This is a genomic window from Paracoccus aeridis, from assembly GCF_004923205.2.
Taxonomy (GTDB): Bacteria; Pseudomonadota; Alphaproteobacteria; order Rhodobacterales; family Rhodobacteraceae; genus Paracoccus; species Paracoccus aeridis.
Genome location: NZ_SELD02000007.1, coordinates 54,416 through 111,279, shown reverse-complemented (window position 1 = coordinate 111,279; position 56,864 = coordinate 54,416). Strand labels below are relative to the sequence as shown.

The following is a 56,864-nucleotide window of genomic DNA, read 5'->3' as shown; positions in this document are numbered from 1 at the left end:
CTCGATGGTCAGGTCGAACATCTCGCTCACCCCTTCCATCGTCAGGTTCTCGGGCCGGTCGAAGCGGATCACGGAAAGCCGCATGTCGCGCCGCTTACCGCGGAAGTCGAACCCGACCTGCCAGGCCATGCCCGCGCCGGGCTCGCGGGACGGGTCCAGCCTGCGGACCTGCGCGCCCTTGCTGACCAGCATCCGTTCGGCCAGGGGAAAGTCGCTGATGGCGGCGAACAGGTCTTCGGCGGGCAACTCACTGTCCTGACGGGTTGCAAACTTCATCGGCCAGAACCTCTGCGGCAAAACAAGTCACGTCAGGCCATAACGGCGATCGCAGGACGACTTCAACCTGCGATTGCGGCCCCGTGCGTGACCGGCGATGCAGGGCAGACTGCCCTGCCGCGCCGCCGGGTTCCAGCCCTGCGCCGGAACAATCCGACCCCGTTCCGAATAGCCCGGCAAGACCGGGCGCGTCGCGCCGTTCATCGCGCCGCAACGGCAATGCGTCGGCCCCGCCCGCCGCGAGACGCTGTTCCCGCGCGAAAACATTGACGCAGCGGTGCTTTTGCGTTAGCAGCCCCAATGCCCGCATCCGGCGGGCGGCCGAGGGGCGCGTGGAGATCGAAGCGTCCCGGAGACAGGCGGACAGGCAGGGCCTGGCCGCATCCACGGACGACGACACTTCCATCACGAAAGCCCCTGAATGACCCAGTTTTCCGACCTAAAGCTCGACCCCAAGGTGCTCAAGGCCATCGACGAGGCCGGCTACACGACGCCCACCCCGATCCAGGAAGGCGCGATTCCGCCCGCGCTGGAAGGCCGCGACGTCCTCGGCATCGCCCAGACCGGCACCGGCAAGACGGCAAGTTTCACGCTGCCGATGATCACGCTTCTGGGCCGCGGCCGCGCCCGCGCGCGGATGCCGCGCAGCCTGGTCCTGTGCCCGACGCGCGAACTCGCCGCCCAGGTGGCCGAGAACTTCGACATCTACGCCAGGCACACGCGGCTGACCAAGGCGCTGCTGATCGGCGGCGTGTCGATGCGCGACCAGGAACAGCTGATCGACCGCGGCGTCGACGTGCTGATCGCGACACCGGGCCGCCTTCTGGACCACTTCGAACGCGGCAACCTGCTGCTGCAGGGCGTCCAGATCATGGTGGTGGACGAGGCTGACCGCATGCTCGACATGGGGTTCATCCCCGACATCGAGCGGATCTTCCAGCTGACGCCGTTCTCGCGCCAGACGCTGTTCTTCTCGGCCACCATGGCGCCCGAGATCGAGCGGATCACCAACACCTTCCTGCACGCCCCCGTGCGGATCGAGGTCGCGCGCCAGGCCACCACCAGCGAGACGATCACCCAGAAGCTGGTCGAGCTGACCCCCACCCGGAAGGACCAGACCGCCAAGCAGAAGCGCGAGCTGCTGCGCGCGCTGATCGACGCCGAGGGGGACGCGCTCAAGAACGCGATCGTCTTCTGCAATCGCAAGACCGAAGTCGACATCGTCGCCAAGTCGCTCAAGGCGCACGGGTACGACGCGGCCCCGATCCACGGCGACCTGGAACAGCGCCAGCGCATGGCGACGCTGGACGGGTTCCGCGACGGGACGCTGCGGTTCCTGATCGCGTCGGACGTGGCCGCGCGCGGTCTGGACATCCCGGCCGTCAGCCACGTGTTCAACTTCGACCTGCCCAGCCATGCCGAGGATTATGTCCACCGCATCGGCCGCACGGGCCGGGCCGGTCGGCTGGGGACCGCCATCTCGATCGCGACCCCTGCGGACGACAAGTACCTGTCCGCCATCGAATCGCTGGTGAAGCAGTCGCTTCCGCGCGCGGCCCTGCCCGAGGGGTTCTCGCTCAGCGACGACGCGCAGAAAGCGCCGCGCGAACCGCGCGACGCCGGCCGCGGCGCATCAGCAGGCGGGCGCAGCCGCACCCGGTCGCGCAGGAGCGAGCCGCGCCGCGACGATGCAGCGCGCGACGAGGTCCGCGAGGAACGGCCCCGCGTCCGCGCGGCCGCGGGCGACGACAACGGCCTGCCCCCCGCCATCGAGACGGTGACCGAAGGCGGCCGCGTGGACCTGCCCGAGACCCGATCCTCGCGCGGCGACCGTCGCCGTGGCGGGTCCGGCGAGGGTCGAAGCGGTGGCGAGCAGGGTGGCCGCCGCGATGACCGCCGTGAGGATCGCCGTGACGAACGCCGCGAGGATCGCAACGACAACCCGCGCAACGGCCGCCGCGACGACCGAGGCGAAGGTCGGGGTGAGGAGCGGCGCGATGACCGGGGCGAAGGCCGGGGTGACCGGAACCGCGACGACCGCCGCGATCGCTACCGCGAGCGCGACCGCGGCCCGGCGGTGATGGGGCTGGGCGACCATGTCCCGGACTTCATGCTGACGAGCTTCCGCAGCGCAGAGGCCGCGCAACCCTCCTCCGACCTGCCCGCGTCCGAGGAGGCGCGCGCCGACGACCGCCAGCTCGACGAGACGCCGGTCGCCGCGCAGGTCGCCGAGCCGATCACGACGCCCGCCTCCGTCGAGGACAGCGCCGAGGGACAGAACGCGGAGAAGCAGAAGCGCGAAGCGCTGGACGCCGCGGAACAGAAGCCGGCCGAGCCGAAGAAGCCGGCCCGCCGCCGTTCGCGCGCGAAGGCTGAAAAGCCTTCGGATGACGCCGGGGTCGAGACGTCAGCCGACGCGCCGGCCGGGACGGTGACGGCCGGTGCAGACCCGGCACCGGAAGCCACCACGGAAGTTGACGCGCCGGCGGCCGAGGCGGCTGCGGAACCTGCCGAAAAGCCCGCGCCCAAGCGACGCACGCGCGCGCGCAAGACGCCCGCGGTGGATCAGCCCGGCACCGAGGCGCCGGCCGGGGAAGGCGAGGCGGAGGCAGGCGAGGCGAAGGCCCCGGCCCGCAAGCGCGCGACGCGAAGCCGCAAGAAGAAAGACGCGGAAGTGGTTGGAAATGCTCCGGAGTCCGCGGCGACGCCCTCGCAGGACACCACCGCCACGGCCGGAGAGGCGTCCGACCTCCAGCCGCAGGGCTGACGGACAGCCTCGTGGCGCTTCGCCCTTTGCGGGCCAAGGGGGGCGGGCCAACCGCGCTTCCGACCGGGCCCGACATGCCGGGCCCGGTCGCGACCCGGCACCTTGCGGGCCGCGTCCGGCGGCATGGCGGCTTCCTCATCGACGTCTGCGCGGGTCTTGCGGCCGCGCTGGGGCAGGCACCGTGGGGTCTCTGGCCCCTTTCGCTTCTGGGCCTTGCGGTGGTCGTCTGGCGCGTGGGCGATGCCGCTACCGGCCGCCGCGCCTTCTGGCGCGCGCTTGCGGCCGGGGCCGGCTACTTCGGGCTCGCGATGCTGTGGATCATCGAACCGTTCCTCGTTGAGCCCGAGATCTACGGCTGGATGGCGCCCTTCGCGCTCGTTCTCATGGCGCTCGGCGGGGCGCTGTTCTGGGCCATTCCGTCTTGGGCTGCGTGGCGGCTTGCAGGCGGCGCTCGCGACAGGGCGCTGGCCGTTGCGGCCGCACTAGCGCTGTCCGACTGGATCCGAGGCTGGCTGTTCACCGGCCTGCCCTGGGCACTGACGGGTCACGTCTGGATCGACACGCCCGCCGGGCAGGCCGCCGCGTGGATCGGCGCGGTCGGATTGTCCGCGCTGACGATGGCCGCCGCCGCCCTGCCCGCCTGGGCCGCCCGCGACCGCCGCCTGTCCACCGCGATCGCCAAGGGTCTGCCGCTGTCCGCCGCGCTGGTCGGGGCGGCATGGTTTGCGGGCCTCGCGCGGCTGAACGCGCCGATGCCGCCCGACGCGGGGCCGGTCATCCGGCTGGTCCAGCCGAACGCCGACCAGACCCGCAAGTGGGATCCCGAATGGGCGCCGGTCTTCTACGACCGCCTGCTGCAACTGTCGGCGGCCCCGGCAGGGCACCGCGTCTCGGCCGTCGTCTGGCCGGAAACGGCGGCGCCGTTCCTGCTGGACCAGGCCCCGGAGTTGCTGCACGCGATCACCTCCGCCGCCGGCGCCCCGGTCCTTGCCGGCATCCAGCGAGGCGAAGGCGGGCTGTGGTTCAACAGCCTCGCCGAGTTCACCGGGGACGCGCGGCTGGGCCAGGTCTACGACAAGTTTCACCTGGTTCCCTTCGGCGAATACATCCCGTGGGGTGACCTGATGGCCCGCTTCGGCGTCAGCGCCTTCGCCGCGCAGCAGGGCTTCGGCTATGCCGCCGGGCCCGGCGCGCGGGTGATGACGCTCGCGGGCCTGCCGCCCGTCATGCCGCTGATCTGCTACGAGGCGGTGTTCTCGCGCCACCTGCGGCAGGCGGGCGTCCGGCCCGCGTGGCTTCTGCAGGTCACGAACGACGCCTGGTTCGGCAGCTTCTCCGGCCCCTACCAGCATCTCGCGCAGGCGCGGCTGCGGGCGATCGAGTCCGGCCTGCCCTTGATGCGGGCGGCAAACACCGGGGTGTCGGCCGCCATCGACGCGCGCGGCACGGTGCGCCGGCAGCTCGCGCTGAACGAGGCCGGGTTCCTCGACGCGGCCCTGCCCGGCGCGCTGCCGCCCACGCTCTGGTGGCGGCTCGGCGACTGGCCGGCGGTCGCGGCGATCCTGGCGGCGCTTGCGTGGCTCGGCGCGCGTCGCCGCCGCCCGCGCGATCGCGCCGCGCAGCCGACGGTTGACCCGGCCGTGCGGCTGCCCTAAGCGGGCTAATCGCCCCCACAACGGCTTCCTGGCGTGGCGGGTCAACCCCAATGGAGCAACCCATGTCCCGCAAGAATTATGTCTTCACCTCGGAATCCGTGTCCGAAGGGCATCCCGACAAGCTGTGCGACCAGATCTCGGACGCCATCCTCGACGCCCTGCTGAAAGAGGAGCCCGAGGCGCGCGTCGCGTGCGAGACCTTCGCCACGACCGGCATGGTGGTGATCGGCGGCGAGATCGGCCTGCGGGACAAGGCGCGGCTGACGCACTACATGGGCAGCATCGGCGAAATCGCCCGCGGCGTCATCAAGGACATCGGCTACGAGCAGGACAAGTTCCACTGGAACACCTGCCACGTGATGAACTTCCTGCACGAGCAGTCCGCCCACATCGCCCAAGGCGTTGACCGTGACGGCGCCGGCGACCAAGGGATCATGTTCGGCTATGCCGTCGACGAGACGGACGAGCTGATGCCCGCGCCGATCCAGTATGCCCAGGCGATCCTGCGCCGCCTGGCCGAGGCGCGGAAGTCCGGCGCCGAGCCGACGCTCGGTCCCGACGCGAAGTCGCAGCTGTCGGTCCGCTACGAGGACGGCAAGCCCGTCGAGGTCACGCAGATCGTCGTGAGCCACCAGCACAAGGACGAGGCGCAGACGTCGGACGACATCCGCGCCATCGTGGAACCCTATGTCCGCGAGGTGCTGCCGCAGGGCTGGCTGACGGAAAACACCGTGTGGCACGTCAACCCGACCGGGACCTTCGTCATCGGCGGCCCCGACGGGGATGCGGGCCTCACCGGGCGCAAGATCATCGTGGACACCTACGGCGGCGCGGCACCGCATGGCGGCGGCGCGTTCTCGGGCAAGGACCCGACCAAGGTGGACCGCTCGGCCGCCTACGTCGCGCGCTACCTCGCCAAGAACGTGGTGGCCGCCGGCCTCGCGCGGCGCTGCGTGATCCAGCTGAGCTACGCGATCGGCGTGGCCAAGCCGCTGTCGATCTATGCCGATACCTTCGGCACCGGCGTCGTCCCCGAGGCCGAGATCGAGCGCGCGCTGGCAGAGGTGATGGACCTCACGCCGCTTGGCATCCGCAAGCATCTGGACCTGTGCCGCCCGATCTATCGCCGCACCGCGGCCTACGGCCATTTCGGCCGCGCGCCCGAGGCGGATGGCGGCTTCAGCTGGGAACGGGTCGATCTCGTCGACAAGCTGAAATCGGCGGTCTGATCCGACGAAGCGAACCCCGACGCCGCGCCTGGAAAGCGCGGCGTCCTCGGCTCACTCGTCGCGGAAGCTGCGGCTGTCCTTGATCTGGTCCCAGGCCCAGACGACCTGCTGCAACCGCTCTTCGTCCGACCGGTCGCCGCCGTTCATGTCGGGGTGAAGATCCTTCACCAGCGACTTGTATTGCTTGCGGATCTCGATCTTCGTCCAGGTGTCCCGCGCCTCGAGGATCTCCAGCGCGCGACGCTCGGTCGGGGGAAGCTTCCGCGACATCTTCGCCCGTGCCTCGGGCGCGGTGCCGTTGGCGCCCAAGATCTCGAGCGGGTCGCTTACCCCGTGGCGCGCCCACGCCTGTTCCTGCGCCTTGCCGAAGGGCTTGGTGGGGCGTTCCCAGACCGTCGCGTTGTCCAGGAACTGCTGGAACTCCGCCTCGGACTGGCCCTGGAAATAGTTCCAGTTCAGGTTGTATTCGCGCACGTGTTCCTTGCAGAACCAGTAGTAGTCATCGAGGGCGCGCGGGGATTTCGGCGCGCGGTACTGGCCCGGCTCGGAACAGCCTTCCTTGTCGCATCTGCGGGTCGACGTCTCGAATGCGCCGGACATGCCACGGCGCCCCTTCGTGCGGCGCTTCTTGTCGGAAGCGGCCGAGATGTCGAAGCCGAACGGGTCGTTGTTGGTCATGTCGTGGCCTGCTTTCCGACTCGGGACCGGAAGTGTAAGGCATTTGCGCGGCATTGTAAGGGGAGAGACCGGATTGGCGCAAAGCATCGCCGACGAGATGGCCGAACGGCTGGCCGTGCTGGACCCGTCCCGGCTCGAGGTCGTGGACGAAAGCGAACAGCACCGCGGCCATGGGGGCTGGCGCGAGGGTGGCCAGACGCATTTCCGCGTCCGCATGGCGTCGCCGCGGTTCGCCGGGATGGGCCGGGTGGCGCAGCACCGGCTGGTCCACCAGACGCTGGGCGACATCGTGCCCCGCATCCATGCGCTCGCGCTGGAACTGGCGGCAGAGTAGCGAAGCGCCGGGCCGTTAGCGCCCCCAGTCTTGCCCCGTGGCCGACCCCGCCCTAGAAGCCGGGGCAATTGCAAGCCAGCCGAGGATCCCAGACATGGCGCCGACCAACGACTTCAACGACCGCATGCTTTCCCTCGGCCTTGCCCGCGTGAGCGAGGCGGCGGCCCATGCGTCGGCCAAGCTGATCGGCCGCGGCGACGAAAAGGCGGCCGACCAGGCTGCGGTCAACGCCATGCGCGACCAGCTCAACCTGCTCGACATCAAGGGCACGGTCGTGATCGGCGAGGGCGAGCGCGACGAGGCGCCGATGCTGTTCATCGGCGAGGAAGTCGGCACCGGCAACGGCCCCGAGGTCGACATCGCGCTCGATCCGCTCGAGGGCACGACGCTGACCGCCAAGGACATGCCGAACGCGCTGACCGTCATCGCGATGGCCCCGCGCGGGACGCTTCTGCACGCACCCGACGTCTACATGGACAAGCTGGCCGTCGGGCCGGGATATCCGCAGAACGTGGTCAGCCTCGACATGTCGCCCGCCGAGCGCGTGCGCGCGCTGGCCAGCGCGGGCGGCGTCACGCCCGAGGACATCACCGTCTGCATCCTCGAGCGCCCGCGCCACGAGGAGATGATCGCCGAGGTCCGGTCCACCGGCGCCGCGATCCGGCTCATCACCGACGGCGACGTCGCCGGGGTGATCCACGTGGCCGAGGCCGAGATCACCGGCATCGACATGTACATGGGCTCGGGCGGCGCGCCCGAGGGGGTGCTGGCCGCGGCCGCGCTGAAATGCATGGGCGGGCAGATGTGGGGCCGCCTGATGTTCCGCAACGACGACGAACGCGGCCGCGCCGCCAAGGCCGGCATCACCGACCTGAACCGCATCTACACCCGCGACGAGATGGTGACGGCCGACGTGATCTTCTCGGCCACCGGCGTCACCAACGGGTCGATCGTGCGCGGCCTGCGCCGCGAGCCCACATTCATCGAGACCGAGACGATCCTGATGCGGTCCAAGACCGGTTCGGTCCGGCGGATGTTCTACCGCAACCCGGTCAAGCGGGCCTGATCTTCCCGCCCGGCCGTCCCTCGCGGCGGCCGGGCGCCTCCGACCGCCCGTCCGGGTGACCCGCCCTTGCAAGCGCCGCGCGGCTGCCGCAAGTAACCCCATGTCCTTCGATGATCCCTCGCCGCGGCCGTTCCTCGGCGTCGCGCGCTCGCTGGGCGGCCGCCGCTGGATCGGCCCCGCCCCCGACCTCGAACGCCGGGCCGAGGGGCTGGCCCAGCTTTCCGCCCTGCCCCTGCCGATCGCGCGCGTGCTGGCCGAGCGCGGCGTCGACCACGACGCCGCCGCGGGCCACCTGGAGCCGCGCCTGCGCGACCTTCTCCCCGACCCGCTGCGCCTGCGCGACATGGGGGCCGCCGCCGAACGCATCGTCGCGGCGGCGCTGAGCGGCCAGCGCATCGCCGTCTTCGCCGACTACGACGTGGACGGCGGCGCCTCCGCCGCGCTGCTGATCGGCTGGCTGCGCGCGCTCGGGCGCGACGCCACGCTTTATGTCCCCGACCGCATCGACGAAGGCTACGGCCCCAACGCCCCCGCCATCGCGACCCTCGCAGCCGCTCACAACCTGATCGTGTGCGTGGACTGCGGCACGCTCAGCCACGATGCGCTCGCGGCCGCGGAAGGCCGCGCCGACGTGATCGTGCTGGATCATCACCAGGGCGGCGAGACGCTGCCGCCCGCGCTCGCGGTGGTGAACCCCAACCGCGCGGACGAGGACGGCGCGCTCGGCTACCTGTGCGCGGCGGGCGTCGTGTTCCTGACGCTGGTCCAGTGCAACCGCGTCCTGCGCGCGGCCGGCCGGCCCGAGCCGGACCTGATCTCGCATCTCGACCTCGTGGCGCTGGCGACGGTCGCGGACGTGGCGCCGCTGGTCGGCGTCAACCGCGCCTTCGTGCGGCAGGGGCTTGCGATCATGGCACGGCGGCAGCGGCCGGGCCTGGTCGCGCTGTCCGACGTCGCGCGGCTCGACACGCTGCCGACGGCGTTCCACCTCGGCTTCCTGCTCGGCCCCCGCATCAACGCGGGCGGGCGCGTGGGGCGGGCCGACCTCGGCGCCCGCTGCCTGTCCTGCGCCGACCCGGCCGAGGCGGCGCGCATGGCGGCGCAGCTCGACGATTTCAACCGCGACCGCCGCGCGATCGAGGCGGGGCTTCGCGACGAGGCGCTGGCGCAGGTCGAGGCGCGGGGAGATCCCGCGCTCGCCTGGGCCGCGGGCGAAGGCTGGCACCCGGGCGTCGTCGGCATCGTGGCCGCGCGCGTGAAGGAAGCGACGCGCCGCCCCTCGGTCGTGATCGGCGTGCAGGGCGGCGTCGGCAAGGGCTCGGCCCGCTCGGTGTCGGGCGTCGACATCGGCCGCGCCATGCAGCGGCTGATGGCCGAAGGACTGATCGAGAAGGGCGGCGGGCACGCGATGGCCGCGGGCCTGACCGTGGCCGCGGATGCGATCCCGGCCGCGATGGCGCGCCTGTCGGAACTGGTCGCCCGGCAGGCGGGCGAGGCCCAGGCGTCGGACGGCCTGCGGATCTCGGGCCTTCTCGACCCGGCCGGGGCCACGGTCGAGCTGATGGAGATGCTGGACCGTGCCGGCCCCTTCGGCGCCGCCGCCCCTGCCCCGCGATTCGCGTTCGCCGACCAGCTGGTGGACAGCGTCTCGACCATGGGCGACGGCCACCTGCGCCTGCGCTTCCGCAGCCCCGGCGCGGCGCCCGTCGATGCGGTCGCCTGGGGCGCGATGGCCGGGCCGCTGGGCCCCGCGCTGATGGGCGCGCAGGGCCACCGCTTCCACCTTGCCGGCAAGCTGGAGCTGTCAGTCTGGGGCGGCCGCCAGCGGCTGCGCCTGCGCCTCGACGACGCGGCGGAGGCATGATGCGAAAAGCGCGTCGGGCACGCATTTTTCTGCTTGCGCCCCCCGCGGCCCTGACCTAAACACCGCTCCACGCCGCGGGGCAGCGCCGCGCGGACGACTTGGATGGCCCGTTCGTCTATCGGTTAGGACGTCAGGTTTTCAACCTGAAAAGAGGGGTTCGACTCCCCTACGGGCTGCCATTCATCTCAGAAAAGATTGTTTCCGTCGGATTTTCGTTCGGCACTATTCCACGCTTCAACGGCCGGGCGGACACCGCAAGCCCGGCGGGCTACCTCGGCGCAGCTAAAGCTGATCTCCGTCACGTTGGCCCGAACGACGTGCTTCACGTACGGCGCATAGGACTTGACGTCCGGGTGAGAGAGTCAGGCGGCGTTCACGAAGACCGTTGCCTTCAAATCTGCGAGTTCATTGGCGTTGGCCTTGCGGATGTGCTGCGATCGGCCGCCACGCAACTGGCACTGGTGATCGGGCCTCGTCGCACCCCTTCGGCTGGCGCTGGCCTCTGCGATGGCGGGTGCGGTGCTGGCGCGTCGGCGCAGGCGCGACGGCCGCGATGACCGTCGGAGCTTCGCTGGTCGGCCTTGCTTTCGTTTCCGGCAGTGCCACGCAGCAGGCGCGCCTGAACCGTCAGGGCCGATGCTTTCGGGCGCATAGAACGTCCTGAACACCTCGGTGATCTATGTCGCCCAAGCTAGCCGGGTCGGTAACGGGGGCTGGCTGCTCGCGGTTGGCGCGGCCGCGCAGTCCGGCCGGATTGCGCTGGCCTCTCCGGCAGGCTGCGCCGCGGTGGTTGCGTTCAGCCGCGGCGGGCAGCAGCCCCGGTCGATCGGGCACGGGCAAGCCGCTGAGGAACCCGCTCCATCCCCGGAGCGACGGTCACATGACCGCCGTCACCAGCCCGAGGGACAGGGCCGAGACGATCAGCGTTCCGCAGAGCCCCAGCAGAAACGGCCGCAGACCGCGGTTCCTCAGCTGCCGCAGGTCCATGGCAAGTCCCATCGCGGCAAGGCCGGTCGCCATGCACAGCGTCGACCCGATCGAAGCCTGCTGCCGCAGCTGATCGGGCACGATGCCGGTGCTGTTCAATCCGATCATCACCAGGAACCAGATCACGAACCAGGGAAACGGCGTACGGGCTGCTCTGCCTGACGCATCGCCGCTGCGGGCGAGGCCGGCGATCGTGATGACCAGAGGGGCCAGCAGGATGACGCGGATCAGCTTGGTCAGCGTGCCGACCTGCCCGGCGTCCGCGCCCATCTGGAAGGCGGCGGCCGTGACCTGGGCGACCTCGTGGATGCCGGCGCCGGTCCAGACCCCGAACGCGGCAGACGAAAGGCCCAGCGGGCCGGCCAGCAGCGGAAAGGTGATCATCGCGATAGTGCCGAACAGCGTCACGCAGGCTACGGCGTAGCCCACATCCTCCTCGTCGGCCTGCGCGACCGAGTTGGCTGCCACGATGGCGGACGCCCCGCAGACCGAGGTGCCGGCCGCGATCAGCCGCGTCAAGGGCTGCGGCACGCCCATGGCCCGGCCCAGCGCGACGATGGCCACGTAGGTACCCGACAGCGTCAGGGCGGCAACAAGGAACGGCGCGACACCGATCCCGATGATCGCCGACAAGGTCACCTGCAGCCCCAGCAGGATGATCCCCAGGCGCAATACCGGCCGCGCGGCGAAGCGCAGCCCCGGCGTGAAGCTGGACCCAGGGCGCAACGACAGGCGAATGGCGATGCCCGCGAACACCGACACGAGCATCGGGCTGAGGATAGGCGACCCTGTCGCCAGCCTCAGGATGGTCGCGGCGACCGCGATCCCGCCGGCAAGAGCCAGGCCGGGAACGATTTCCCCGAACTGGATAGGGCGAAGAACATCGGCACGGGCGGACGCGGGCATGGCAGACAACCTTTCTCGGCTGCACTGCCGATAAGCGCAGACAGACTGTTCGGTCCAATGAATTGCATTGTGGAATTCAATCGCTAAATTCGATTGGATGACGCTCGAACAGCTGCGCATCTTCCTGGCGGTCGCCAGGGTCAGCCATGTGACCCGCGCCGCCGAAACGCTCGGGCTGTCGCAGTCGGCGGTCAGCGCCGCCATCGCGGCGCTGGAGACCCGTCACGGTGTCACCCTGTTTCACCGCGTCGGCCGACGGATCGAGATCACGCAGGCCGGGACCGCGCTGATGGATCACGCGCAGGCCATCCTGCGGCAGGTCGCAGCCGCAGAAGCCGCGCTGAACGACTGCTCCGGGCGCATTGCCGGCCCGCTGCGGGTGCAGGCCAGCCAGACGGTGGCGAGCTATTTCCTGCCGCCCGTCCTGGTCGCCTTCCGCAGCCGCCATCCCGAGGTGTCGTTGAGCTTTGCCGACGGCAACACGGCTACGGTCGCGCAAGCGGTCATTTCGGGCGACGCCGATCTGGGGCTGGTCGAAGGGCTGGTCCACAGCCCGGTGCTGGAGGTGAGCCCGCTCGTGGCCGACCGCCTGGCGGTGCTGGTGGGCCCCGATCACCCCTGGGCCACGGGCCAGGCCTTGACGAAGGCCGATCTGCTGGCGGGGGCCTGGGTGCTGCGCGAATCGGGGTCGGGCACGCGGGCGGCCTTCGACGCGGCGCTGGCTGCGCAGGGCCTGGATCCTCGCGCCATCAACGTCCTGCTGGAACTCCCGTCGAACGAAGCCTGCCTCGCGGCGGTGGGGTCCGGCAAGGCCGCAACCGCTGTGTCGGCGCGGGCTGCGGCCGCGCATACCGCACGGGGCTTGCTGGCCACGGCTGGCTACAGCTTCGCGCCGCGCTGGTTTGCGATGCTGCGCCACAACGACCGCGCGCCCGGCGCAGCGGCCCGCGCCTTCATCGCGATGGTACGGGAACATGCGGGCGACCGGCCATCCGGCTGAGCGTCCCATCGCCGAACGCCATCTCGGCCGGGTCCGCGCCCTCGGGCTGGCACAGCAGGATGGTCATCGACGTTGCAAGCGACTCGTCGGCCAGGACCTGCAGGCGGCCCCCGGCGATATCCTCGGCCACCAGCCGGGCGGGCAGCCAGGCGAGCCCGCCGCCCAGCAGCGTCTCGGCCCGCAGCGATTCGACCAGCGCGCTCTGATAGACGATGCGCACCGGACGGGTTCGTTCCAGCGTGGCCACCAGACCGGACGTGACCCGGCCGAAGAACGAGCCGGAATGGTATCCCAGCAACGGCACCGCCGGATCCCCATGAGCCGGCGCCGCGCCGATCCAGGCTAGTGACGGCGCGTGGACCGGAATCAGCCGGTCCTCCCCGATCGGGGTCGAGCGGATGCCGCAGCCGTCCAGATGGGCCGCGGCGGACGGATGGTCGTATCGCATCAGAAAGCGGCACGCGCCGCTCAGCAGGATCGCGATGCATTCGTCCAGATCGGCCGCCACGACCGAGGGGATGATGCTGTCCGCCGTCCCCTGCTCGCGCCACCAGCGGGGAAAGAACCCTGCCGCGAGGGAATGGGGCATCGCGAAGCGCACCACCCCGTCCGCCCGCCCCCGAGCCCGTGCGGCCCGGCGGCTGCGATAGAGATCGGCGATCACCTGCTCGGCCACCGGCAGGAAGGCGCTGCCGGCATCGGTCAGCACCACCGGATAGGTGCTGCGGTCGAACAGGGTCTGGCCGTACCAGTCCTCGAGCGCGCGTACCCGCCGGCTGAGGGCGGGCTGGGTGACATGCCGGGCCCTGGCCGCAGCCGAAAAGCTGCGCGACGAGGCGACCGCCGAGAAATCCTCCAGCCACTTCAGCTCCATCGCACCTGTCCCTTACCTCACACTCTATGCCGATCCAGAATAACCTTTGGCGACAACAGCATTGGACGTACCGCCGCGAACAGCCCTAACGTCCGCCGCATGAACGTACCATCGACATCGCACATGGATCTGACCCTTGGTGTTCTGGGCGGGATGGGGCCACAGGCCGGCATAGATTTCGTGGCCAAGCTGATCGCCGCAACCCCCGTGCAAAGCGAGCAGGACCACATCCGGGTGCTGCTGGACAGCAATCCCAAGGTGCCCGACCGCAACCGCGCGATCCGCGCCATGATCGAGAACGGCCGCAGCGATGCGGACGGACCCGGCCCCGTGCTGGCGCGCATGGCGAAAGGGTTGCAGGACGCCGGGGCCGATTTCCTGGCGATGGCCTGCAACACCGCCCATGCCTTCGCCCCCGACATCCGCGCCGCGGTGACCATCCCCCTTGTCAGCATCATCGACGAGGCGGTGGCCGAGGCGGCCCGCGCGGCCCCCGCCAAGGTCGGCCTGCTGGCCGCAGACGGCTGCATCCAGGCGGCACTCTATCAGACCGCGCTGACGCGCTGCGGGATGGAGCCGCTGACCCTGACCCCTGACCGGCAGGCGGCGTTCATGGATCTGCTCTACCGGATCAAGCTGGGCGATCTGTCCGGCACGGCGCGCGGCCAGATGGCGGCGCTCGCGCGCGATCTGGAAGATCGCGGCGCAGGCATGATCATCGCCGGCTGCACCGAGGTGCCGCTGGTCCTCGACCCCGCTTCGGTCGCGGTGCCCGTCCTCGACAGCACCACCCATCTGGCCGAGCGCTGCGTGCTTTACGCCACGCGCGCCCTGCCCCTGCCCCGCATCTGAACTTCCCCATCGAACCTTCCTGACAAAAGGCCTGCACCATGCATCTGTCCCGTTTTCCCCGCATCCGCATCGGACACATGAACACCCCGCTGGAGCCGATGCCGCGCCTGTCGGCCGCGCTGGGCGGCCCGAACCTGTGGATCAAGCGCGACGACTGCACCGGGCTCGCGACCGGCGGCAACAAGACCCGCAAGCTGGAATTCCTGATCGCCGACGCGCTGGAACAGGGCGCCGACATCGTCATTACCCAGGGCGCGACGCAGTCGAACCATGCCCGCCAGACGGCTGCCGCCGCCGCGAAGACCGGCCTCGAATGCCTGATCCTGCTGGAGGACCGCACCGGCTACACCGACGAGGCCTACACCCGGTCGGGCAACGTCCTTCTGGACCACATCCTCGGCGCGCCGACCCGCACCTATCCGGGCGCGACCGACATGGCCGCCGCGATGGAGGAGGTCGCGGACGAGCTGCGCGCCAAGGGGCGCAAGCCCTATGTCATCCCGGGCGGCGGCTCGAACGTCATCGGCGCGCTGGGCTACGTCAATTGCGCGATCGAGCTCACGGCGCAGGCGAACGACATGGGCCTGCGCATCGACCATCTGGTCCATGCCACGGGCAGCGCCGGCACACAGGCGGGCCTCGTCGCGGGGCTCGAGGGCATGCGCAGCGGCATCCCGGTGCTCGGCATCGGCGTGCGCGCGCCCAAGGAACGGCAGGAAGACAGCGTCTACAAGCTGGCCGCCGCGACGGCCGAGCATCTGGGCATCCCCGGCGCGGTCAGCCGCGACAGCGTCCGGGCCAATTGCGACTATGTCGGCGAAGGCTACGGCCTGCCGACCGACGGCATGATCGAGGCCGTCGCCCTGCTGGCCCGGACCGAAGGCGTGCTGCTGGACCCGGTCTATTCGGGCAAGGGCATGGCGGGCCTGATCGACCTGTGCCGCAAGGGCGAGTTCGGGAAGGGCGAGAACGTCGTCTTCCTGCACACCGGCGGCAGCGTCGGCCTGTTCGGCTATCAGGGCGCCTTTGCCGACGTGACGCCGCAGTGGAACGGGACTGGCGCGGGCAACTGAGCCCGCCGCCAACCACACCAGCCTTGGGAGGGGCGTCAATGAAGCAGAGCAATCTGGGCTATTTCGTGCTGGCCGCGGTCATCGCAGGCATCGTCGTGGGGTATGTGTGCAACCGGAGCCTCGGCCCCGATCAGACCGAGGCGGTGGCGGCGAACTTCGGGCTGCTCAGCACGACTTTCCTGCGGATGATCAAGATGATCATCGCACCCCTCGTCTTCACCGGCATCGTCGCGGGCATCGCCAGCTTCGGCGATGCTGGCGACGTGCGGCGGGTGGGCCTGCGCGCGTTCGGCTGGTTCATCGGCGCCTCGCTGGTCTCGCTGCTGATCGGCCTTGCGCTGTCGAACGCCGCGCAGCTGGGCGTCGGCGTCGTCCTGCCGCCGCCCGCGCCCGACGCGCCGCCGGTCGATACCACCGCCTTCAGCCTCGCGAACTTCATCACCCACGTCATCCCCAGCAGCATCGTCAAGTCGATGGCGGAAAACGACGTGCTGTCGATCCTGGTGTTCGCGGTGTTCTTCGGCCTCGCGGCCAGCGCGATCCGGCCATCGCTCAGCCAGGCGTTGATCAACGTCATCGAGGACGCCTTCGCCGTCATGCTGAAGGTCACGGGCTACGTGATGTGGTTCACCCCCTTCGGCGTTTTCGGGGCGGTGGCGTCGGTGATCACCCTGCAGGGGCTGGCGCCGCTGACGACCTATGCCAAGTTCCTCGGCACCGTCTACCTCGGCATGCTGCTGCTGTGGGCCATCCTGTTCGTCGCAGCCTATCTCGTGCTCGGAAGATCGGTCTTCCGCCTGCTCGGCCTGATGCGCACCCCGCTGATCGTCGGGTTCGCGACCTGCAGCGGCGAGGCGGCCTACCCCAAGATCCTCGAGCAGATGACCCGCTTCGGCGTCGCCCCGCGCATCACCAACCTGATCCTGCCGCTGGCCTATTCGTTCAACCTCGACGGGATGATGATGTATCTGGCCTTCGCGGTCGTGTTCATCGCCCAGGCGGCGGGGATCGAGCTGAGCTTCTGGCAGCAGTTCACCATGCTGCTGGTGATGATGATCACCTCAAAGGGCGTGGCCGGCGTGCCGCGGGCCGCCATCGTGGTCATCGGCGCGACGCTGCCGGTGTTCGGCCTGCCGATCGAGGGCGTCGCGTTGCTGCTGGCAATCGATCAGTTCGTCGACATGGGCCGGACCGCGACCAACGTCTTCGGCAACTGCATCGCCGCCGCCGTCATCGCCAAGTGGGAGGGCGCCCTGGATCCCACAGCGTCCCAGGATCAGCCGGAGGCGATCCCTGCGGATCCTCTGGCCCGCCCTGTCGCATGACCCTGCGGGTCGTGCACGCCAGACGCAGCGAAGCCGCGGATCATGTCCGCGGCTTCCACCATTCGGCCCCGAACCAGCCCACCTTGCCCTTCATCGGCGAGCCCCATCAGCTGCCCGCTTACCCCGATAATGGCGCCCCACATCGGCACGACGAGCATCTTCGCGCAGGACGACGCCGGCGATCAGGACGCCGGCGTCGTCAAGGTCAGGTCGGGTCAGGGCTTCTTCTCCTGCCCCTCACGACGCCTTCGCCACCCGGCGCCACTGGTGCAGCAGCGGCTCGGTGTAGCCCGAGGGCTGCGCTGCGCCTTTCACGATCAGGTCGCGCGCGGCATTGAAGGCCGGCCCGTCGTAGCCCGGGGCGAGCGGCCGGTAGAGCGGGTCGGCGGCGTTCTGGCGGTCCACCTCCAGCGCCATCCGGCGCAGGCTCTCGTCCACCTGGTCCTCGGTGATGATCCCGTGCAGCAGCCAGTTGGCGAGGAACTGGGCCGAGATCCGCAGCGTCGCCCGGTCCTCCATCAGCGCCACGTCGTCGATGTCGGGCACCTTGGAGCAGCCGACGCCCTGGTCGATCCAGCGCACGACATAGCCGAGGATGGACTGGGTGTTCATGTCGATCTCGCGCGCGACCTGCTGCTCGGACAGGTTGCGCTTGCCCATCAGCGGCGGCGTCATCAGCGCGTCGAAGCTGGCGCGTTCGCGGCCGGCGATCTCGGCCTGCCGCGCGGCCACGTCGACCTGGTGATAGTGGACCGCATGCAGCGTGGCGGCGGTGGGCGACGGCACCCACGCGGTGGTCGCGCCCGCCTGCGGGTGGATCGCCTTGGCGGCCAGCATGTCGGCCATGTCGTCGGGCTTGGCCCACATTCCCTTGCCGATCTGGCCCTTGCCGTTCAGCCGGGCCGCGAGGCCCGCGTCCACGTTCCCGTTCTCATAGGCGGAAAGCCAGGCCGCGTCCTTCATCTCGGCCTTGGGCAGCACCGGGCCGGCCTGCATTACGGTGTGGATCTCGTCCCCGGTGCGGTCGAGGAAGCCCGTGTTGATGAACACGATCCGGCCCTTCAGCGCGCGGATGGATTCGCGCAGGTTCGCCGAGGTGCGCCGTTCCTCGTCCATCAGGCCCAGCTTCACGGTGCCCTTCGCAAGGCCCAGCATCTCCTCGACCCGGGCGTAGGTGCGGTCGGCGAAGGCCGCTTCCTCGGGCCCGTGCATCTTGGGCTTGACGATGTAGATCGACCCCGTGCGCGAGTTGCGCGGCCCCTCGGTCTTCGCGAGGTCGTGCATGCCAGCGGCGACCGTCATCACCGCGTCCATCATCCCCTCGGGCGTCTCGGCCCCGTCCAGAAGCACGGCGTCGGTCGTCATCAGGTGGCCCACGTTCCGCGCCAGCTGGACCGAGCGGCCGGGCAGCGTCAGGGTGGACCCGTCCGGCGCGATGAAGTCGCGGTCGCGATTCAGGCGGCGGGTCATGCTGCGGCCGCCCTTGTCGAAGGTCTCGGCCAGGTCGCCCTGCATCAGGCCGAGCCAGTTGGTGTAGGCGAGCACCTTGTCGGCGGCATCGACCGCGGCGACCGAATCCTCGAGGTCCTGGATCGCCGTCAGCGCCGATTCCAGGACAACGTCGCGCAGGCCCGCGGCGCTGGCGGCGCCGACGGGGTGCGCGGGGTCGAACACCAGTTCCACGTGCAGGCCGTTGTGGCGCAGCAGGATCGACCGCGACCCGGTCGCCCGGCCGCCCGAATGACCGACGAATGCGGCCGCATCGGAAAGTCCCACGTCGCGGCCGCCGATCGTGGCGACGGCGCGGCCGTCTTCGACCCGCCACGCGGTCACGTCGGCGTGGCTGCCGCTTTCCAGCGGCAGCGCGTCGTCCAGGAACTGCGCGGCCCATGCCACGGCCTGGGCGCCGCGCTTCTCGTCATAGCCCTTGCCCTCGGGCGCGCCCGGCAGCGCATCGGTGCCGTAGAGCGCGTCATACAGCGATCCCCAGCGGGCGTTCGCGGCATTCAGCGCGAAGCGGGCGTTCATCACCGGAACGACCAGCTGCGGACCCGCGACCTGCGACATCTCGGGATCCGTCGGCCCCGTCTCGACCTCGAACGCAGGCCCTTCCGGGACGATGTAGCCGATCTCGCGCAGGAAATCCTGCCACGCGGCGTTGTCCCAGTCCTTCTCGCGCCAGTCCTTCAGCCAGGCGTCGATCCGGCCCTGCAAATCCTCGCGCACCTGCAGCAGGCGGCGGTTTTCCGGCGCGAGATCGCGCAGAAGCGCGGCGTAGCCGGCCCAGAACGCGTCGGGGGTGACGGGCAGGCCGGGCAGCAGCCGCTCCTCGACAAAGCTGGCCAGCACGGGGGCGACCCGAAGGCCCGCGCGTTCGACATGGTCGGTCATGGGAAACTCCACTCGTCTCAGGATTGGCACGGAAGGTGCGCCCTGGCGGCGCCGGTTGCCAGATGGGGGTAGAAGTTTTCCACGATGTGGAAGATCAGGGTCGCATGGAAAAGCTCGGGACGGTGCAATCGGTCGACCGCGCGCTGTCGCTGCTCGAGGCGCTGGCCTCGCACACGGGCGGCGCGCGGCTGACCGCGCTTGCGCGCGAGACGGGGCTTCCGCCGTCGACCACGCACCGGCTTCTCACGACGCTGGAGCAGCGCGGCTTCGCGCAGTTCGACCCGGCCGCGACGCGCTGGCACATCGGCCGCAAGGCGTTCGCGGTGGGGGTGGCGTTCACGCGCTGGCAAAGCTTCATCGCCGCGGCGCTGCCGTTCCTGCGCCGCCTGCGCGACCTCAGCCGCGAAACCGCGAACCTCGGCGTGCTCGAGGACGGCGAGGTCATCACCGTGGCCCAGGTCGAGAGCCGCGAGATCATCCGCGCCATCGCCCCGCCCGGCGGCCGCGCGCCGGTCATGAACTCGGGCATGGGCAAGGCGATCGTGGCGACCTGGCCGGACCACGCGATTGACGCGCTCGTCGCCCGCCACGGGCTGCGCCCCGCGACCCGGCACAGCCTGACGTCGCTGGAAGCAGTGCACGCCGAAATAGGCCTCACCCGCGCCCGCGGCTATGCTGTGGACGACGAGGAGTTCACGCCGGGCATGCGCTGCGTGGCGGCGGTGGTGTGGTCACCCACGGGCGATCCGGTCGGCGCGATCTCGATCTCGGCGCTGGCGGCACGGCTGCCGGTCGAAGGGCTGCCGGCGATGGGCGCGAGCGTGCGCGAGGTCGCGGACGAGCTGACGCGCGCGATGGGGGGCGCGCCGCCGGGGTGAGGGGCGGGTGAACGCAGCAGGCAGACGAGCGAGAAAGCGCGCCCGTTAGTAATCGCTCAACGCATTTCGGCTAATCCCGACAGAGTTGCCCCTGATGGAGAAGAGAATGCTGCGCCTTGCCACCCTCGTGTTATCGTTGCTCCCTGCCTTCGCCCAGGCTCAGGGTCTGATCCTCGTCGACCCGTCCGACGGGAAGTACCTCGGCAATCTGAATGCCAACAGGTACGACCCGAACAGCGTCTCCAATCCCTACGGGCAGTACGGCAGCCGCTACAGCCCGGACAGCATCAACAATCCCTACGGGCAGTACGGCTCTCGCTACAGTCCTAAGAGCGCGACGAACCCCTATGCCACTCAGGCGCCCGTCATCGTCGATCCCTCGGCAGGGAATGGCGGATACGGTGGATACAGCGGCTATTCCGGATACGGGAACTGACCGACGCCTTCTTGCCCCGCCGCTGTCGATCGGCGTGCCCGGGCAGGACCACCGCCTGGTCACGGCAGACTGCGCGGCCGCGGCCCGCCGGTGGCCCAGTCCAGAAGCTCGGCCGTGTGGACGACCGGGATCCCGGTGCCCGACCCGATCTGCATCATGCAGCCGATGTTGCCCGCGGCGATGACCTGCGGGCGGGTTGCCTCGATCGTCGCCACCTTGCGCGCCTTGAGGTCGGCCGAGATCGCCGGTTGCAGCAGGTTGTAGGTGCCGGCCGAGCCGCAGCAGATATGCGGGTCGCGCGGCTCGACCACCTCGAACCCGGCCGCCTTCAGCAGATCCTTCGGCGCCGCGCGCACCTGCTGCCCGTGCTGGAGCGAGCAGGCCGAGTGATAGGCGACGCGCAGCGGCCCGGCCCCGGTCGCACCCGCCAGGCCGCCGTCGGCCGCCAGTTCCGCCATCAGCTCGGTCACGTCCTTCGCGATCGCCGCGACCCGCGCCGCGTCGGCCGCAAGCGGCCCCCCGGCGAAGATGTGACCGTAGTCCTTGACCGTGGTGCCGCAGCCCGAGGTGTTGATGACGAGCGCGTCCAGCCCCTCGCCATCCATCTCGGCCGCGAGCGCGCGGATGTTGGCCGCGGCCATCGCGTGGCTTTCGGACGCGCGGCCCATGTGGTGGGTCAGCGCGCCGCAGCAGCCGACGCCCTTCGGCACCACGACCTCGCAGCCGTGGCGGCGCAGAAGGCGGATCGTGGCGTCGTTGATGTCGGTGTTCAGCACCCGCTGCGCGCAGCCCGTCAGCAGCGCGACCCGCCGCCTGCGCGTGCCTTCGGCGGCGAACACCTGCGGGCGGTCGCCGGGACTGCGCGCGGGCAGCCGCGGGGGCGCCATGTCCAGCATCGCCCGCAGCCGCGCGTCGGGCAGCATCCGCCGGAACGGCCGCGCGACGCGCGCAGCCATCAGCGCCAGCCGGAACCGGCCCGGATGGGGCAGGACCCGCGCCAGCAGCCAGCGCAGCGCGCGGTCGTCCCAGCGGCGGCGGTAGTTTTCGTTGATGTATTCGCGCGCATGATCGACCAGGTGCATGTAGTTCACGCCCGACGGGCAGGTCGTCATGCAGCTGAGGCAGCTCAGGCAGCGGTCGATGTGGGTGACGGTCGCCTCGTCCGGCACCCGGCTGTTTTCCAGCATGTCCTTGATGAGGTAGATGCGGCCGCGCGGGCTGTCGAGCTCGTCGCCCAGCACCTTGTAGGTCGGGCAGGTCGCCGTGCAGAAGCCGCAATGGACGCAGGACCGCAGGATCTCGTTCGAGCGGCGGGTGAGCGGGTCGGCAAGCTGCGCGTCGGTGAAGGTCGTCTGCATGTCAGCTCCCCATCAGCCCCGGATTGAGGATCCCGGCCGGGTCGAAGGTGCGCCGCATCGCGGCCGCCAGCCCGGCGACGGCCGGAGCCTGCGGCTGGAACACGGGACCGTCCGCCGCGCCGCCACGGACCAGCGTCGCGTGACCGGAAACGGCCGCCCGGCGCACGGCATCGGCGCCGCCCGGCCCGGCATACCAGATCAACCCGCCGCCCCAGTCCAGTGACGCCCGCCCGCCGAGCAGCCCCAGCGCATCCACGACCGCCGGGGCGTCGGTCGGCTTGGCGACGATCCGCCAGATCGGCTCAGACGATCCCGCGAACTGCCGCACGTCGCGCAGGTCGCGCCACAGGGACAAGGTCCCCGCGTCGTCCATAACCTCGATCCGCCGGCCACGGAACAACGCCGCCAGCCGGTCGCGGCGATGGGCCACCTGCCCCGCCAGCCCCTCGATCCGCAGCCATGCCGTGCCGTCCGCGAACGCCGCGCCGGAAACCTCGCAGGGCGTGCCCAGCGCGGCGCAGAAGATCTCGACCGCCTGCCGGGCCGAGACGTCGGGGAACGCCAGCGTCAGACGCAATTCCGCCACCGGCAGCGTCTTCAGCGCGACCTGCGTCAGCACCCCGAGCGTCCCGAACGACCCGCACAGCAGCTTGCCCAGGTCCATGCCCGTCACGTTCTTCATCACCCGGCCGCCGTTCCTGAGGACGCGGCCCTGCCCGTCCACGAAGCGCACGCCCAGCAGGTGGTCGCGCGCCGCCCCGGCCTGCACCCGGCGCGGGCCGCAGACATTGGCCGCGACGATCCCGCCGATGGTGGGGGTGCCGGTGCGGCCCAGAATGGCGCGATGATCCATCGGCTCGAACGCGAGCGCCTGCCTTTCGGCGGCCAGCGCCGCCTCGATCTCGTCCACCGGCGTGCCGGCACGCGCGATCAGGGTCAGTTCGCCCGGCTCGTAGGTGACGATGCCGCGCAGGCCGCGGGTGGTCAGCGTCACCCCGTCGCCGAAAGCAGGGCCGGGCAGCCGCGTGCCGCCCCCCGCGACCCGGACCGCCCGCCGCGCGGCGGCGCTGTCGGCGACGAAGGCCGCGAGTTCGCTTTCGTCACCCGGCACGATTTCGGAAGCGGCGCTCACGTCCATGTCGCGGCGCCCTCACGGAAGCGGCGGCTTTCGTCCAGCGGGAACACCTTGGCCGGGTTCAGCAGCCAGCCGGGATCGAACGCCGTCTTCACCTCCATCTGGATCGCCATGTCGTCGCGGGAATACTGCCGCCCCATCAGGTCGCGCTTCTCGATCCCGACGCCGTGCTCGCCGGTCAGGCAGCCGCCGACCTCGACGCAGAGGCGCAGGATCTCGGCCCCGAACGCCTCGGCCCGCTCCAGGTCGCCCGGCTTGTTGGCGTTGAAGAGGATCAGCGGGTGCATGTTGCCGTCCCCGGCGTGGAAGACGTTTGCGACCTCGAGCCCGTGTTCCTTCGACAACTCGCCGATCCGCTTCAGCGTGAAGGGCAGCTGCGACACAGGCACCGTCCCGTCGAGGCAGAGATAATCGCCGATCCGCCCCATCGCGCCGAAGGCCGACTTGCGCCCCTTCCAGATCGCGAGCGACTCCGCCTCGGTCCGGCTCGGGCGGAACTCGACCGGGTCCAGCCCGGCGGCGATGGCGCGGATGCGCTCGGTCTGGTCGGCAATCTCGGCCTCGGACCCTTCCACCTCGACGATCAGGACGGCGGTGCAGTCGGGATAGCCCGCCTGTGCGAATGCCTCGACCGCGCGCAGGCACACGTCGTCCATGTATTCGATCGCGACGGGCAGGACGCCCGACCGGATGATCCGCGCGACGCACTCACCGGCGACCTCGGCGCTGTCGAAGCCGATCAGCATCGGGCGCGCGCCCTCGGGCCGCGGCAGGATCCGCAACGTGGCCTCGGTCACGATGCCGAGCTGGCCCTCGGACCCGCAGACCAGGCCGACGAGGTCCAGCCCCTCGGCGCCCGGCGCGGGGCCGCCCAGTTCGACGACCTCGCCGGTGGCGAGCACCAGCGTCACGCCCATCAGGTTGTTGGTGGTGACGCCGTATTTCAGGCAGTGCGCCCCGCCCGAGTTCATGCCGATGTTGCCGGCGATCGTGCAGGCGAGCTGCGAGGACGGGTCGGGCGCGTAGAAGAACCCCTCTGGCTCGAGCTCCGCGCTGACGGAGAGGTTGGTCACGCCCGACTGCACGCGGATGAAGCGGTTGGCGGTGTCGATCTCCAGCACCTCGCGCAGGCGCATCGTGCCGATGATGACGCTGTCGGCAGTGGGCAGCGCGCCCCCTGCAAGCGACGTGCCCGCCCCGCGCGGCACGACCTTGACGCCCATCCGGTGGCAGACCCGCATCGCGGCGGCGACCTCGGCGGTCGTGCGCGGCAGGACCACGGCCAGCGGCGGGCATCGATAGGCGGTCAGCGCGTCGCATTCGTAGGCGCGGGTTTCCTCGGGGTCGAAGATCACGGCGTCCGCGGGCAGCACGGCGGCCAGCGCGGCGACGATCTCGTCCTTACGGGCGATGATGTCCGCGTCGGGCGCGGGCATGGCGATCGTGGACATGGGCGGCGCTCCCGTCTTTCGATGATGCTGGCCTGCCGCCGTTGGTAAAGTTTTTTTACCGCACCCGTCAAGCGCTGAGCGCGTGCGGGCTTGCCTAACCGCCGCGCAGGCACGAACGTGGCGGCATGAACGATGCGCTGCCCGGCCCGGACGCGGCCAAGCCCCCCACCGCCGCCGGCGCCGTGACCTCGCGGATCGAGCGGCTGATCCTCGAGGGATCGCTGCGGCCGGGCGAGCCGCTTCTGCCCGAGCGCGAGCTGGCGGTGCGGCTGGGCGTCTCGCGCCCGACGGTGCGGCTGGCGCTGAAGGACCTGGAAAGCCGGGGCCTCCTGACCAGCAGGGAAGGGCGCGGCGCGCGCGTGGCACAGCTTGCCCCTGCCACGATCACCGATCCGCTGATCCGGCTGCTGTCGGAACGCGGCGAGGTCGCCGACGACTACCTGGAGTTCCGCGACACGGTTGAGACCGCGGCCTCGGCGATGGCCGCGATGCGCGCCAACGACGTGGACCTTGACCGCATCCGCGCCTGCGCCGAGCGGATCGAGCGTGCCCACGTTACCGCCGACCCGCAGGAGGAAGCCGAGGCCGACGCCGACCTGCACGCCGCGATCTACGAGGCGAGCCACAATCTCGTCCTCCTCCAGATCATGCACGCGCTGTCGGCCGTCCTGCAAAGCGACGTCCTGAACAACCGCGCCCGCCTGTTCGCCATTCCCCAGATACGCGACCTTCTGCGCGACCAGCACATGGCGATCGCGGGCGCGATCCTGGAACGGCGGCCGGAAGACGCGCGCGAGGCCGCGCATGCGCATCTGAGCTATCTTCGCCGCACGATGCGCGAACTGTCGGACGCCGAGGCGCGGCTGGACCTGTCGCGGCGGCGGCGGGACGGCGGCGGGCTGACCCCGCCCAGGGCGTAGCCCCGACCGAGCCGAAGGCGTCGCCCCGCCCCGCACGTTGCGCCGCGGCCCGGACTCACGCGATTGTCACGGCAGCCGGCCAAGGGGACGGCGCAGGCAGGGGCGCCCTGCCCCGCCTCGCCAGATCGGCATCGGCGGCCTGACCGCAGCCGTCCGAAACCGTCCCGGCCGCGATTGACGGGCACCGGGCGTCCCGTGTAGCGACTGGACGCACGCGGGTAATCTGCTACCCCGCGGCTCGGGCCGGGTCGCCGCCTGATGCGGCCACCCCGCGCCCCGGGGCGCATGTCCGGCGACCCTGGCGTCCTTCCGCCGTGCCGGACCGCCGGGCGAGCCTGCCCTTGCGGCGGCGGCCTGCAGACAAAAGAAATTGGTGCCGGCGCGACTGGCACAAACCTAGGAAAGACGGCAAACCGGACCCATGCTCGCCGAGACCCTGATCCTCCTCCTGGTGGTCCTGCCGTTCCTCGGCGCGATCGCGGCCACCACCATGCCGGTTTCGGCCCGGAACGGGGAGGTCGTGCTTGGCGGCGGCGTGATGCTGGCCGGGCTGGTGGCGCTGGCCGCGCTGTTCGACCAGGTGAGCGACGGCCGCGTCGTCAGCCGCACGATCGAGTGGGTTCCCTCGATCGGTCTCGACCTGACGCTGCGGGTCGACGGCTTCGCCTGGCTCATGCTGCTGCTGGTGTTCGGGATCGGGTTCCTCGTCGTGATCTACGCCCGGTACTACCTGTCCCCCGCCGATCCGGTGCCGCGGTTCTACGGGTTCCTGCTGGCCTTCGCGGGGGCGATGGTCGCGATGCTGATCTCGGGCAACATCCTCGTGATGGTCGTGTTCTGGGAGCTGACCAGCGTGTTTTCGTTCCTGCTGATCGGCTACTGGCACCAGAGCGCGGGCGCGCGCGACGGGGCGCGCACGGCGCTGATCGTGACCGGCACGGGCGGGATGGCGCTTCTGGCCGCAATGATCCTGCTGGGGCAGGTCGTCGGCAGCTACCGGCTGGACGACGTGCTGGCCGCGGGCGACATCGTGCGCGCGCATGAATGGTATCCGTGGATCCTCGGCCTGTTCCTTCTGGGCGCGTTCACCAAGTCGGCGCAGGTGCCGTTCCATTTCTGGCTGCCCAACGCGATGGCCGCGCCGACGCCGGTGTCGGCGTACCTGCACTCGGCCACCATGGTTAAGGCGGGGGTGTACCTGCTGGTGCGCTTCTCGCCGGTGCTGGGGGGCACGCCCGCGTGGTTCTGGATCGTCGCGGGCACCGGGATGGCCACGCTGATCCTGGGCGCGCTGATCGCGCTTTACCGCAACGACCTGAAAGGCCTGCTGGCCTATTCCACGATCAGCCACCTGGGCCTGATCACCGCCCTGGCGGGCATCGGCAGCGGCGGCGCGATCGTGGCCGCGATCTTCCACATCCTGAATCACGCCGTGTTCAAGGCGTCGCTGTTCATGGCAGCGGGCATCATCGACCACGAGACCGGCACCCGCGACATGCGCCGGCTGAGCGGGCTGCGCCATTCCATGCCGCGCACCTCGGCGCTGGCGATCGTGGCCGCGGCGGCGATGGGGGGCGTTCCGCTGCTCAACGGCTTCCTGTCGAAGGAAATGTTCTTCGCCGAGGCGGCCGACTGGCACAACGGAACCTGGCTCGACACCGCCCTGCCCTATCTCGCGACGCTCGCGAGCATCTTCTCGATTGCCTATTCGCTGCGCTTCATCGTGCAGGTGTTCTTCGGCCCGCCCGCGACCGACCTGCCCAAGGAGCCGCACGAGCCCGCCGCCTGGATGCGCCGCCCGGTCGAGCTGCTGGTGCTGCTGGTGCTGCTGGTCGGGTTCTGGCCCGCCGCGATGATCGGGGCCGTGCTGCAGTCCGGCGTGCTGGCGGTGCTGGGGGTCGACGCGCCCTACTACAGCCTGGCGCTGTGGCACGGGTTCAACACGCCCCTGAAGATGAGCCTGACCGCGCTCGCGCTCGGCACCGTGCTGTACCTGATCGCGGCGCCGAGACTCCAGCGCGCGAACGAGGCGCCCGCCTTCCTCGAGCGGCTCTCGGCGCAGGCGCTGTTCGATCGGCTGATGCTGCTTCTGACGCGGAAATGGTCGCTGCGGCTCTATCGCCGCTTCGGCACCCGGCACCTGCAGGTGCAGATGCGGCTGGTGGTGCTGCTGGTGGCCGCCGGCGCCGCGGCGACGCTGATCGACGCGACGCGGATGTGGCCGCGCGGGCTGTTCCAGAACTTCGACATCACCTTCGCGCTGATGTGGCTGGCCGGTTGCGGCTGCGCCATCGGCGCCGCCGTGCAGGCCAAGTACCACCGCTTCGCGGCCCTTGCCCTGCTGGGCGGGGCGGGGCTGGTCACGGCCGCGACCTTCGCCTGGTTCTCGGCCCCCGATCTTGCCGTGACGCAGCTGATGGTGGAGGTCGTGACGACCGTCCTGCTGCTTCTGGGCCTGCGCTGGCTGCCGAAGCGCAGCCAGGAAATCGCCGGAGACAGGAGTTACCAGGCCCGCGCGCGTCGGGCGCAGGACCTGGTCATCGCGTCCGTCTGCGGCGTGGGTGTCGCTTCGCTCGCCTTTGCGGTGATGACGGTCGCGCCGGGGCTGACCATCGGCGACTGGTTCCGCCGCAACGCCTATGCCGAGGGTGGCGGCACCAACGCCGTCAACGTCATCCTGGTCGACTTCCGCGCCTTCGACACGCTGGGCGAGATCACTGTCCTGGGGATCGTGGCGCTGACCTGCTACGCGCTGCTGCGCCGCTTCCGCCCCGCGCCCGAAAGCGTGGCCCTGCCCTCGCAGCAGACCTTCGTCGAGCTGCCGCCGCTCAGCGCCGCCGAGGCGGAGTGCGAGGCCGAGGCCAAGGCCAGCAAGGAGCCGACCCGCCATGACGTGATGATGGCGATCCCGTCCGTCATCATGCAGTGGATGTTCCCGGTCGCGATCGCCATGTCGGCCTATCTGTTCCTGCGCGGCCACGACCTGCCGGGCGGTGGCTTCGCCGCGGGTGTCGCGTTCGCCATCGCCCTGCTGCTGCAGTATCTCGCGACCAACGTGCGCTGGATCGAAAGCCGGATCACGATCCTGCCGGTGCGCTGGATCGGCGCGGGCCTGCTGTTTGCCGTCGGGACCGGCGCGGGCTCGCTGCTGTTCGGCTATCCGTTCCTCACCGCGCATGCGCAGTACGTGACGATCCCGCTGATCGGGCAGGTGCCCGCCGCCACCGCGCTTCTGTTCGACCTTGGCGTGTTCGCGGTCGTGGTGGGCGCCACGGTGCTGATCCAGATCGCCATCGCGCACCAGTCGCTGCGCTCGGCCCGCCTGCGCGCCCGCGACGAGGCCGAGGCCCTGTCCCAGGAGGAACGCTGATGGAACTGGTCCTGTCGGTGAGCATCGGGGTGCTGGTCGCGTCGGGGGTGTGGCTGACGCTGCGCCCGCGGACCTTCCAGGTCATCATCGGGCTGTGCCTGCTGTCCTATGGCGTCAACCTGTTCATCTTCGCGATGGGCCGGCTGGTCGAGGGCGCGGCCCCGATCATGCCCAAGGGCGGCTTCGTCGATCCGGACGTCTACGCCGACCCGGTGCCGCAGGCGCTGGTGCTGACCGCCATCGTCATCAGCTTCGCCACCACCGCGCTGTTTCTGGTCGTCATCATGGCCTCGCGCGGGCTGACCGGCACCGACCACGTCGACGGATCGGAGCGCAACCCGTGATCTCTCCCGTCCACATGATCGTCGCCCCCATCCTGATCCCGCTCGTCTCGGGCGCGATCATGCTGCTGTACGACGAGCGGCGGCGGAGGCTGAAGCAGGGGATCGGCCTCGCGTCCTGCGGGTTGCAGCTGGTCGTCGCGATCGCGCTGATCCTGCGGGCGAAGGATTCGGGCGACGCGGTGTCGCTTTACCTGCTGGGGGACTGGGCATCGCCCTATGGCATCGTGCTGGTGCTGGACCGGCTGTCGGCGGTGATGCTGCTTCTGGGCTCGCTGCTGGCGCTGCCCTCGCTTCTCTACGCGGGCGCGCGCTGGCACCGGAACGGGCAGCATTTCGGGCCGCTGTTCCAGTTCCTGCTCATGGGGGTCAACGGCGCCTTCCTGACCGGCGACCTGTTCAACCTGTTCGTCTTCTTCGAGGTGATGCTGGCCGCGTCCTATGGCCTGCTGCTGCACGGCACCGGGCGCGCGCGCGTGGGCGCGGGACTGCACTACATCGCCATCAACCTGCTGGCGGCGATGCTGTTCCTGCTGGGTGTGGCGCTGATCTACGGCGTGACCGGCACGCTGAACATGGCCGACCTGGCGACACGGGTGGCGAACCTGTCCGCCGCAGACCGGCCGCTGATCCACGCGGCGGCGGTGCTGCTGTCGGGCGCGTTCCTGATCAAGGCGGCGATGTGGCCGCTGTGCTTCTGGCTGCCCAACGCCTACAGCGCCGCTGCCCCGCCGGTCGCCGCGGTGTTTTCCATCATGACCAAGGTCGGCGTCTACACCGTGATCCGGCTCGGCATGCTGCTTTTCGGGCCGGCCGCCGGCGCGTCCTCGGGGTTCGGGGCCGAGGTGCTGGTCGTCGGTGGTCTCGCCACCATCGTCTTCGGCATGGTCGGCGTGCTCGCCTCACAGGATCTCAGCCGGATGACCGGCAACCTCGTTCTCGTGTCGTCCGGCACGCTGCTGAGCGTGGTCGGCCTCGCGCTTGAATACCAGAGCGCGCCGATGCTGTCGGGCGGGCTTTACTACATGTTCGCGTCCACGCTGGCGATCGCGGCGCTGTTCCTGCTGGCCGAGCCGATCGGCCGGAAGGAAGGCGGGATCGCGGGGCTTCTGGCCGTCACGGCCGAGGCTTATGGCCTCGACCCCGAGGACGAGGTCGCCACCGGCGATGTCGGTCCGGTGATCCCGGGGGCCACGACGCTTCTGGGGATCGCCTTCCTGACCTGCGTGATGGTGGTGGCGGGGCTGCCGCCCTTCGCAGGGTTCGTCGGCAAGCTCGCCATGCTGGCGCCCGCCGTCGATGTCGCGGCCACGCTGCCGTTCGTGTGGGGGCACTGGCTGTTCGTCGCGCTGCTGATCCTGTCGGGGCTGGCCACGATGATTGCCATGGTGCGCTGGGGCATCCAGAGCCTGTGGGCCAACGCCGACGAGCCGCCGCTGCCGATGGTCGAGATCGCGTCCGTCATGGCGCTGGTCGGGACGCTGGTCCTGCTGACCTTTGCGGCCGAGCCCGCGATGCGCTACCTTGACCGCACGGCCGAGGCGCTGACGCAGAACTCGGTCTATATCGGCAAGGTGATGACCACGGCCCCGACAGGGACGGGCACCGAATGAGCATGATCCCCCACCCCGTCGTCAGCATCCTCGTGACGATCCTCTGGATGGTCCTCACCGGCTTCTCCACCGGGCAGCTGGTGCTGGGCGTGCTGGTCGGGCTGATCGCCGGCGTGGGCTACGGCCGCCTTGCCACCGACCGCGTCAGGCTGCGGCGCCCCGGCATGATGCTGCGGCTCGCGGGCCGCGTGGCGCTGGACATCATCCAGTCGAACTACAACGTGGCCGCGCTGATCCTGCACGACCGCCGGCGCCACCGCCGCAAGTCCGGCTTCGTCCGCATCCCGCTGGACCTGACGAACCGCAACGCGCTGGCGACGCTCGCCATCATCGTCACGTCCACCCCCGGCACGGCCTGGATCGACCTCGACCCCGACGACAACCACCTGCTGCTGCACGTCTTCGACCTGAAGGACGAGGACGACTGGGCCCACACCATCAAGACGCGCTACGAACCCCTGCTGATGGAGATCTTCCGATGACCCCTGCGCTGATCCTCGCCTGGGTGCTTCTGCTGTCCCAGGTCTGTCTCGTGAGCGCGCTGGTGCTGGCCAGCATGCGCGCCATCCGCGGCCCCCGCGCGCAGGACCGGGTGACGGGGCTCGACACGATGTATGTCTGCGCGATGCTGCTGATGGTCGTGACCGGGATGCGCCAGGGCACCCATTTCCTGTTCGAGGCGGCGCTGGTCATCGGCACGCTGGGGTTCGTCGCGACGACCGCGATGGCCAAGTTCCTGTTGCGCGGCGAGGTGATCGAATGACCCATCTCGAGCAGCTTCCCCCGTCGGTGGCGCTGATCATCGCCGCGTTCGTCGCACTCGGTTCGATCCTCACGCTGATCGGCGCGCTGGGGCTGATCCGGCTCGGCAACTTCTACGACCGGCTGCACGCGCCGACGCTGGCGACCAGCTGGGGCGCGGGCGGGATCCTGCTGGGGTCGGTGATGATGTTCTCGACCCTGGGGTCGCGGCTGGTGGTGCCCGAGCTGTTCCTGGGCCTGATGATGCTGGTCACGACCCCGGTCACGCTGATGGTGCTGGGCCGCGCGGCGCTGCACCGCGACCGGGCCGAGGGGCGCGCGCCCTACGACACCCTGCCGCTGTCGAAGAAGTGACCTCAGCCGCGCGGTCCGAACAGGATCACGGCGGCCCCGCCAAGGCACAGCGCCGCGCCGATCGCGTCCGATCCGTCGGGCCGCATTCCTTCGACCAGCCACATCCAGGCGAGCGATGCGCAGATGTAGACGCCGCCATACGCCGCGAAGGCACGCCCCGCCGCCGCCGCGTCCACCCGTGTCAGGACGACCGCGAACAGGATGAGGCACGCGGCACCCGGCACCGTCCACAACCAGTGCCGCGAAAACCGCAGCCACGCCCAGAAGGCGAAGCAGCCTGCGATCTCGGCCAGCGCGGCCGCGGCATAAAGGGCGAACGTCACCCGCTCAGCCGCGCCCGCGATAGGGCGGCACGCCCTGGTCGGGGATCCAGACGTCGGCCGGCATCACGCCGGTCTGCCAGAACACGTCGATGGGGATGCCGCCGCGCGGATACCAGTAGCCGCCGATCCGCAGCCAGCGCGCGTCGAGGAACCCCGCGATCCGCCGCCCGATCGACACCGTGCAATCCTCGTGGAAGGCGCCGTGATTGCGGAACGACCCGAGATACAGCTTGAGCGACTTCGATTCGACCAGCCAGTCGCCGGGCACGTAGTCGATGACCAGATGCGCGAAGTCGGGCTGCCCCGTCATCGGGCAGAGCGAGGTGAACTCGGGCACCGTGAAGCGGACGTTGTAGGCGACGCCCGCCTGCGGGTTCGCGACCCGCTCCAGCTCTGCCTCGTCGGGCGACTGCGGCAGGGTGGTCGCGTGGCCAAGCTGCTTGAGGTCTGCATAGATGCTGTCGCTCATCGGTGTTCCTTTCGCGCCGAGTGGCGGCGGGCCTGCCGCTCCGCCCCCCGTTTAGTCCCGTTTCGGCCGGGCGCAACGCCGGTTCGCCCTGCCCCGGCCCCCGCCTGCGAAAGCCGTCTGCCGGGTGCGGACGCGCCCAAGCCATGCGCCGGGCGGGCAGGTCACCGCCGGTTCATCGTCCGGCGGCAGTTGCATCCGTCGGAAGGATCGCGACTATTCCGGCCGTTCGGGGCTTCACCTCGTGCCGGCTGGCGCGGCCATTCCCGGCCCGGAACGACACGTCATCCCCGAACGGAGCGGCTCTCGCGTCTCCGCCTGCTGAAAGCGCCGACGATCATGAAGACTTTCAAGAAGATTCTCATCGCTAACCGGGGCGAGATCGCCATCCGGGTCATGCGGGCCGCCAACGAGATGGGCAAGAAGACCGTCGCCGTCTACGCCGAGGAAGACAAGCTCGGCCTGCACCGCTTCAAGGCGGACGAGGCATACCGGATCGGCGAGGGGCTGTCGCCCGTCGGCGCCTACCTGTCGATCCCGGACATCATCCGCGTGGCCAGGATGTCCGGGGCGGACGCGATCCATCCCGGCTACGGTCTGCTGTCGGAAAACCCCGACTTCGTGGACGCCTGCGACGCCGCCGGGATCACCTTCATCGGCCCGCGCGCCGAAACCATGCGCGCGCTCGGCGACAAGGCCTCGGCCCGCCGGGTGGCGATCCAGGCGGGCGTTCCCGTCATCCCCGCGACCGAGGTGCTGGGCGACGATTTCGACGCGATCCGTGCCGAAGCCGAGGCGGTCGGGTTTCCCCTGATGCTCAAGGCGTCCTGGGGCGGCGGCGGGCGCGGCATGCGCCCCATCCTCAACGCCGAGGAGCTGGAAGCGAAGGTCCGCGAGGGACGGCGCGAGGCCGAGGCGGCCTTCGGCAACGGCGAGGGCTACCTGGAGAAGATGATCCAGCGCGCGCGCCACGTCGAGGTCCAGATCCTCGGCGACAAGCACGGCCAGATCTACCACCTGTTCGAGCGTGACTGCACCGTCCAGCGCCGCAACCAGAAGGTCGTCGAGCGCGCGCCCGCGCCCTACCTGTCGGACGAACAGCGCGCCGAGGTGTGCGAGATGGGCCGCCGCATCTGCGCCCATGTCGGCTACGAATGTGCCGGCACCGTCGAGTTCCTGATGGATATGGACAGCGGCCGCTTCTACTTCATCGAGGTGAACCCCCGCGTCCAGGTCGAACACACCGTCACCGAGGAAGTGACCGGCATCGACATCGTGCAGGCGCAGATCCTGATCGCCGAGGGGCGCCCGCTGGCCGAGGCGACGGGCATGGCGTCGCAGGCCGACATCGGCCTGCGCGGCCACGCCGTCCAGTGCCGCGTCACGACCGAGGACCCGCAGAACAACTTCATCCCCGACTACGGCCGCATCACCGCCTATCGCACCGCGACCGGCATGGGGATCCGGCTCGACGGCGGCACCGCCTATGCCGGGTCGGTCGTCACCCGCTACTACGATTCGCTCCTGGTCAAGATCACCGCCTGGGCGCCCACGCCGCAGCAGGCCATCGCGCGGATGGACCGGGCGTTGCGCGAGTTCCGCATCCGCGGCGTGTCCACGAACATCGAGTTCGTGATCAACCTGCTCAAGCACCCGACCTTCCTCGACAACACCTACACGACGAAGTTCATCGACACGACGCCCGGGCTGTTCGCCTTCGAGCGCCCGCAGGACCGGGCGACCAAGATCCTGACCTACGTCGCGGACATCACCGTGAACGGCCACCCGGAAACGGCGGGCCGGGTGAAGCCGCCGGCCGATCTCAAGACGCCCAAGGCCCCCGTGCCAAAGGGGCAGGTCCAGCCGGGCACGCGGAACCTGCTGGAGGAACGCGGCCCGAAGGGCGTCGCGGACTGGATGAAGGCGCAGAAGCGCCTGCTCGTCACCGACACCACGATGCGCGACGGGCACCAGTCGCTGCTGGCGACGCGCATGCGGTCGATCGACATGATCCGGGTCGCGCCGACCTATGCGGCGGACATGGCCGGCCTGTTCTCGGTCGAATGCTGGGGCGGCGCCACCTTCGACGTGGCCTACCGCTTCCTGCAGGAATGTCCGTGGCAGCGCCTGCGGGACCTGCGCCACGCGATGCCCAACATCATGACGCAGATGCTGCTGCGCGGGTCGAACGGCGTGGGCTACACCAACTATCCCGACAACGTCGTGCAGTCCTTCGTGGCGCAGGCGGCGAAATCCGGCGTGGACGTGTTCCGCGTGTTCGACAGCCTCAACTGGGTCGAGAGCATGCGCGTCGCGATGGACGCCGTCATCGCGGCCGACAAGGTCTGCGAGGGCACGATCTGCTACACCGGCGACCTGCTGGACCCGGACCGCTCGAAGTACGACCTGCGCTACTACGTCGGCATGGCCAAGGAGCTTGAGGCGGCGGGCGCCCACGTCCTGGGCCTGAAGGACATGGCCGGCCTGCTGAAGGTTCCGGCCGCCCGCGTCCTCTTCAAGGCGCTGAAGGAGGAAGTCGGCCTGCCGATCCACTTCCACACCCACGACACCTCGGGCGCGGGTGCGGCGACCCTGCTGGCGGCGGCCGAGGCGGGGGTGGACGCGGTGGACGCGGCGATGGACAGCTTTGCCGGCGGCACCTCGCAGCCCGCGCTGGGGTCGATCGTCGAGGCGCTGCGGTTCACCGAGCGCGACACGGGGCTCGACATGGCGACGATCCGCGCGCTCTCGACCTATTGGGAACAGGTGCGCCAGCAATACGCCGCCTTCGAATCCGGCAACCAGGCGCCCGCGTCCGAAGTCTACCTGCACGAGATGCCGGGCGGGCAGTTCACCAACCTCAAGGCGCAGGCGCGCAGCCTGGGGCTGGAGGACCGCTGGCCCGCGATCGCGCAGGCCTATCACGACGCGAACCTGATGTTCGGCGACATCGTGAAGGTCACGCCGTCGTCCAAGGTCGTGGGCGACATGGCGCTGATGATGGTGTCGCAGGGGCTTTCCCGCGCGCAGGTCGAGGACCCGGCGGTGGAGGTCGCATTCCCGGAATCGGTCGTGGACATGATGAAGGGCAACCTCGGCCAGCCGCCCGGCGGGTGGCCCGAGGGGATCCAGGCCAAGGTGCTGAAGGGCGAGGCCGCGCTGACCGAGCGTCCGGGCAAGGACCTGCCCCCCGTCGATCTGGATGCCGCGCGCAGCGCGGCGCGCGAAGCTGCGGGCACCGACCTGGATGACGAGGACCTGAACGGCTACCTGATGTATCCCAAGGTCTTCACCGACTACGCCCACCGCCACGCGACCTACGGGCCGGTCCGCACCCTGCCCACCTGCACCTTCTTCTACGGGATGGAGCCGGGCGAGGAGATCTCGGTCGAGATCGACCCGGGCAAGACGCTGGAGCTGCGCCTTCAGGCCGTGGGCGAGACGTCGGACGAGGGCGACGTGCGGGTGTTCTTCGAACTCAACGGCCAGCCGCGCGTGATCCGTGTGTCGAACCGGCTTGCAAAGGCCAAGACCGCCGCGCGGCCGAAAGCCATTGACGGCGATCCGGCCCATGTCGGCGCGCCGATGCCGGGGTCCATCGCCTCGGTCGCGGTGCAGGCCGGGCAGAAGGTCAGGCCGGGCGACCTGCTGCTGACCATCGAGGCGATGAAGATGGAAACCGGCCTTCACGCCGACCGCGAGGCGATCGTGAAGGCGCTGCATGTCAGCCCCGGGGCGCAGGTGGATGCCAAGGACCTGCTGGTCGAACTGGACTGACCGGGCACACCGGGCCGCGCGCGGCCGCGATCACGAAGAAGGCCCCGCCCCTGTCACGGGGCGGGGCCTTTTCGCTGGGGTGAAGCGTGCCTTAGGCGGCGACGCCCCGGCGCGCCTCGATCTCGGCCGCCGTCAGCGGTCCGGGGAAGTGGCAGGCGAAGCGGTGCGCATGCTCGCCGTGGCCGCCGGTCAGGACCGGCACCTTCTCGGCACACAACGCCTGCGCGCGCGGGCAGCGGGTGCGGAACACGCAGCCCGACGGCGGGGCAAGCGGCGACGGCAGGTCGCCTTCCAGCGGGATGATCCGCTTGGCCCGTTCGCGCGCGGGATCCGGCACCGGCACCGCGGACAGCAGCGCCTGCGTGTAGGGATGCTGCGGGTTGGCATAGACCTCGTCGGCGGTTTCCAGTTCCATGATCTTGCCGAGATACAGCACCATCACGCGGTCGCTGATGTGCTTCACCACCGACAGGTCGTGCGCGATGAAGATCAGCGCGAGCCCCAGGTCGCGCTGCAGATCGTCCAGAAGGTTGATGACCTGCGCCTGGATCGACACGTCGAGCGCCGATACCGGCTCGTCGCAGATGATGAGCTTCGGCTCGACGATCAGGGCGCGGGCGATCCCGATCCGCTGGCACTGCCCGCCCGAGAATTCGTGCGGGTAGCGGTTGATCTGGTTGGGCAGCAGGCCCACGCGGTCCATCATCTGCTTGACGCGCAGCTTGACCTCGTCGCGCGACAGGCCCTTGCGGTGCGTCGTCAGCGGCTCGGCGATGATCTGGCCCACGGTCATGCGCGGGTTGAGCGATGCGAGCGGGTCCTGGAACACCATCTGGATGTCGCTGCGATAGCGCAGCATCTGCCGCGGGTTCAGCGACAGAAGGTCGGTGCCGTCCTGCCAGATCGCCCTTCCGGTGGCGGGGACGAGGCCGATCAGCGCCCGCGCGAGCGTGGACTTGCCGCAGCCGGATTCGCCCACGATCCCCAGCGTCTCGCCCGGATGGATCGTGAAGTCGACGCCGTTGACGGCGCGGAGATGGCGAGACGGGGTCCACGGCATGTCGCCGTCGCGGCGGATGTCGAAGGTCACGCGCAGGTCGCGGACGTCCAGAAGCGGGGCAGAGGTGCCGTTGGTCAAGGGATCGGTCATGGACGACGGGCTCCTTTCACGTGGCGCGGGCGGGGGCTGAAGCCCGACCCCGCACCGGCAAGCATTGCTGCGGCGAGCGGCGCGGCCATCAGCGGCCACCCTCGGGCGTGACGCCCGCGCTGCCGGCCCCTGCCACGGCGGCGTCGGGCAGGTTTCCGGGAAGATCGCCCGCCATCCGCTCCTGCATCTCGGCGGCGGCAGGCTCGGGCGTCTCGACCAGCGCGGGCGGGCCGGCCCAGACCCGTTCAACCGCCGCGTGGCACGCGCGCCGGCGCGCGGGCTCCAACTCGACCAGCGGCGGCATGACGTCTTGGCAGATGTCCATGGCATAGGGGCAGCGCGGCACGAACGGGCAGCCCGCGGGCGGCCGCGTCATGTTGGGCGGCGAGCCGGGGATCGCGGACAGCCGCGCCCCCTTCTGGTCCACCCGCGGGATCGCCGCCAGCAGCCCCTGCGTGTAGGGGTGCGAGGGCGCGGCGAACAGCGGATCGACCGGCGCGCGTTCCATGGTGCGCCCGCCATACATGACCATCACCCGTTCACACGAGCCCGCCACGACGCCGAGGTCGTGGGTGATGAGGATCATCGCCATCCCGAACTCGGTCTGCAACTCGTCGAGAAGCTGCATGATCTGCGCCTGCACCGTCACGTCCAGCGCGGTCGTGGGCTCGTCCGCGATCAGCAGGTCCGGCCGGCACAGCAGCGCCATCGCGATCATCACCCGCTGGCGCATGCCCCCCGAGAACTCGTGCGGGTGCAGCCTCACCCGACCGCGGGCGTCGGGGATGCGGACCGCGTCCAGCATCCGCACCGATTCCGCGACCGCCTGCGCCTTGCCCATCCCCTTGTGAAGCATCAGCACCTCGGCCATCTGGTCCGACACCCGCATGTAGGGGTTCAGGCTGGTCATCGGGTCCTGGAACACCATCGCGATCCGGTCCGCCCGAAGCTTCGACAGCGTCCGGGCGGGCGCGTTCAGGATCTCCTGCCCGTCGAAGCGGACCGACCCCGTGGTCGTGCCGTTCCGGGCCAGCAGCCCCATGATCGCGAAAGCGAGCTGGCTTTTCCCCGACCCCGATTCACCCACGATCCCCAGCGTCTCGCCGCGCGCGACGTCCAGGTCGATGCCGTTCACGGCCTTCACCTCGCCGTCGTGGGTGGCGAAGCGGACGTTCAGGTCCTTGACTTCTAGCAGCATCTCAGCGGTCCTTCGGGTCCAGCGCGTCGCGCAGGCCGTCGCCCACGAAGAAGAACGCGAACAGCGTGATCACGAAGAAGAACAGCGGGAAGGCCAGCTGCCACAGCGTGCCGTAGTTCATGGTCTTCGCCCCTTCGGAAATCAGCGCCCCCCACGAGGTCAGCGGCTCCTGCACGCCGAGGCCGAGGAAGGACATGAAGCTTTCCGTGAGGATCATCAGCGGGATCAGCAGCGTGGCATAGACGGCGACGACGCCCAGCAGGTTCGGGACGATATGGCGCAGGATGATGCGCCAGCCGGGAACGCCGGTGGCGCGCGCGGCCTCGATGTATTCGCGGTTCTTCAGCGTGAGCGTCTGGCCCCGCACGATCCGCGCCATGTCCAGCCACGAGATCAGCCCGATGCCAAGAAACAGCAGCCACATCGAGCGCCCGAACATCACCAGGAGCAGGATCAGCACGAACATGTAGGGGATCGACATCAGGATATCGACGGCCCGCATCATGATCTGGTCGGTGCGCCCGCCCGCGAAGCCCGAGATCGCGCCGTAGAGCGTCCCGACCACGACCGCGATCGCCGCGCCCACGATGCCCACCAGCAGCGACACGCGGGTGCCCTGCACGGTGCGGGCGAACAGGTCGCGGCCAAGCTCGTCGGTGCCGAAGTAATGCCCGCTCTCGATCGAGGGCTGGCCCTTCTCGGCCACCATCCCCATCACGTTGAAGTCGAGGTCCTCGTTGTTCCAGGCGGCGAGGTGCTGGCCGAACAGGCCGAACGCCAGCACCAGCATGAGGACGATCAGCCCCGCCACGGCGGCCTTGTTGCGAAGGAAGCGGCGGCGCGCGTCGGCCCACGGGCTGCGGCCCGCGACCTCCTGCGCCGCCATGTTGTCGCCCAGCCGTTCGATGGCTTCGCGGTCGATCATGGTCATGGCGTCAATACCTGATCTTGGGGTCGATCCACGCGTAGAGCACGTCGACCAGCAGGTTGAAGAAGATCGTCAGGGCGCCGACGAGGATCGTGATCCCCATCATCACGGCGTAATCGCGCGACAGGGCGGAATCGACGAAGCTGCGCCCGATCCCGCCAGTGGAAAAGTACATGTCCACGACGACCGAGCCGGTGATCATCGTGACGAACAGCGGCCCCAGATAGCTGATGACGGGCAGCATCGCGGGCTTCAGCGCGTGGCGCAGGATGACGGCGCTTTCGCTCAGGCCCTTGGCGCGGGCGGTGCGGATGTGGTTCGAGCCCAGCACCTCGAGCATGGACGACCGGGTCAGCCGCGCGATCGACGCCATGTGCGACAGCGTCAGCGCGATGATCGGCATGACCCAGTAGGGCCAGCCGCCCCAGCCGCCGCCCGGCAGCCAGCGCAGCCACAGCGTGAAGACCAGCACCAGGATCGGCGCGATGACGAAGTTCGGCAGCACCTGCGCGCCGATCGAGACGCCGACCGCCAGCGTGTCGACCCAGGAGTTGTGCCGGATCGCGGCGATGATCCCCAGGATCACGCCGAACAGCACCGAGAGCGAGAAGCCGATCGCGCCGTAGGTCAGCGTCACCGGGAAGCCCTGCGCGATGATGTCGTTCACCGACAGGTCGGGATAGACGAAGCTCGGCCCGAAGTCGAACCGGGTCAGGATGCCGACGATATAGGTCCACATCTGCACGGCCAGGGGCTGGTCCAGCCCGTACTTCGCGTCGAGGTTGGCCAGCACCTGCGGCGGCAGCGCGCGTTCCTGCGTGAACGGGCCGCCCGGGGCCGAATGCATCAGGACAAACGAAATGACGATCAGCAGCAGCAGCGTGGGGATCGCCACAGCCAGCCGCCGCAGGATAAATCCGAACATCTGGGACTCGCCTGGATGGGAACTGAAAAGGAATGACGACGGTCCGGGGGTGCGCGCGGCGCACACCCCGGACCGTCATTTCACGCCTAAACGAGCGTCACTGCTCGACGCGATAGAGATCCTTCGCGTACCAGTCGTTCATCGGGTTTTCCAGCGGAACGCCCTTGATCGCCGGGTTGCGCATGGCGACCGAGGCGTACTGGTAGACGAACACGGCGGGGACTTCCTCGGCGAGGATGGCCTCGGCCTTCCTGTAGTCCTCGGCCGGGTTCTCGGCGGTCTTCGAGTGGTCGAGCGCCGCGTCGTATTCGGCGTTCGCGAACCGGCCCTCGTTCTTCCCGGTCGAGCGGAAGTAGTCGAGGAAGGTCGACGGCTCGTTGTAGTCCGCGCACCACGCATAGCGCGCCACGTCGAAGTCCTGGTTCTGCATCTTGTCGGTGTGGACCTTCCACTCGACGTTGTTCAGCGTGATGTTGACGCCCAGCTGCTTGTAGAACTGCTGCGCCGCCACGGCGATCTTCTTGTGATCTTCCGAGGTGTTGTACTGCAGCGAAAGCTCCAGCGGCTTGTCGGGTCCGTAGCCGGCTTCGGCAAGGAGTTCCCTGGCCTTGGCGGTCCGCTCTTCCTGGGTCATTGCGGCATAGGGGTTTTCCGGCTCGACGAAGCCGTCCATCGCCCAGTGGGTCCAGGTCCAGGCGGGTTTCTGGCCGCCCTGCAGGATGTTGTTCACGACGATGTCGCGCTGCATCCCCAGCGCCAGCGCCTGCCGCACCCGCTTGTCCTTCAGCGCCTCGGGGCCCTTGTCGCTGAGGTTCAAGATGTAGGCGTAGGTGCAGGCCTTGGGCGACACGGTGGCCGCGTCCGGGTATTCCTTTTCAAGACGCGGATACTGGCCGGCCGGGATCTCGGAATAGTCCAGCTCGCCTGCCTGAAAGCGGGTCAGCGCGGCGTTCACGTCGTTGACGGTCGTGAACTTCAGGTCGGTCAGGATGGTGTTGGCGGCATCCCAGTAGTTGTCGTTCTTGCTCAGTGTCAGCTGCACGCCCAGGTCGTGGCTGTCCAGCTTGAAGGCGCCGTTGCCGACCAGCTTGCCGGGCTGGGTCCAGCTGTCGCCCTCGGCCTCGACCACCTTCTGCGGCACCGGGAACAGCGAGGAGTTGGTCAGCATCTTGAGGAAGTAGGGCGTCGGCGCCGACAGCGTCACCTCGACCGTGTGGTCGTCGACGGCGCGGATGCCCAGTTCCTCGGGGGACTTGGTGCCGGCGACGATCTCGGGGGCGTTCGCGATGTTGGCGAGTTCCGCGAACCAGGCGTATTCCGACGCGGTCGCCGGGTCGGCCAGGCGGCGCCAGGCGAAGACGAAGTCGTTCGCGGTGACCGGATCGCCGTTCGACCACTTCGCGTCACGCAGCTTGAAGGTGTACACCTTCTTGTCGTCGCTGACGGTCCAGCTTTCGGCCGCGCCCGGAATGATGGCGCCCTTGGCGTCCTGTCCGGTCAGGCCTTCGAACAGCTGGTTGATGACGTCCGACCCCTCGCGGTCGGTGTTCTTCTGCGGATCAAGCGTCTTGATCGCGTCGAGAAGCCAGTAGTTGTAGCTCTGCTGGGCGGCCAGCTTTTCGCCCGGGGCGGGCGTCGCGGCGACGGCGGTGACGGCAGGCAGCGCCATGCAGGCGGCCAGGGCCGTGGTCAGGAACAGCTTTGTCATGCAGGTTCTCCAATCTTGCGGGCGGCGCCTCGGGCGCCGGACTGCGGGCACGTTGACGCGAAATCCCGGATGCGTAAAGCGTGTTGAGGTTGTGGCCGCCACCCCGCCCGATGAGGACGCCGCGTCACTTGCGAAACAGTCCCTTGACGGCCTGCACGGCCTTGACCCGCGGCCTTCGCGCGTTCTAGGAACGTCCCTTGGCTCCGGAACACCGGGTCGGCGGGCATCTGGGGCCTGCCGCGACGGGTTGGCGCCTCCACACGGATGCGCGCATCCCTCTTCGCATTGGCAAGACACATGACCGAACCGACCGCCCACGGGATGATTCCCGCGCCGCTTGCTGCCGCCCTGAGGGAGCGCGGCTACGACGACCTCACCCCCGTGCAGCGTGCGGTCCTTGCGCCCGACGCGGCGGGGCGCGACCTGCTGGTCTCCGCCCAGACCGGGTCGGGCAAGACCGCCGCCTTCGGCCTTGCCATGGCGGCCGACATCCTGAACGGCGATGCGCTGCCCCTGCCCGGCCTTCCCGCCGCGCTGGTGATCGCGCCCACGCGCGAACTGGCGCTGCAGGTCGCGCGCGAGCTGGAATGGCTTTACGCCGGCGCCGAGATCGCCACCTGCGTCGGCGGCATGGACTACCGGACCGAGCGCCGGGCGCTGATCCGGGGCGCTCAGATCGTCGTGGGCACGCCCGGGCGCCTGCGCGACCACATCGACCGCGGCAGCCTGGACCTGTCCTTCGTGCGCGCCTGCGTGCTGGACGAGGCCGACGAGATGCTGGACCTCGGCTTCCGCGACGATCTGGAATTCATCCTGGGCGCCGCGCCCGCCGACCGGCGCACGCTGATGTTCTCGGCCACCGTGCCGCCCGCGATCGAGAAGCTGGCCCAGACGTTCCAGCGCGACGCGCTGCGGCTGGTCACGCAGGGCGAGGCGCGCCAGCACGGCGACATCGCCTATCGCGCGATCAGCGTGACGGCGCGCGACCGCGAGAACGCGATCTTCAACCTGCTGCGCCTGACCGAGGCCCGGACCGCGATCATCTTCTGCAAGACCCGCGCCAACGTGAACCACCTGCTCGCGCGGCTGGGCAACCGGGGCTTCGGCGCGGTGGCGCTGTCGGGCGAGCTCAGCCAGCAGGAACGCACCCACGCGCTGCAGGCGCTGCGGGACGGCCGCGCGCGCGTGTGCGTGGCGACCGACGTGGCCGCGCGCGGGATCGACCTGCCGGGGCTTGAGCTGGTGATCCACGCCGACCTGCCAACGAACCCTGAAACGCTGCTGCACCGGTCCGGCCGGACGGGCCGTGCCGGGGCGAAGGGGGTGTCGGCCCTGATCGTGACGCCCGCCGACTACAAGAAGGCGCAGCGGCTGCTGCAGGGCGCGAAGGTCACGGCCGAATGGGGCGCGCCGCCCTCGGCCGACGAGGTCCGGGCCGAGGACGACCGCCGGATGCTCGACGATCCGGTGCTCGCCGCCGGACCCGGCGACGAGGCGCAGGCGGCTGCCGCGCTGATCGAACGCTTCGGCGCCGACCACGTGGCCGCCGCCTTCATCCGCCTGTGGCGGGAGGGCCGCCCCGCCCCCGAGGAGCTGGCCGAGATCCCGGCAGCCCTGTCGGACCAGCCGGCGCGCCCGCGCGGCGAGTTCGGGGCCGCGACGTGGTTCTCGCTGTCGGTGGGCCACACGGGCCGGGCCGAGGCGCGGTGGCTTCTGCCGAAGATCTGCGAGGCGGGCGGCATCTCGCGCGACTCGATCGGCGCGATCCGCGTGCGGCAGGACGAGACATTCGTCCAGATCGCGGTCGCGGACGCACCCCGCTTCGGCGAGTTCGTCGAACTGGAGCCCGGCCTGACCATGCAGCGCATCGCGGGCGAGCCGGTGCTGGACCGCCCTGCCCCGAAATCCGGCAAGCCGGGCGGCAAACCGGCCGGGAAACCCTGGCCCCGCAAGGCTGCGGAACGCAGTCAGGGTGACGAGCGGGGCGAACGGGCCGATCGAGGCGACCGGGGCGACCGCCCGGCAAGGACGCGCGAAACGGCATCCTCAGGCTTCGGCGACCGCAAGACGAAGGGCGGCGCCGATGCGCAGCCCGCCGACCGACCGAAGCCCCGCAAGAAGGACGCGGCGGCGAATGCAGGCGCGCCGTCGACCCGGAAGCCCCGCGCGAACGGCAAGCCGCCCGCGCCTGCAGGAGCGGCGAAGCCGAAAGGCAGGCCGCCGCGGTTCTGAGGCGCGGGGTGCCGGAACCCGCCGGTTCCGGCAGCGCGGCGGTCTCCACTGCTTTTACAATGTCACCATCTGACAGGCCGGACCCTGAAGGGTCCGGCTTCAGGGTTGCGTCTTGGCGGGATCAGACCCCGAACCCCGCCGCCTGCGGCAGCCACAGCGACAATGCCGGGAACAGCCAGAAGACGAACAGCGCCCCGATCAGCAGCACGACATAGGGGGCCGCGCCGCGGATGATCTCGGACAGGCGCGCGCCGGATATGCCCTTGATCACGAACAGGTTCATCCCGACCGGGGGCGTGATCAGCGCCAGTTCCAGGTTGATGATCAGCAGGATTCCGTACCAGACCAGGTTGACGTCCAGCGCGATCAGCGTCGGCAGGATGATCGGTGTGGTGATCAGGATGATGGCGATGGTCTCGAGGAACATCCCCAGCACGAAGATCGCCACCATCACCGCGAACAGGAACCCTGTCTGGCCCAGGCCCATCTGCGTCACCGCCTCGATCAGCGCGTTGGGCAGCCGGATCAGGGTGATCGCGTGGCCGAAGACCCCGGCAGCCGCGATGATCATGAACAGCATCGCGGTGGTGTGCATCGTGTCCCAGAGGCACCCCATCAGGTCGCGCAGGCTGACGCCGCGATAGACCACCACCGCGACGAACAGGGCGTAAAGCGCCCCGATCCCGGCGGCCTCGGTCGCGGTGAACATGCCCAGGTAGATCCCGCCCAGGACGACGACCGGCATCATCACGGCCCAGAAGCTGTCCTTGAGCGACCGCAGTATCGCGCCCGTTCCCGGCCAGGGCTGGCGCTGGGTCTGGCCGTGGGCGCGGGCCTGGAACCAGCTGAACACCGCGAACATCAGCGCGATCAGCAGCCCGGGAACCACGCCCGCGAGGAACAGCGCCCCGATCGAGGCGTCCGAGACGACGGAATAGAGGATCATCGGCCCCGACGGCGGGATCAGGATGCCCAGCGTCCCGCCGGCGGCGATGATCCCGTAGGTGTCACGGGCGCGATAGCCGAAGCGCTGCATCTGCGGGATCGCGGTCGAGCCGATGGTCAGCGCGGTGGCGACCGACGAGCCCGAGATCGCCGCGAAGATCGTGCAGGACAGGATGGTGGCGAACCCCAGCCCGCCCGGCAGGTGGCCGACCATGCGGTTGGCCGTGGCGAACAGGTCGTCCACCACCTTCGCCTTGATCATCACGTGCGCCATGAAGGCGAACATCGGGATCGCCGCCAGCAGCGGGTTGTTCAGGCTGGCGAAGACCGCGTCGCCCATGGCGCCGATCTTGCCCTCGATGATCCACAGGACGCCCATCGAGGTCAGCCCGATGGCCGCAAAGATCGGCATGCCCGTCAGCAGCAGCACGATCAGCGCAAGGAAGGTCAGCGTGATGGTCATGCGCGCCTCGTCAGGATGGCCGCGATCTTCAGCGCAGCGACCAGCGCGAGCAGCGCGCCGCCGATCACGAGCGGCAACTGGACGATCCACATCGGCGTCCCGGTGTAGCCCGGCGAATAGATCCCGAAGGACCGTGAGAACGCCACCGTTTCCCAGCCGGTCCACGCCATCGCGACGGCGAAGACGATCACGGCGAGGTGGCCCACGACCGTCATCACCCGGCGCAGGGCGGGCGGGAACGCGCCCTCGACCACGTCGATGGCGATGTGCTCGCCGCGGCGGTGCGCCTCGGCGGCGCCGAACATCACCGCGGCGATGACCAGGAACCCGGTCAGTTCCTCGGCGCCCCGCAGCGGCGCGCCGAGGAAGTAGCGCCCGACGACGTTGACCGAGGTCACGACCAGCATCGCGACGACGCTCGCAACCGACAGAAGGCCGAAGCCCTGCGCCAGCAGCGCGGCCAGGCGCTCGACCCGGCCGCGCGGAGGCGGCGCGGGCGGGGTGTCGATCTCGGGGTCGGTCCGCATCGGCTTACTGCAGCTTCTGGACGAGACCCAGCAGCGTCTTGCCGTCCTCGCCGGCCTCGTCCGCGAACGCCGCGTTGAAGGCGGGCTGCATGGCGGCCTTGAACGCCTCGTTCTCCGCTTCGGTCGCGACGTGCACCTGCACGCCCTTGGCCGTCAGTTCGTCCGGCGCGGCGGCGGCCGCCGCCTGCGAGGCTTCCAGCGCCCAGCCCGACGCCTCTTCCCCTGCTTTCGCAAGCGCGGCCTTCGACTTGTCGGACAGCCCGTCATACCAGCCGGGGTTCACGTAGCCGTGCAGATAGGCGCCCAGCGCCGGGACCACGACGAAGTGGTCCTGCACCTCGTAGTACTTGCGCGACACGGCCGCCGCGATGTCGGTGATCGCCGCGTCGATGACCCCGGTCGCCAGACCCTGGTAGACCTCGGACCCCGGCATCGACACGGTGGTGGCGCCCATGGCGGTCAGCCCGGTGTCGAAGGCCGGTCCAAGCCCGCGCATCTTCACGCCCTTGAAATCGGCAGGCGTCTGCAGGAACTTGCCCTTGGAGGTGAAGACCGAGGTGTTGGTCTGGAACATCCACACGACGTTCTTGACACCCTTCTCGGCCAGCCTCTGGTCCAGCATCGCGGCGGCTTCCGAGGTCGGCCACTTCTCCCATGCCTCGATCGAGGACATGGTGTAGGGCCCGACCGTCACGTTCATCAGCGGCAGGGTCTTGCCCCACTGGAAGTTCAGCGAAAAGGCGCACTCGATGTCGCCCTTGGCGACGGCGAGGATGTTGTCGTTGGCCTTGACCAGGCTGTCGGCACCGAAGACCTGCACGTCCAGTTCGCCCTCGGACAGCTTCTCGACCTCGGCGGCCCACCGGTCGACGACCTTGGCGATGTGGTGCGCGGGCGGCAGCTGGTGGCTGCAGCGCATCTGCGTCGCGGCCTCGGCGGCGGTGACGCCGGCCGCGCCGAAGCTCGCGGTGGCCAGCAGGACGGCGATGAGTTTCTGCATTGCGATCTCCTCCCTTGTCGCAAATCCGGCGGGTCAGGCCCGCCAGTCCATGTTCCCCGGCGGTCCCGACCGGGCGATGCCGCCGTAGAGCGGTTCGTCCGGCATCTTGGCCCCGGCGACTGCCCGTGCCGCGACCAGCCCGGCCAAGTCGATGCCCGTCGCGAACCCCATCCGTTCGCACAGGTAGACCAGATCCTCCGTGACGATATTGCCGGTCGCGCCCGGCGCGAAGGGGCATCCTCCCAGCCCCCCCAGGGCCGCATCGATGACGCGCGCGCCATTGTCCAGCGCAGCGGCGGCGTTGGCAATGCCGGTGCCGCGCGTGTCGTGAAGATGGACGATGAACGGGCGGTCGCCGCAGAGCTTCGACATGGCGGCGCAAAGCGTCGCGACCTGCCGCGGCCCGGCATATCCCACGGTATCGGCGACGCCGACGATGTCGGCCCCTTCGGTCAGGCAGGCCTCGGCCAGCCGCAGCACCTCGGACGCGGGCACCTCGCCCGACAGCGAACATCCCAGCGCCATCGCGATCCCCGCGTTGACCAGCTTGTCCGGCGCCGCCGCGTCGCGGTCCCCGGCGGCGCGCGCGACCAGCGCCACCGAGTCCGCGCGCGAGCGGCGGATGTTGGCCTCGCTATGCGCCTCGGACGCCGAGACGACGCAGACCAGTTCCTTCGCGGGCGATGCCAGCGCAGCCTCGATGCCGCGTTCGTTCAGCGTCAGAACGGCCGAATGAAGCCCCTTTGCCGCGGCGGCATGGTTGAGGAGCTGCGGCAGGTCGGCGAACTGCGGGAACCGCGCGGCGGGCAGGAACGAGCCCAGCTCGAAATGGCAAAGCCCCGCGCGGTATTCACGATCCAGCCAGTCCAGCTTGCCGGCCGTCGTGGGAAACCGTTGCACCATCTGCAGCCCGTCGCGCAGCCCGACCTCGCGGATCGTCACGCGGTCTGCCGGATAGGCGTCGGCAAGTCGGCTCATGCGGCAAGTCCGCGTGCGGCCGCGATTTCATCCGCGCTGAGCCCGAGCCCGCCCAGCACGGCCTCTGTATCCTGACCGATCGCGGCCACGTCGCCGCCGCCGCTGACCATCCGCCCGTCCACCTCGAACGGCAGCGAGGGCGCGCGGAAGCTCTCTCCCGACGCCAGGGTGGACCGCGCGAGCCCGCCTTCGCGCAGGACATGCGGGTCGGACAGCATGTCCGAGGGACGGGCGATGGGCGAGAACGGGATCCCCATCGCCTCGAAATCGCGGCCCAGGTCGGCGGCCTGCCGGGTCGCGATCGCCGCGGCGACGACCGGGATGGTGCGGGCGCGAGCGTTGATCTGGTCCATCCGCTTCTGCAGGCCGGGATCGTCCAGCAGGTCGGTGAGACCCAGATAGCGGCAGAGCGCCACCCACTGTCCCTCGGTCACGGCGCCCACGAACACCTGCTGGCCGTCGGCGGTGGTGAAGATGTCATAGACGGGCCACGAGAAATCCCGTTCCGGCATCGGCGGCGGGTTCACGCCCTCGAGCTCGAACTGGACCATGTGCTGGGCGACCAGCAGCAGGCAGTTCTCGAACAGCCCGATGCGGATCGAGCGGCCCTTGCCTGTACGCCCGCGCTCCATCAGCGCGGCGACGACCGACAGCGCGCCGAACAGGCCACCCATGATGTCGTTGGCGGACGATCCGACCCGCAGGGGCCGCCCGCTGGGTCCGGTCATGTAGGCCAGCCCGGTCATCATCTGCACCACCTCGTCCAGCGCGGTGCGGTTCTCGTAGGGACCGGACAGGAACCCCTTGTGCGAGGCCAGCACAAGCCGCGGAAACCGTCGGCGCAGGTCCTCGGGATCGGCGCCCATCCGGGCCAGGGACTGGTAGCGGAAATTGTCCACGAACACGTCCGCGGTCGCCAGCAGGCGGTCGAGCGCCGCCTGCCCGGCCGCGGACCCGGTGTCGATCTGCACCGACCTCTTGCCGCGGTTGAACAGCGGGAAGAACGGCCGCCCCATGCCGGTCAGCGCCCGCGTCTTGTCGCCCTGCGGCGGTTCGACCTTGATGACCTCGGCCCCGAGGAACCCCAGGAACATCCCGCAGGACGGGCCCATGATCATGTGGCTCATCTCGACGACGCGAATGCCGGCAAGGGGGGCGAAATCAGTCATCTGGCTCCTCCGTTCTCCCGAAGCTAGCGGCGGGCGAGGTTGCGGAAAATTTCAGATTGTGGAAGGCTGCGTTCGAGGAAATGGAAACCGTGGACAGCCGCCAGCTTCGCTACTTCGCCGCGATCCATGACCTCGGCAGCCTGTCGGCCGCGGCCGATGCCGAACACGTCGCCGCCTCGGCGCTGAGCTATCATCTCTCGAACCTGGAAGCCGAGCTGGGCGTGCGCCTTTTCCAGCGCCGGCCGCGGGGACTGGAGCCTACTGCCGCGGGACGCCGGCTCTACACCCACGCCCGCGCGGTCCTGCGGGCGATGGAGGATGCCCGCGCCGATCTGTCCACCGCCCGCGAGAGCGTCTCGGGCGACGTGGCGGTGGGGCTGGCCTATTCGGCGGTGAAGGCGATCGGCCTGAGCCTCGCCACCCGGGTGCTGCGCGACTATCCGAGCCTGCGATTGTCGCTGACCGAAAGCCTGTCCGGCACCACCCTTCTGCACCTGCAGTCGGTGGATGTGGATCTCGCGCTGGTCTACAATCCGCCGGCCACGCCGCTTCTGTCCAGCATACCGCTTCTGGAAGAGCGGATGGTGCTCCTGGGCCGCCCCGAAGTCATCGGCACCAGCGCCGCGCCGATCACGGTCGAGGAAATCCTCGACCTGCCCATCATCCTGCTCCGCCAGGGTGTCTCTGCCCGCGCGCTGATGGAGGATACCGCGCTTCTGCGCAAACTCGAGGCGCGGGCGCTTTTGCAGATGAACTCGGTCCACGCGATCGGGGACGCGCTGGTCGCGGGGCTGGGCTGCGCCATCGGAACGGACCTGTTCATGCGCGAGCGGCTGCAGGCCGGCGACATCGTCAGCCGCGCGATCATCGAGCCGACGCTGCACCGGACGCTTTACCTCTGCCAGCTGACCGACCGCCCGCCGACGGTCGCCAGGGAAGTGATGCACGACCTGATCGTCGAGCTGGTCCGGCAGGCCGTGGCGGACGGCAGCTGGAAGGCCGAGGTGATCTACGGGCAGGAAGCGAGGCCGCGGGGGTGACGGTTGTTTGGCGGCCGTCCTGCGGTTGGGGAGAGGGATGCGGGGATCCGGGCGTGGAGGAGCAAAGGCGGTTCTTCAGCCGAAGGCCGGGACGGCCGGGGATCGAAATCGTCTTCGCTTAAGAAAGGGCTGAAACGACAGCTTCGACGTTCCGCGGCGGGATCGCGGTGGCTCGCTTACCGGAATGGTGTGCGGCAGGGTACGCCAAGATCAACATGACCAACGCCGCCGCGTCAAACGACCTGCCAGGTGCCGGTGGTTAGGCCACGCTGGCGCAGAGGCCAGTGACATGACGGGAGACGAGCGGTCAAGTCACGCGCAGCAGCTCGCCACGGTTTAGCTTATAGCGTTGATGAGGCTGAAGATTTGGCTCCGGCGGTAGGGATCGAACCTACGACCAATTGATTAACAGCCGGTTTTTGCCGCCCCTGCAAGCACCTGATCCGGTGACAAATCACCAACAAGCACCGCGAAAAGTTCTTCAATAACAGGACATACGGCGACGACCAATTGACAGTCGGCGACAGCGAGCGGCATAGTGATGCCACTGGAGCGGTGACAAATCCGGTGACAAACCGGCGGCGCCGCATCGACCCCTGACCAATAGGACGTTCGCCAATGCCCAAGCTGACCGATGGCACCCGCGGCACGATCGCCAAGGCGGAGGCGCCCGCGAAGGGCCAAAGATTCATCTTCGACGACCACCGCGACGCGCCCCGCGGCTTCGGGCTGCGCATCACGACCGCCGGCGGCAGGGCGTTCGTTCTCAACTACACCGTGGACGGGCGCGAGCGGCGCAAGACGATCGGACCCTGGCCGACGTGGAGCCTTGAGGCGGCGCGGGCAGAGGCGCACGACCTTCTGCGCGGCATAGCCAAGGGCAACGATCCGTTGGAGGAAAAGCGGCGTCGCAAGGCCGAGCCGACGATTGCCGATCTGGCCGAAGAATGGCTGCGGAAACATGCGAGCGGACTGCGATCCGAAAGCGCGATCCGCGCGCTGATCGAGAACGATCTGGTGCCGGCGATCGGCACCATGAAGGTTTCGGACGTGCGGCGCCGCGACGTGATCGACGTCATCGAAGCCAAAGCCGCGACCGCGCCGCGGCAGGCGGCACTTCTGCTAGGCCACGCCCGGCGCCTGATGGACTATGCGACGGATCGAGACTTCATCCCCGCCAATCCGCTGGCCGGGCTGAAACCCGCGTCCGTGAAAGTCGAGGGCCGCAAAGACCCGCTCCGCGCCGTTGTCCGGCAGCGCATCCTGGATCACGACGAAGTCCGCGCGTTTTGGACGGGCGTTGAGACCGCCGATCTGCACAAGCTGACGGCACTTGCATTAAAGCTGGTGCTGGTGACGGGCCAGCGGCCGGGCGAGGTTGCCGGGATGCACGAGCGAGAGATCAACGGCCGCGTCTGGACAATCCCCGCCGATCGCCGCGGCAAGACCGAGACGTCGCACACTGTCTGGCTGACCGACACGGCGCTGGAGATCGTGGCCGACGCTAGGGCCGAGATCGACCGCTTGCAGAGGCGCAGAGCCGCACCGTGGGCGGGCTTCATCTTCGAGGCAGTTCCGGGCCGGCCGATCACCAATGCCGCGCTGTGCCGCGCCGTGGATCGCGAGCACGAGGCGTTCGGAGCAAAGCAGGTGGCGCCTTGGGGGCGTTGGACCCCTCATGATCTGCGCCGCACGATGCGCACAGGGCTTTCGGCGTGTCGCGTTCGCCCGGATATTGCCGAGCTAACGATCGGACACACGAAGCGCGGGATCGTCGCGGTTTACGACCAGCACGGGTTTGACGACGAGCGCCGGGCCGCGATGCAGGCTTGGGAGGCGCGGTTGTCGCGGATCGTGGCGGGCGAGGTTGCCGACGAGCCGCGAGGCGAGGTTGTGATGCTGGAGGGGCGGGCATGAACGAGAGAGTGACGCCCGATTACAAAGCTCTGATCGCGATCATTGCTGAGGGGTGTGATGTCGATGCGGCGACTACAGATAGTGAGCTGAAGAAGCGGCTTAACTACTACTCAGTGAGGGCCAGTATTGCTGCGAGCCCCGGTTGGCCAAAACCGGCCGAAGTCGAAAGCAAGATCGAAGCCGTGCGGAAGGCCGCGCGGGCACTGCGACACAGCATTGAGGACTTGGACAACTTCACCAGGAGCGCGGTTAGGCGTTCGGCAAACAAGGCGCAGGAGCGGGCGATCGAGCGACTAACGGCGGCGGCGAAGGCAAACGACAGAGGAGAGATCGCAGCTGCCCAAGAAGATCTGGACAAGAGCATGAACGCCCCCGTCGAGGAGTGTATCGATTTTGCGCTCCTTTCCAGTCTCGACCAGTTCGAGGAAGCACTGACGAAACAGGGCGAGTTGGTTGTTTCGATTGCTCCTGTTGGAGCCGGACGCCCCAAGAACCTTGCAGCTTACCGTCTGGCCGAGGTCGCAGTGAAGGCCCACCTTGAGTTCACAGGGACTAAGCCAACCTTTTGGAACGGAGGCGAAACGCCGTTTAGTCGAATGCTGGATGCCTTGTTTCACGCGGCCGGCGTGAAGGCAGCTACCAGAAAGCCCTACGAGGCCGCTATGCTCAAATTCTGCCCGGATCGGTGATTTTAGGCATTTAGCCGCTCGACTGCCAATCCACGACACTGACCCCACGACAAGCGCAATCCCGCGCCAACGTGAGGCCAGCGATGACCATTCAGGACCTTATCAGCGAAGCCGACTATGCCGCACAGCGCGGTGTCTCGGCTCGCACGATCCAGCGCGAGCGCGCGCTTCGGATCGGACCGCCGTTTATCAAGATGGGCCGGCGCATCTTCTATCGTCCCGCGGCAATCGAAAGCTGGTTGCTCGCGAAAGAACAGGCGCAGCCGCGCGCGCCTAAGCGGGAGGTCGCATAATGACCGCCCCCGAAAAGAGCCTGCGCGCGCAGTTCCTCGCCAACGTGACCGCCGAAATCGAGGCGCGTTCGATGCGGACCCCGGCAATGACCGCGTTCCTGGAGCATGTCGCGCGCATGGACGACCGGACCTTCGAGGACACCGCCCTGCCGTTCATCGCCGGATCGGCGCGCGCGCGGATCGCGCGCGGCTGCGGCCAGCCGCAAGAATAACGAAACCCCACCGGACAGACGGCGGGGCTTCGCGGAAAGCTGTGGCGGCTTTCTTATGAGATAGCACACCGCCGCCGACCGGGCCAGACCCGAGAGGCTGAGCAATGACCAACACCCACAACCTGACGTCGGAAGACGGCTTCAACGCGGATGCGATCGTGGAGCCAATCCAGACCGCCCTGGAGGCCGCCCGCGAGGAAGCGCGCACCCTGAGCGACGATCAACTGGCGCGCGCCCTGCAATGCCTGCACACGCACAAGGATTGGCAACCGGACGCCCGGCTGATCCGCACCGTCGCTATCGCCGCGATCGAGCATATCCGCGCCGACCGGATGCGCCACCGGCTGCTGACACACTACGGGACGAAAGACCCGACCCGCTTCTGTCAGGTGGATAGCTGGTTCAACGGCGACGACATCACCGGCTGCGATGGCGACGGCGACGGCATGACGATCGGAGCCACCTGCGAGCTGATGCACGGCGCCGACGTGCGTGTCCTGATCCCTGACAGCATCCAGCGCGAGCCGGCGGAGTTCGCCCGCCTGGTCCGCAAGGTTGCCGACTGGATCGAGGGACCCGGCAACCTGGAGAGCGTGCGACGGATGCGGGCCGATCACGAGGCGCCCTGTCCGGCCGACTTCACCAACCCCGATCTGCCGTTCTGAGGGGTGCAGCACATGAAAAACGTTCTGCAAATTCCGTCCGACATCGGCGACCACTGCCGCGCGGCGGCGCAGGTTCTGTCACAGGAAAACGCCCGCCTTGGCGACCTGTGGGACATTTGGGCCGACGCCGATCCCGACCCGCAAAATGGCTATTATTGGATGGTAAAGATTGACCATCTCGAGATTACGCGGCTGCGCCGGCACATCGGCCAGATTGCGGAGTTCCTCGACTGGATCGCTGACCACGGCGAGCACGGCCAGCCCGTCGATCGCGAGGAGGCCGGCGATGACCGCGGTTGAGCTACTGCGCATCACGCGCCTGTCGCATCGGTTCGGGCTGTCCCTTCCCCAAGCCGCCCTGGTTGCGGGCCTGTTCTGGGAGGGCGCGGCATGACTGTGGCGCTTTCCATCCTCACCGCCGAACGCCCGGCGCGCATCAGCAAGGCGTTCCGCCTGATCGACGGCACGCTCGACAAGCAACCCGGCGGCGTCCTGACGCGCGGCCGTGTCGAGGTCCGCAGGATCGAGGGCCTGGACGATCTGGCCGCGATCCTTTCGACCCTGACACCCGCGCAGGCGCTGACCTACGGCATCCCGCCCGAGGGCGCCGCGCGCATCCTGACCCGCGAGGCGTTCGAGAAGGCCGGACGTCCCGGCGGCTGGACGTCCCGCACCAATGACGCGTTCCGCTGGCCCGACGGCGCCGGCGTCCTGATGCTCGACCACGACCCCGGCAAAGAGCACGAGGCGCTGGACCGTGAGGCGCTGGTTGCCACGATCCGCGAGGCCGCACCCGGCTTGGCCGACGCGGCGCTGCTATGGCTCCCGTCGGCATCGTCCTGCATCTGGCATGGCGATCGCGAGCTGCGCGGCATCGCCGGACAACGGCTGTGGACCGTGGCGGCGGATGCGTCCGACATTCCCCGCGCCGGGAAGGTGCTGGTCGATCGGCTGTGGCTCGCCGGGCACGGCTGGTTTGAGGTCAGCAAATCCGGTGCGTTGCTGGAGCGCACGCTGATCGACGCGTCCGTCTGGCAATCGTCGCGCTTGGACTTCGCAGGCGGCGCGCAGTGTGGCGACGGACTGGAGCAACGACGGGGTGAGCCTGTCCGCATCGAAGGTGCGGCCGAGATCATCGACACCGCCGCTGCGCTGCCAGATCTAACCACCGCCGAGCGCACGAAACTGGCCGAGATCAAGGCCGCCGCCCGAGCCGCGATCAAGGGCGAGGCCGAAGCAGTCCGCGACGGCTGGATCAACGATCGCGTGGACGAGATGACCGCCAAGGCAGGCGACGACCCCGAGGCGATCGAGCGGGCGCAGACCACCGCACGCCGGGCGCTGGACCACGCGGTTCTTGCGGGCGACTTCATCCTCCACATCGAAGTTGCTACGCGCGTCGAGCCAGTCACGGTTGGCGAGGTTCTGGACAACCGCCTGCGCTGGCACGGGCTTGTGTGCCGCGACCCGATCGAACCGGACTATGACGGCAACCGGCTGGTCGGGCGGTTGTATCTGATGCAGTCGCGCCCGGCCCTGCACAGCTTCGCGCATGGCGGCACGACATACCGCCTGCATCGAACGCCCGCCACGGTTCAGGTTCTCGCCGGCGGTACCGACCGCGCCGTTGATGCAACGATCGACCTGTTGCGGGCCGATCCACTGTCGTTCGACTTCGGCGGCGCGCTTGCGACCGTCGAGGGCGGCAAGGTTCACCCGCTGGATGCGGACGGGCTGGCCTATCACCTGGGCGGCATCGCCGCGTTCGAGAAGTGGGACGGCCGGGCCGAGGCGTTCCGTCCCTGCGATCCGCCGCAGCCGCTGGTCCGGCAGTTGCTGGCGCTGGGCGAGCGGCGCAAGCTGAAGCGGCTGGAAGCTGTCGTGACCGCGCCGACGATCCGGTTGGACGGTTCCGTTCTCGACCGGCCCGGCTACGACGACGCAACGGGGCTGTTGCTGGATCTTCGGCCCACGGGACTGCCCCGCGTGATCGATCGGCCGACAGTGCAGGAGGCACGGCACGCGCTGACCGTGCTGCTGGAGCCGTTCACGGCGTTTCCGTTCGTGGACCCGGCGGCGCGCGGGGCGTTGCTGGCGGCGCTGCTGACGGCCGTTGTGCGGCCGGTCCTGCCCACCGCGCCGGCGTTCGGTTTTGACGCGCCGGTCCAAGGTTCGGGCAAGACCTTGCTGGCGCAATGCGTGGGCGCGCTGATCGAGGGTGCACCGCCTGACGTCTGGCCGCACACGCACAACGCCCGAGACGACGAGGAAACCCGCAAGCGGCTGTTCACGGCGCTGCGGACGGGATCGCGGGCGCTGATCTGGGACAACATCACCGGCACGTTCGACAGCGCCGCAATGGCC

49 protein-coding genes, 1 tRNA gene and 1 riboswitch (2 of these 51 running past the window's edge) are annotated in these 56,864 nt (G+C 69.4%); of the genes, 30 read left to right on the top strand and 20 right to left on the bottom strand.

Annotation, left to right across the window (positions count from 1 at the left end):
* Positions 1-276 carry the 5' portion of an SRPBCC family protein gene (locus ELI80_RS04235; protein WP_136649775.1) on the bottom strand. 198 nt of this gene lie to the left of the window's left edge, so 276 of the gene's 474 nt are visible here — the first part of the coding sequence; it begins with the start codon at positions 274-276; its stop codon lies beyond the left edge, outside the window.
* 421 nt (positions 277-697) lie between these two features.
* Between ELI80_RS04235 and ELI80_RS16560 the strand changes: the two genes are divergently transcribed.
* The 3 genes from ELI80_RS16560 (at position 698) to metK (ending at position 5,927) form a co-directional block, all read left to right on the top strand.
* On the top strand, positions 698-3,043 hold the full coding sequence (locus ELI80_RS16560; protein WP_136649774.1) for a DEAD/DEAH box helicase: 2,346 nt from the start codon (positions 698-700) through the stop codon (positions 3,041-3,043).
* Positions 3,044-3,117: 74 nt separating this feature from the next.
* On the top strand, positions 3,118-4,698 hold the full coding sequence (gene lnt / locus ELI80_RS04225; RefSeq protein ID WP_136649773.1) for an apolipoprotein N-acyltransferase: 1,581 nt from the start codon (positions 3,118-3,120) through the stop codon (positions 4,696-4,698).
* Between the two features lie 9 nt (positions 4,699-4,707).
* Positions 4,708-4,756, top strand: a riboswitch (SAM-SAH riboswitch).
* Between the two features lie 4 nt (positions 4,757-4,760).
* A complete protein-coding gene (gene metK, locus ELI80_RS04220; protein WP_136649772.1) occupies positions 4,761-5,927 on the top strand; it encodes a methionine adenosyltransferase in 1,167 nt (388 codons plus the stop codon).
* 51 nt (positions 5,928-5,978) lie between these two features.
* Here the strand turns inward: metK and ELI80_RS04215 are convergent, their stop codons facing one another.
* Positions 5,979-6,605 carry a DnaJ domain-containing protein gene (locus ELI80_RS04215; protein WP_136649771.1) on the bottom strand — a complete coding sequence of 209 codons (627 nt, stop codon included), beginning with the start codon at positions 6,603-6,605 and terminating at the stop codon, positions 5,979-5,981.
* A gap of 97 nt (positions 6,606-6,702) precedes the next feature.
* Between ELI80_RS04215 and ELI80_RS04210 the strand changes: the two genes are divergently transcribed.
* The 4 genes from ELI80_RS04210 (at position 6,703) to ELI80_RS04195 (ending at position 10,048) form a co-directional block, all read left to right on the top strand.
* Positions 6,703-6,939 (top strand): BolA family protein, encoded by a 237-nt coding sequence (locus ELI80_RS04210; RefSeq protein ID WP_136649794.1) that lies wholly within the window; start codon positions 6,703-6,705, stop codon positions 6,937-6,939.
* Between the two features lie 94 nt (positions 6,940-7,033).
* Complete coding sequence (glpX, locus tag ELI80_RS04205; RefSeq protein ID WP_136649770.1) at positions 7,034-8,005, top strand: class II fructose-bisphosphatase; 972 nt, start codon at positions 7,034-7,036, stop codon at positions 8,003-8,005.
* Between the two features lie 100 nt (positions 8,006-8,105).
* Positions 8,106-9,869, top strand: a complete 1,764-nt coding sequence (gene recJ / locus ELI80_RS04200) for a single-stranded-DNA-specific exonuclease RecJ (protein WP_136649769.1) — start codon at positions 8,106-8,108, stop codon at positions 9,867-9,869.
* Positions 9,870-9,973: 104 nt separating this feature from the next.
* Positions 9,974-10,048, top strand: a tRNA-Glu gene (locus ELI80_RS04195).
* Positions 10,049-10,745: 697 nt separating this feature from the next.
* Here ELI80_RS04195 and ELI80_RS04190 read toward each other — a convergent pair.
* Positions 10,746-11,762, bottom strand: a complete 1,017-nt coding sequence (locus tag ELI80_RS04190; protein ID WP_161596422.1) for a YeiH family protein — start codon at positions 11,760-11,762, stop codon at positions 10,746-10,748.
* Between the two features lie 97 nt (positions 11,763-11,859).
* Here ELI80_RS04190 and ELI80_RS04185 point away from each other — a divergent pair, with 97 nt between their 5' ends.
* A complete protein-coding gene (locus tag ELI80_RS04185; protein ID WP_136649767.1) occupies positions 11,860-12,762 on the top strand; it encodes a LysR family transcriptional regulator in 903 nt (300 codons plus the stop codon).
* Here the strand turns inward: ELI80_RS04185 and ELI80_RS04180 are convergent.
* Positions 12,716-13,636: a LysR family transcriptional regulator gene (locus ELI80_RS04180; RefSeq protein ID WP_136649766.1), complete on the bottom strand. Its 921-nt coding sequence runs from the start codon at positions 13,634-13,636 to the stop codon at positions 12,716-12,718. The two genes, ELI80_RS04185 and ELI80_RS04180, sit on opposite strands and share 47 nt — an antisense overlap.
* A gap of 123 nt (positions 13,637-13,759) precedes the next feature.
* Between ELI80_RS04180 and cuyB the strand changes: the two genes are divergently transcribed.
* Genes cuyB through ELI80_RS04165 form a run of 3 tightly spaced genes read left to right on the top strand, consistent with a single transcriptional unit; the run spans position 13,760 to position 16,886 of the window.
* Positions 13,760-14,488: a cysteate racemase gene (gene cuyB / locus ELI80_RS04175; RefSeq protein ID WP_136649765.1), complete on the top strand. Its 729-nt coding sequence runs from the start codon at positions 13,760-13,762 to the stop codon at positions 14,486-14,488.
* A gap of 38 nt (positions 14,489-14,526) precedes the next feature.
* Entirely contained in the window at positions 14,527-15,561 is a 1,035-nt protein-coding gene (cuyA, locus tag ELI80_RS04170; RefSeq protein ID WP_136649764.1) for a D-cysteate sulfo-lyase, read from the top strand.
* A 38-nt stretch (positions 15,562-15,599) separates the two neighbouring features.
* The gene (locus tag ELI80_RS04165; RefSeq protein ID WP_136649763.1) at positions 15,600-16,886 is read left to right on the top strand and encodes a dicarboxylate/amino acid:cation symporter; all 1,287 of its coding nucleotides are present in this window, start codon (positions 15,600-15,602) and stop codon (positions 16,884-16,886) included.
* 237 nt (positions 16,887-17,123) lie between these two features.
* On the opposite strand, the gene ELI80_RS04160 is transcribed toward ELI80_RS04165, so the two are convergent.
* Complete coding sequence (locus ELI80_RS04160; protein ID WP_136649762.1) at positions 17,124-19,277, bottom strand: malate synthase G; 2,154 nt, start codon at positions 19,275-19,277, stop codon at positions 17,124-17,126.
* A 104-nt stretch (positions 19,278-19,381) separates the two neighbouring features.
* On the opposite strand from ELI80_RS04160, the gene ELI80_RS04155 reads away from it, so the two are divergent.
* Complete coding sequence (locus ELI80_RS04155; RefSeq protein WP_136649761.1) at positions 19,382-20,155, top strand: IclR family transcriptional regulator; 774 nt, start codon at positions 19,382-19,384, stop codon at positions 20,153-20,155.
* Positions 20,156-20,261: 106 nt separating this feature from the next.
* Complete coding sequence (locus tag ELI80_RS04150) at positions 20,262-20,591, top strand: hypothetical protein (protein WP_201740548.1); 330 nt, start codon at positions 20,262-20,264, stop codon at positions 20,589-20,591.
* Positions 20,592-20,650: 59 nt separating this feature from the next.
* Here ELI80_RS04150 and glcF read toward each other — a convergent pair whose 3' ends face one another.
* Genes glcF through ELI80_RS04135 form a run of 3 tightly spaced genes read right to left on the bottom strand, consistent with a single transcriptional unit; the run spans position 20,651 to position 24,526 of the window.
* A complete protein-coding gene (gene glcF, locus ELI80_RS04145) occupies positions 20,651-21,949 on the bottom strand; it encodes a glycolate oxidase subunit GlcF (protein WP_136649759.1) in 1,299 nt (432 codons plus the stop codon).
* A gap of 1 nt (position 21,950) precedes the next feature.
* The gene (glcE, locus tag ELI80_RS04140) at positions 21,951-23,087 is read right to left on the bottom strand and encodes a glycolate oxidase subunit GlcE (RefSeq protein ID WP_136649758.1); all 1,137 of its coding nucleotides are present in this window, start codon (positions 23,085-23,087) and stop codon (positions 21,951-21,953) included.
* Positions 23,078-24,526, bottom strand: coding sequence for an FAD-linked oxidase C-terminal domain-containing protein (locus ELI80_RS04135; RefSeq protein ID WP_201740551.1), 1,449 nt, complete (start codon positions 24,524-24,526; stop codon positions 23,078-23,080). The genes glcE and ELI80_RS04135 overlap by 10 nt, the downstream gene beginning before the upstream one ends.
* 134 nt (positions 24,527-24,660) lie before the next feature.
* On the opposite strand from ELI80_RS04135, the gene ELI80_RS04130 reads away from it, so the two are divergent.
* The 7 genes from ELI80_RS04130 (at position 24,661) to mnhG (ending at position 31,895) form a co-directional block, all read left to right on the top strand.
* Positions 24,661-25,455 (top strand): FCD domain-containing protein, encoded by a 795-nt coding sequence (locus tag ELI80_RS04130; protein ID WP_136649756.1) that lies wholly within the window; start codon positions 24,661-24,663, stop codon positions 25,453-25,455.
* Between the two features lie 421 nt (positions 25,456-25,876).
* Entirely contained in the window at positions 25,877-28,825 is a 2,949-nt protein-coding gene (locus ELI80_RS04125; protein WP_136649755.1) for a monovalent cation/H+ antiporter subunit A, read from the top strand.
* Entirely contained in the window at positions 28,825-29,169 is a 345-nt protein-coding gene (locus ELI80_RS04120; RefSeq protein WP_136649754.1) for a Na+/H+ antiporter subunit C, read from the top strand. Before ELI80_RS04125 ends, ELI80_RS04120 begins: the two co-directional genes overlap by 1 nt.
* Positions 29,166-30,779, top strand: coding sequence for a monovalent cation/H+ antiporter subunit D (locus tag ELI80_RS04115; protein WP_236641316.1), 1,614 nt, complete (start codon positions 29,166-29,168; stop codon positions 30,777-30,779). Before ELI80_RS04120 ends, ELI80_RS04115 begins: the two co-directional genes overlap by 4 nt.
* Positions 30,776-31,261, top strand: a complete 486-nt coding sequence (locus tag ELI80_RS04110; RefSeq protein ID WP_136649753.1) for a Na+/H+ antiporter subunit E — start codon at positions 30,776-30,778, stop codon at positions 31,259-31,261. The genes ELI80_RS04115 and ELI80_RS04110 overlap by 4 nt, the downstream gene beginning before the upstream one ends.
* Positions 31,258-31,542 (top strand): K+/H+ antiporter subunit F, encoded by a 285-nt coding sequence (locus tag ELI80_RS04105; protein WP_136649752.1) that lies wholly within the window; start codon positions 31,258-31,260, stop codon positions 31,540-31,542. The genes ELI80_RS04110 and ELI80_RS04105 overlap by 4 nt, the downstream gene beginning before the upstream one ends.
* On the top strand, positions 31,539-31,895 hold the full coding sequence (gene mnhG / locus ELI80_RS04100; RefSeq protein WP_136649751.1) for a monovalent cation/H(+) antiporter subunit G: 357 nt from the start codon (positions 31,539-31,541) through the stop codon (positions 31,893-31,895). The genes ELI80_RS04105 and mnhG overlap by 4 nt, the downstream gene beginning before the upstream one ends.
* A 2-nt stretch (positions 31,896-31,897) precedes the next feature.
* Here the strand turns inward: mnhG and ELI80_RS04095 are convergent, their stop codons facing one another.
* Together ELI80_RS04095 and queF are read right to left on the bottom strand one after the other, a co-directional pair.
* A complete protein-coding gene (locus ELI80_RS04095) occupies positions 31,898-32,218 on the bottom strand; it encodes a YnfA family protein (protein ID WP_136649750.1) in 321 nt (106 codons plus the stop codon).
* 4 nt (positions 32,219-32,222) lie between these two features.
* Complete coding sequence (gene queF / locus ELI80_RS04090; RefSeq protein ID WP_136649749.1) at positions 32,223-32,687, bottom strand: preQ(1) synthase; 465 nt, start codon at positions 32,685-32,687, stop codon at positions 32,223-32,225.
* 336 nt (positions 32,688-33,023) lie between these two features.
* Here queF and ELI80_RS04085 point away from each other — a divergent pair, with 336 nt between their 5' ends.
* A complete protein-coding gene (locus ELI80_RS04085) occupies positions 33,024-36,461 on the top strand; it encodes a pyruvate carboxylase (RefSeq protein ID WP_136649748.1) in 3,438 nt (1,145 codons plus the stop codon).
* A 91-nt stretch (positions 36,462-36,552) separates the two neighbouring features.
* Here ELI80_RS04085 and ELI80_RS04080 read toward each other — a convergent pair whose 3' ends face one another.
* From ELI80_RS04080 to ELI80_RS04060, 5 genes are all read right to left on the bottom strand, one after another.
* Entirely contained in the window at positions 36,553-37,611 is a 1,059-nt protein-coding gene (locus ELI80_RS04080) for an oligopeptide/dipeptide ABC transporter ATP-binding protein (protein ID WP_136649747.1), read from the bottom strand.
* Positions 37,612-37,699: 88 nt separating this feature from the next.
* Positions 37,700-38,809 carry an oligopeptide/dipeptide ABC transporter ATP-binding protein gene (locus tag ELI80_RS04075; RefSeq protein WP_136649746.1) on the bottom strand — a complete coding sequence of 370 codons (1,110 nt, stop codon included), beginning with the start codon at positions 38,807-38,809 and terminating at the stop codon, positions 37,700-37,702.
* A gap of 1 nt (position 38,810) precedes the next feature.
* Positions 38,811-39,734: an ABC transporter permease subunit gene (locus ELI80_RS04070; protein ID WP_136649792.1), complete on the bottom strand. Its 924-nt coding sequence runs from the start codon at positions 39,732-39,734 to the stop codon at positions 38,811-38,813.
* A 10-nt stretch (positions 39,735-39,744) separates the two neighbouring features.
* Positions 39,745-40,662, bottom strand: coding sequence for an oligopeptide ABC transporter permease OppB (gene oppB / locus ELI80_RS04065; protein ID WP_136649745.1), 918 nt, complete (start codon positions 40,660-40,662; stop codon positions 39,745-39,747).
* A 97-nt stretch (positions 40,663-40,759) separates the two neighbouring features.
* Positions 40,760-42,370 carry a peptide ABC transporter substrate-binding protein gene (locus ELI80_RS04060; RefSeq protein WP_136649744.1) on the bottom strand — a complete coding sequence of 537 codons (1,611 nt, stop codon included), beginning with the start codon at positions 42,368-42,370 and terminating at the stop codon, positions 40,760-40,762.
* Positions 42,371-42,634: 264 nt separating this feature from the next.
* Here ELI80_RS04060 and ELI80_RS04055 point away from each other — a divergent pair, with 264 nt between their 5' ends.
* The gene (locus ELI80_RS04055) at positions 42,635-44,602 is read left to right on the top strand and encodes a DEAD/DEAH box helicase (protein ID WP_438943054.1); all 1,968 of its coding nucleotides are present in this window, start codon (positions 42,635-42,637) and stop codon (positions 44,600-44,602) included.
* Positions 44,603-44,723: 121 nt separating this feature from the next.
* Here ELI80_RS04055 and ELI80_RS04050 read toward each other — a convergent pair whose 3' ends face one another.
* Genes ELI80_RS04050 through ELI80_RS04030 form a run of 5 tightly spaced genes read right to left on the bottom strand, consistent with a single transcriptional unit; the run spans position 44,724 to position 49,684 of the window.
* Complete coding sequence (locus ELI80_RS04050; protein WP_136649742.1) at positions 44,724-46,010, bottom strand: TRAP transporter large permease; 1,287 nt, start codon at positions 46,008-46,010, stop codon at positions 44,724-44,726.
* Positions 46,007-46,537 (bottom strand): TRAP transporter small permease, encoded by a 531-nt coding sequence (locus ELI80_RS04045; protein WP_136649741.1) that lies wholly within the window; start codon positions 46,535-46,537, stop codon positions 46,007-46,009. The genes ELI80_RS04050 and ELI80_RS04045 overlap by 4 nt, the downstream gene beginning before the upstream one ends.
* Positions 46,538-46,541: 4 nt before the next feature.
* Positions 46,542-47,537, bottom strand: a complete 996-nt coding sequence (gene dctP / locus ELI80_RS04040) for a TRAP transporter substrate-binding protein DctP (protein ID WP_136649740.1) — start codon at positions 47,535-47,537, stop codon at positions 46,542-46,544.
* Positions 47,538-47,570: 33 nt separating this feature from the next.
* Entirely contained in the window at positions 47,571-48,515 is a 945-nt protein-coding gene (locus ELI80_RS04035) for a hydroxymethylglutaryl-CoA lyase (protein WP_136649739.1), read from the bottom strand.
* Complete coding sequence (locus ELI80_RS04030; protein WP_136649738.1) at positions 48,512-49,684, bottom strand: CaiB/BaiF CoA transferase family protein; 1,173 nt, start codon at positions 49,682-49,684, stop codon at positions 48,512-48,514. The genes ELI80_RS04035 and ELI80_RS04030 overlap by 4 nt, the downstream gene beginning before the upstream one ends.
* 80 nt (positions 49,685-49,764) lie before the next feature.
* On the opposite strand from ELI80_RS04030, the gene ELI80_RS04025 reads away from it, so the two are divergent.
* From ELI80_RS04025 to ELI80_RS03985, 8 genes are all read left to right on the top strand, one after another.
* Positions 49,765-50,724: a LysR family transcriptional regulator gene (locus ELI80_RS04025; RefSeq protein WP_236641315.1), complete on the top strand. Its 960-nt coding sequence runs from the start codon at positions 49,765-49,767 to the stop codon at positions 50,722-50,724.
* A 618-nt stretch (positions 50,725-51,342) separates the two neighbouring features.
* Positions 51,343-52,641 (top strand): tyrosine-type recombinase/integrase, encoded by a 1,299-nt coding sequence (locus ELI80_RS04015; protein ID WP_136649737.1) that lies wholly within the window; start codon positions 51,343-51,345, stop codon positions 52,639-52,641.
* Complete coding sequence (locus ELI80_RS04010) at positions 52,638-53,330, top strand: hypothetical protein (RefSeq protein ID WP_136649736.1); 693 nt, start codon at positions 52,638-52,640, stop codon at positions 53,328-53,330. Before ELI80_RS04015 ends, ELI80_RS04010 begins: the two co-directional genes overlap by 4 nt.
* Before the next feature lie 83 nt (positions 53,331-53,413).
* Positions 53,414-53,623, top strand: a complete 210-nt coding sequence (locus ELI80_RS04005) for a transcriptional regulator (RefSeq protein WP_136649735.1) — start codon at positions 53,414-53,416, stop codon at positions 53,621-53,623.
* Positions 53,623-53,835, top strand: coding sequence for a hypothetical protein (locus ELI80_RS04000; protein WP_136649734.1), 213 nt, complete (start codon positions 53,623-53,625; stop codon positions 53,833-53,835). The genes ELI80_RS04005 and ELI80_RS04000 overlap by 1 nt, the downstream gene beginning before the upstream one ends.
* A gap of 104 nt (positions 53,836-53,939) precedes the next feature.
* Entirely contained in the window at positions 53,940-54,500 is a 561-nt protein-coding gene (locus ELI80_RS03995; RefSeq protein WP_136649733.1) for a hypothetical protein, read from the top strand.
* Between the two features lie 12 nt (positions 54,501-54,512).
* Positions 54,513-54,800, top strand: a complete 288-nt coding sequence (locus ELI80_RS03990; protein ID WP_136649732.1) for a hypothetical protein — start codon at positions 54,513-54,515, stop codon at positions 54,798-54,800.
* Positions 54,801-54,890: 90 nt separating this feature from the next.
* Positions 54,891-56,864: the 5' portion of a hypothetical protein gene (locus ELI80_RS03985; RefSeq protein ID WP_136649731.1), read on the top strand. The gene runs 852 nt beyond the window's last position; the window shows 1,974 of its 2,826 coding nt (coding positions 1-1,974); its start codon is at positions 54,891-54,893; the stop codon falls past the right edge of the window.

Coding starts and splice junctions, on each gene's coding strand:
- ELI80_RS04155 (WP_136649761.1), top strand. CDS start 19,382: ATGGAAAAGCTCGGGACGGTGCAATCGGTCGACCGCGCGCTGTCGCTG.
- ELI80_RS04085 (WP_136649748.1), top strand. CDS start 33,024: ATGAAGACTTTCAAGAAGATTCTCATCGCTAACCGGGGCGAGATCGCC.
- oppB (WP_136649745.1), bottom strand. CDS start 40,662: ATGTTCGGATTTATCCTGCGGCGGCTGGCTGTGGCGATCCCCACGCTG.
- mnhG (WP_136649751.1), top strand. CDS start 31,539: ATGACCCATCTCGAGCAGCTTCCCCCGTCGGTGGCGCTGATCATCGCC.
- ELI80_RS04165 (WP_136649763.1), top strand. CDS start 15,600: ATGAAGCAGAGCAATCTGGGCTATTTCGTGCTGGCCGCGGTCATCGCA.
- ELI80_RS04190 (WP_161596422.1), bottom strand. CDS start 11,762: ATGCCCGCGTCCGCCCGTGCCGATGTTCTTCGCCCTATCCAGTTCGGG.
- ELI80_RS04060 (WP_136649744.1), bottom strand. CDS start 42,370: ATGACAAAGCTGTTCCTGACCACGGCCCTGGCCGCCTGCATGGCGCTG.
- ELI80_RS03995 (WP_136649733.1), top strand. CDS start 53,940: ATGACCAACACCCACAACCTGACGTCGGAAGACGGCTTCAACGCGGAT.
- ELI80_RS04035 (WP_136649739.1), bottom strand. CDS start 48,515: ATGAGCCGACTTGCCGACGCCTATCCGGCAGACCGCGTGACGATCCGC.
- cuyB (WP_136649765.1), top strand. CDS start 13,760: ATGGATCTGACCCTTGGTGTTCTGGGCGGGATGGGGCCACAGGCCGGC.
- ELI80_RS03990 (WP_136649732.1), top strand. CDS start 54,513: ATGAAAAACGTTCTGCAAATTCCGTCCGACATCGGCGACCACTGCCGC.
- ELI80_RS04005 (WP_136649735.1), top strand. CDS start 53,414: ATGACCATTCAGGACCTTATCAGCGAAGCCGACTATGCCGCACAGCGC.
- ELI80_RS04000 (WP_136649734.1), top strand. CDS start 53,623: ATGACCGCCCCCGAAAAGAGCCTGCGCGCGCAGTTCCTCGCCAACGTG.
- cuyA (WP_136649764.1), top strand. CDS start 14,527: ATGCATCTGTCCCGTTTTCCCCGCATCCGCATCGGACACATGAACACC.
- ELI80_RS04185 (WP_136649767.1), top strand. CDS start 11,860: ATGACGCTCGAACAGCTGCGCATCTTCCTGGCGGTCGCCAGGGTCAGC.
- ELI80_RS04110 (WP_136649753.1), top strand. CDS start 30,776: ATGAGCATGATCCCCCACCCCGTCGTCAGCATCCTCGTGACGATCCTC.
- glpX (WP_136649770.1), top strand. CDS start 7,034: ATGGCGCCGACCAACGACTTCAACGACCGCATGCTTTCCCTCGGCCTT.
- dctP (WP_136649740.1), bottom strand. CDS start 47,537: ATGCAGAAACTCATCGCCGTCCTGCTGGCCACCGCGAGCTTCGGCGCG.
- ELI80_RS04160 (WP_136649762.1), bottom strand. CDS start 19,277: ATGACCGACCATGTCGAACGCGCGGGCCTTCGGGTCGCCCCCGTGCTG.
- ELI80_RS04150 (WP_201740548.1), top strand. CDS start 20,262: ATGCTGCGCCTTGCCACCCTCGTGTTATCGTTGCTCCCTGCCTTCGCC.
- queF (WP_136649749.1), bottom strand. CDS start 32,687: ATGAGCGACAGCATCTATGCAGACCTCAAGCAGCTTGGCCACGCGACC.
- ELI80_RS04130 (WP_136649756.1), top strand. CDS start 24,661: ATGAACGATGCGCTGCCCGGCCCGGACGCGGCCAAGCCCCCCACCGCC.
- ELI80_RS04055 (WP_438943054.1), top strand. CDS start 42,635: ATGCGCGCATCCCTCTTCGCATTGGCAAGACACATGACCGAACCGACC.
- ELI80_RS04105 (WP_136649752.1), top strand. CDS start 31,258: ATGACCCCTGCGCTGATCCTCGCCTGGGTGCTTCTGCTGTCCCAGGTC.
- ELI80_RS04030 (WP_136649738.1), bottom strand. CDS start 49,684: ATGACTGATTTCGCCCCCCTTGCCGGCATTCGCGTCGTCGAGATGAGC.
- glcE (WP_136649758.1), bottom strand. CDS start 23,087: ATGGACGTGAGCGCCGCTTCCGAAATCGTGCCGGGTGACGAAAGCGAA.
- ELI80_RS04075 (WP_136649746.1), bottom strand. CDS start 38,809: ATGCTGCTAGAAGTCAAGGACCTGAACGTCCGCTTCGCCACCCACGAC.
- ELI80_RS04050 (WP_136649742.1), bottom strand. CDS start 46,010: ATGACCATCACGCTGACCTTCCTTGCGCTGATCGTGCTGCTGCTGACG.
- ELI80_RS04120 (WP_136649754.1), top strand. CDS start 28,825: ATGGAACTGGTCCTGTCGGTGAGCATCGGGGTGCTGGTCGCGTCGGGG.
- lnt (WP_136649773.1), top strand. CDS start 3,118: ATGCCGGGCCCGGTCGCGACCCGGCACCTTGCGGGCCGCGTCCGGCGG.
- ELI80_RS04180 (WP_136649766.1), bottom strand. CDS start 13,636: ATGGAGCTGAAGTGGCTGGAGGATTTCTCGGCGGTCGCCTCGTCGCGC.
- ELI80_RS04125 (WP_136649755.1), top strand. CDS start 25,877: ATGCTCGCCGAGACCCTGATCCTCCTCCTGGTGGTCCTGCCGTTCCTC.
- ELI80_RS16560 (WP_136649774.1), top strand. CDS start 698: ATGACCCAGTTTTCCGACCTAAAGCTCGACCCCAAGGTGCTCAAGGCC.
- recJ (WP_136649769.1), top strand. CDS start 8,106: ATGTCCTTCGATGATCCCTCGCCGCGGCCGTTCCTCGGCGTCGCGCGC.
- ELI80_RS04215 (WP_136649771.1), bottom strand. CDS start 6,605: ATGACCAACAACGACCCGTTCGGCTTCGACATCTCGGCCGCTTCCGAC.
- ELI80_RS04010 (WP_136649736.1), top strand. CDS start 52,638: ATGAACGAGAGAGTGACGCCCGATTACAAAGCTCTGATCGCGATCATT.
- metK (WP_136649772.1), top strand. CDS start 4,761: ATGTCCCGCAAGAATTATGTCTTCACCTCGGAATCCGTGTCCGAAGGG.
- ELI80_RS04045 (WP_136649741.1), bottom strand. CDS start 46,537: ATGCGGACCGACCCCGAGATCGACACCCCGCCCGCGCCGCCTCCGCGC.
- ELI80_RS04025 (WP_236641315.1), top strand. CDS start 49,765: ATGGAAACCGTGGACAGCCGCCAGCTTCGCTACTTCGCCGCGATCCAT.
- glcF (WP_136649759.1), bottom strand. CDS start 21,949: ATGCAGACGACCTTCACCGACGCGCAGCTTGCCGACCCGCTCACCCGC.
- ELI80_RS04210 (WP_136649794.1), top strand. CDS start 6,703: ATGGCCGAACGGCTGGCCGTGCTGGACCCGTCCCGGCTCGAGGTCGTG.
- ELI80_RS04080 (WP_136649747.1), bottom strand. CDS start 37,611: ATGACCGATCCCTTGACCAACGGCACCTCTGCCCCGCTTCTGGACGTC.
- ELI80_RS04070 (WP_136649792.1), bottom strand. CDS start 39,734: ATGATCGACCGCGAAGCCATCGAACGGCTGGGCGACAACATGGCGGCG.
- ELI80_RS04015 (WP_136649737.1), top strand. CDS start 51,343: ATGCCCAAGCTGACCGATGGCACCCGCGGCACGATCGCCAAGGCGGAG.